The sequence below is a fragment of the Ideonella flava genome, from assembly GCF_051857595.1.
Classification (GTDB): Bacteria; Pseudomonadota; Gammaproteobacteria; order Burkholderiales; family Burkholderiaceae_C; genus Ideonella.
Genome location: NZ_JBPZHD010000009.1, coordinates 285,006 through 342,676 on the forward strand (window position 1 = coordinate 285,006; position 57,671 = coordinate 342,676).

47 protein-coding genes (2 of these 47 cut by a window edge) are annotated in these 57,671 nt (G+C 69.9%); 12 read left to right on the top strand and 35 right to left on the bottom strand.

All coding sequences use genetic code 11. From position 1 onward, the window contains the following. The 7 genes from pheT to ACS5PM_RS20945 form a co-directional block, all read right to left on the bottom strand. On the bottom strand, positions 1-1,285 hold the 5' portion of the coding sequence (gene pheT / locus ACS5PM_RS20915; protein ID WP_439389615.1) for a phenylalanine--tRNA ligase subunit beta. It extends 1,139 nt beyond the left edge of the window; 1,285 of the gene's 2,424 nt are visible here — the first part of the coding sequence; it begins with the start codon at positions 1,283-1,285; its stop codon lies beyond the left edge, outside the window. A 52-nt stretch (positions 1,286-1,337) separates the two neighbouring features. Then, entirely contained in the window at positions 1,338-2,393 is a 1,056-nt protein-coding gene (gene pheS / locus ACS5PM_RS20920) for a phenylalanine--tRNA ligase subunit alpha (protein WP_439389616.1), read from the bottom strand. 123 nt (positions 2,394-2,516) lie between these two features. Next, on the bottom strand, positions 2,517-2,873 hold the full coding sequence (rplT, locus tag ACS5PM_RS20925) for a 50S ribosomal protein L20 (RefSeq protein WP_439389617.1): 357 nt from the start codon (positions 2,871-2,873) through the stop codon (positions 2,517-2,519). A gap of 32 nt (positions 2,874-2,905) precedes the next feature. Continuing rightward, the gene (gene rpmI, locus ACS5PM_RS20930; protein ID WP_439389618.1) at positions 2,906-3,109 is read right to left on the bottom strand and encodes a 50S ribosomal protein L35; all 204 of its coding nucleotides are present in this window, start codon (positions 3,107-3,109) and stop codon (positions 2,906-2,908) included. Between the two features lie 139 nt (positions 3,110-3,248). Next, positions 3,249-3,773, bottom strand: coding sequence for a translation initiation factor IF-3 (gene infC / locus ACS5PM_RS20935; protein WP_439389619.1), 525 nt, complete (start codon positions 3,771-3,773; stop codon positions 3,249-3,251). A gap of 105 nt (positions 3,774-3,878) precedes the next feature. Then, positions 3,879-5,798: a threonine--tRNA ligase gene (gene thrS, locus ACS5PM_RS20940; RefSeq protein ID WP_439389620.1), complete on the bottom strand. Its 1,920-nt coding sequence runs from the start codon at positions 5,796-5,798 to the stop codon at positions 3,879-3,881. A gap of 201 nt (positions 5,799-5,999) precedes the next feature. Next, positions 6,000-7,082 (bottom strand): patatin-like phospholipase family protein, encoded by a 1,083-nt coding sequence (locus tag ACS5PM_RS20945; protein WP_439389621.1) that lies wholly within the window; start codon positions 7,080-7,082, stop codon positions 6,000-6,002. A gap of 76 nt (positions 7,083-7,158) precedes the next feature. Here ACS5PM_RS20945 and ACS5PM_RS20950 point away from each other — a divergent pair, with 76 nt between their 5' ends. Genes ACS5PM_RS20950 through ACS5PM_RS20975 form a run of 6 tightly spaced genes read left to right on the top strand, consistent with a single transcriptional unit; the run spans position 7,159 to position 12,696 of the window. Further along, complete coding sequence (locus ACS5PM_RS20950) at positions 7,159-7,926, top strand: class I SAM-dependent methyltransferase (protein WP_439389622.1); 768 nt, start codon at positions 7,159-7,161, stop codon at positions 7,924-7,926. Further along, on the top strand, positions 7,923-9,290 hold the full coding sequence (locus ACS5PM_RS20955; protein WP_439389623.1) for an NAD(P)/FAD-dependent oxidoreductase: 1,368 nt from the start codon (positions 7,923-7,925) through the stop codon (positions 9,288-9,290). Before ACS5PM_RS20950 ends, ACS5PM_RS20955 begins: the two co-directional genes overlap by 4 nt. After that, entirely contained in the window at positions 9,287-10,318 is a 1,032-nt protein-coding gene (locus ACS5PM_RS20960; RefSeq protein ID WP_439389624.1) for a chorismate transformation FkbO/Hyg5 family protein, read from the top strand. The genes ACS5PM_RS20955 and ACS5PM_RS20960 overlap by 4 nt, the downstream gene beginning before the upstream one ends. Continuing rightward, a complete protein-coding gene (locus tag ACS5PM_RS20965; protein ID WP_439389625.1) occupies positions 10,315-11,151 on the top strand; it encodes a MipA/OmpV family protein in 837 nt (278 codons plus the stop codon). The genes ACS5PM_RS20960 and ACS5PM_RS20965 overlap by 4 nt, the downstream gene beginning before the upstream one ends. 13 nt (positions 11,152-11,164) lie before the next feature. Continuing rightward, complete coding sequence (locus ACS5PM_RS20970; RefSeq protein WP_439389626.1) at positions 11,165-11,914, top strand: lysophospholipid acyltransferase family protein; 750 nt, start codon at positions 11,165-11,167, stop codon at positions 11,912-11,914. Then, complete coding sequence (locus ACS5PM_RS20975; RefSeq protein ID WP_439389627.1) at positions 11,911-12,696, top strand: glycosyltransferase family 2 protein; 786 nt, start codon at positions 11,911-11,913, stop codon at positions 12,694-12,696. The genes ACS5PM_RS20970 and ACS5PM_RS20975 overlap by 4 nt, the downstream gene beginning before the upstream one ends. 7 nt (positions 12,697-12,703) lie before the next feature. Here ACS5PM_RS20975 and fabG read toward each other — a convergent pair whose 3' ends face one another. The 27 genes from fabG to ACS5PM_RS21110 form a co-directional block, all read right to left on the bottom strand. After that, positions 12,704-13,435: a 3-oxoacyl-ACP reductase FabG gene (gene fabG, locus ACS5PM_RS20980; RefSeq protein ID WP_439389628.1), complete on the bottom strand. Its 732-nt coding sequence runs from the start codon at positions 13,433-13,435 to the stop codon at positions 12,704-12,706. 2 nt (positions 13,436-13,437) lie between these two features. Next, a complete protein-coding gene (locus tag ACS5PM_RS20985) occupies positions 13,438-13,968 on the bottom strand; it encodes a hotdog family protein (RefSeq protein ID WP_439389629.1) in 531 nt (176 codons plus the stop codon). A gap of 65 nt (positions 13,969-14,033) precedes the next feature. Continuing rightward, positions 14,034-14,855, bottom strand: coding sequence for a beta-ketoacyl synthase chain length factor (locus ACS5PM_RS20990; RefSeq protein WP_439389630.1), 822 nt, complete (start codon positions 14,853-14,855; stop codon positions 14,034-14,036). Positions 14,856-15,001: 146 nt separating this feature from the next. After that, complete coding sequence (locus ACS5PM_RS20995; RefSeq protein WP_439389631.1) at positions 15,002-16,180, bottom strand: beta-ketoacyl-[acyl-carrier-protein] synthase family protein; 1,179 nt, start codon at positions 16,178-16,180, stop codon at positions 15,002-15,004. Then, positions 16,177-16,914, bottom strand: coding sequence for a class I SAM-dependent methyltransferase (locus tag ACS5PM_RS21000; RefSeq protein WP_439389632.1), 738 nt, complete (start codon positions 16,912-16,914; stop codon positions 16,177-16,179). Before ACS5PM_RS21000 ends, ACS5PM_RS20995 begins: the two co-directional genes overlap by 4 nt. Further along, complete coding sequence (locus tag ACS5PM_RS21005; RefSeq protein WP_439389633.1) at positions 16,907-17,746, bottom strand: polysaccharide deacetylase family protein; 840 nt, start codon at positions 17,744-17,746, stop codon at positions 16,907-16,909. Before ACS5PM_RS21005 ends, ACS5PM_RS21000 begins: the two co-directional genes overlap by 8 nt. Before the next feature lie 49 nt (positions 17,747-17,795). Continuing rightward, positions 17,796-20,162 carry an MMPL family transporter gene (locus ACS5PM_RS21010; protein WP_439389634.1) on the bottom strand — a complete coding sequence of 789 codons (2,367 nt, stop codon included), beginning with the start codon at positions 20,160-20,162 and terminating at the stop codon, positions 17,796-17,798. 17 nt (positions 20,163-20,179) lie between these two features. Continuing rightward, complete coding sequence (locus ACS5PM_RS21015; RefSeq protein ID WP_439389635.1) at positions 20,180-20,743, bottom strand: LolA-related protein; 564 nt, start codon at positions 20,741-20,743, stop codon at positions 20,180-20,182. After that, the gene (locus tag ACS5PM_RS21020) at positions 20,670-21,710 is read right to left on the bottom strand and encodes a lysophospholipid acyltransferase family protein (RefSeq protein ID WP_439389636.1); all 1,041 of its coding nucleotides are present in this window, start codon (positions 21,708-21,710) and stop codon (positions 20,670-20,672) included. Before ACS5PM_RS21020 ends, ACS5PM_RS21015 begins: the two co-directional genes overlap by 74 nt. Positions 21,711-21,716: 6 nt before the next feature. Then, positions 21,717-22,064, bottom strand: coding sequence for an ApeI family dehydratase (locus tag ACS5PM_RS21025; protein WP_439389637.1), 348 nt, complete (start codon positions 22,062-22,064; stop codon positions 21,717-21,719). Then, entirely contained in the window at positions 22,061-23,440 is a 1,380-nt protein-coding gene (locus ACS5PM_RS21030; RefSeq protein WP_439389638.1) for an AMP-binding protein, read from the bottom strand. The genes ACS5PM_RS21025 and ACS5PM_RS21030 overlap by 4 nt, the downstream gene beginning before the upstream one ends. Further along, complete coding sequence (locus tag ACS5PM_RS21035; RefSeq protein WP_439389639.1) at positions 23,437-24,060, bottom strand: COG4648 family protein; 624 nt, start codon at positions 24,058-24,060, stop codon at positions 23,437-23,439. Before ACS5PM_RS21035 ends, ACS5PM_RS21030 begins: the two co-directional genes overlap by 4 nt. A gap of 16 nt (positions 24,061-24,076) precedes the next feature. Beyond that, the gene (locus ACS5PM_RS21040; protein WP_439389640.1) at positions 24,077-24,376 is read right to left on the bottom strand and encodes a phosphopantetheine-binding protein; all 300 of its coding nucleotides are present in this window, start codon (positions 24,374-24,376) and stop codon (positions 24,077-24,079) included. Positions 24,377-24,467: 91 nt separating this feature from the next. Further along, entirely contained in the window at positions 24,468-26,804 is a 2,337-nt protein-coding gene (locus ACS5PM_RS21045) for a Tex family protein (protein ID WP_439389641.1), read from the bottom strand. Positions 26,805-26,868: 64 nt separating this feature from the next. Further along, positions 26,869-27,489 carry a hypothetical protein gene (locus ACS5PM_RS21050; RefSeq protein ID WP_439389642.1) on the bottom strand — a complete coding sequence of 207 codons (621 nt, stop codon included), beginning with the start codon at positions 27,487-27,489 and terminating at the stop codon, positions 26,869-26,871. Then, the gene (locus tag ACS5PM_RS21055; protein ID WP_439389643.1) at positions 27,490-28,263 is read right to left on the bottom strand and encodes a DUF2189 domain-containing protein; all 774 of its coding nucleotides are present in this window, start codon (positions 28,261-28,263) and stop codon (positions 27,490-27,492) included. A 177-nt stretch (positions 28,264-28,440) separates the two neighbouring features. Further along, positions 28,441-29,352, bottom strand: coding sequence for an SDR family oxidoreductase (locus ACS5PM_RS21060; RefSeq protein ID WP_439389644.1), 912 nt, complete (start codon positions 29,350-29,352; stop codon positions 28,441-28,443). A gap of 10 nt (positions 29,353-29,362) precedes the next feature. Further along, the gene (locus ACS5PM_RS21065; protein ID WP_439389645.1) at positions 29,363-31,036 is read right to left on the bottom strand and encodes an isovaleryl-CoA dehydrogenase; all 1,674 of its coding nucleotides are present in this window, start codon (positions 31,034-31,036) and stop codon (positions 29,363-29,365) included. After that, positions 31,033-31,488: a GNAT family N-acetyltransferase gene (locus ACS5PM_RS21070; protein ID WP_439389646.1), complete on the bottom strand. Its 456-nt coding sequence runs from the start codon at positions 31,486-31,488 to the stop codon at positions 31,033-31,035. Before ACS5PM_RS21070 ends, ACS5PM_RS21065 begins: the two co-directional genes overlap by 4 nt. After that, the gene (locus ACS5PM_RS21075) at positions 31,488-32,504 is read right to left on the bottom strand and encodes an NADP-dependent oxidoreductase (protein ID WP_439389647.1); all 1,017 of its coding nucleotides are present in this window, start codon (positions 32,502-32,504) and stop codon (positions 31,488-31,490) included. The genes ACS5PM_RS21070 and ACS5PM_RS21075 overlap by 1 nt, the downstream gene beginning before the upstream one ends. A gap of 16 nt (positions 32,505-32,520) precedes the next feature. Further along, on the bottom strand, positions 32,521-32,973 hold the full coding sequence (locus ACS5PM_RS21080; RefSeq protein WP_439389648.1) for a PaaI family thioesterase: 453 nt from the start codon (positions 32,971-32,973) through the stop codon (positions 32,521-32,523). Positions 32,974-32,978: 5 nt separating this feature from the next. After that, on the bottom strand, positions 32,979-33,770 hold the full coding sequence (locus ACS5PM_RS21085) for an SDR family oxidoreductase (protein WP_439389649.1): 792 nt from the start codon (positions 33,768-33,770) through the stop codon (positions 32,979-32,981). Positions 33,771-33,783: 13 nt separating this feature from the next. Next, entirely contained in the window at positions 33,784-35,601 is a 1,818-nt protein-coding gene (locus ACS5PM_RS21090) for an acyl-CoA dehydrogenase (protein ID WP_439389650.1), read from the bottom strand. Between the two features lie 126 nt (positions 35,602-35,727). Next, positions 35,728-36,171, bottom strand: coding sequence for a PaaI family thioesterase (locus ACS5PM_RS21095; protein ID WP_439389651.1), 444 nt, complete (start codon positions 36,169-36,171; stop codon positions 35,728-35,730). A 73-nt stretch (positions 36,172-36,244) separates the two neighbouring features. Then, positions 36,245-37,420, bottom strand: a complete 1,176-nt coding sequence (locus tag ACS5PM_RS21100; protein WP_439389652.1) for an acetyl-CoA C-acyltransferase — start codon at positions 37,418-37,420, stop codon at positions 36,245-36,247. Between the two features lie 29 nt (positions 37,421-37,449). Then, positions 37,450-38,940, bottom strand: a complete 1,491-nt coding sequence (locus tag ACS5PM_RS21105) for a M20 family peptidase (RefSeq protein ID WP_439389653.1) — start codon at positions 38,938-38,940, stop codon at positions 37,450-37,452. Between the two features lie 10 nt (positions 38,941-38,950). Beyond that, positions 38,951-41,047 carry a 3-hydroxyacyl-CoA dehydrogenase NAD-binding domain-containing protein gene (locus ACS5PM_RS21110; RefSeq protein ID WP_439389654.1) on the bottom strand — a complete coding sequence of 699 codons (2,097 nt, stop codon included), beginning with the start codon at positions 41,045-41,047 and terminating at the stop codon, positions 38,951-38,953. Positions 41,048-41,259: 212 nt separating this feature from the next. Between ACS5PM_RS21110 and ACS5PM_RS21115 the strand changes: the two genes are divergently transcribed. The 6 genes from ACS5PM_RS21115 to ACS5PM_RS21140 all read left to right on the top strand — a co-directional run bounded on the left by ACS5PM_RS21115 (position 41,260) and on the right by ACS5PM_RS21140 (position 56,557). Beyond that, positions 41,260-46,248, top strand: coding sequence for a beta strand repeat-containing protein (locus tag ACS5PM_RS21115; RefSeq protein WP_439389655.1), 4,989 nt, complete (start codon positions 41,260-41,262; stop codon positions 46,246-46,248). A 4-nt stretch (positions 46,249-46,252) separates the two neighbouring features. Further along, positions 46,253-47,926, top strand: coding sequence for a type I secretion system permease/ATPase (locus tag ACS5PM_RS21120; RefSeq protein WP_439389656.1), 1,674 nt, complete (start codon positions 46,253-46,255; stop codon positions 47,924-47,926). An 8-nt stretch (positions 47,927-47,934) separates the two neighbouring features. Beyond that, on the top strand, positions 47,935-49,266 hold the full coding sequence (locus tag ACS5PM_RS21125; RefSeq protein ID WP_439389657.1) for an HlyD family type I secretion periplasmic adaptor subunit: 1,332 nt from the start codon (positions 47,935-47,937) through the stop codon (positions 49,264-49,266). A gap of 93 nt (positions 49,267-49,359) precedes the next feature. Next, the gene (locus ACS5PM_RS21130; protein ID WP_439389658.1) at positions 49,360-52,740 is read left to right on the top strand and encodes an ATP-binding protein; all 3,381 of its coding nucleotides are present in this window, start codon (positions 49,360-49,362) and stop codon (positions 52,738-52,740) included. A 55-nt stretch (positions 52,741-52,795) separates the two neighbouring features. Continuing rightward, positions 52,796-53,050 (top strand): DUF4282 domain-containing protein, encoded by a 255-nt coding sequence (locus ACS5PM_RS21135; protein ID WP_439389659.1) that lies wholly within the window; start codon positions 52,796-52,798, stop codon positions 53,048-53,050. A 120-nt stretch (positions 53,051-53,170) separates the two neighbouring features. Beyond that, positions 53,171-56,557, top strand: a complete 3,387-nt coding sequence (locus tag ACS5PM_RS21140) for an amidohydrolase family protein (protein ID WP_439389660.1) — start codon at positions 53,171-53,173, stop codon at positions 56,555-56,557. Between the two features lie 931 nt (positions 56,558-57,488). Here ACS5PM_RS21140 and ACS5PM_RS21145 read toward each other — a convergent pair. Continuing rightward, positions 57,489-57,671, bottom strand: the 3' end of a protein-coding gene (locus ACS5PM_RS21145) for an iron-containing redox enzyme family protein (RefSeq protein WP_439389661.1). Its footprint extends 633 nt past the window's final position; only the last 183 of its 816 coding nucleotides appear in the window; its start codon lies off the right edge, out of view; the stop codon is at positions 57,489-57,491.

Consider the following 57,671-nt stretch of genomic DNA (forward strand, 5'->3'; position numbering starts at 1 on the left):
GCGTGACCGGCATGCCGATCACCTTGGCGGCCCGCGCGACCCTCAAGGTGACCGGCCTGGCCTGCGGCAATGCGCCTTGCCAGTCGGTCATGGGGCCGGCTTCGCCGCCGCAGATGTCCTGCACCAGGCGGGTGATGTGCTCGATGTGTTCGACCGTCAGCGCCGGATCGACGCCACGCTCGAAGCGGTGGCCGGCATCGGTCGAGAACGTGTAGCGGCGCGAACGGCCGGCCACGGCGTCAGGCCACCAGAAGGCGGCTTCGATGTAGATGTTGCGGGTGTCGTCCGACACGGCCGTCGAATCGCCGCCCATGATGCCGGCCAGGGACTCGACCTGGACGTCGTCGGCGATCACGCCGACCTTTTCGTCCAGCTCGATCGTGCTGCCATTGAGCAGCTTCAGGCTCTCGCCGGCCCGGCCCCAACGCACCGTCAGTCCGCCGTGGATCTTGTCCAGGTCGAAGATGTGCGAGGGCCGCCCGAACTCGAACATCACGTAGTTGGAAATGTCCACGAGCGGCGAGACGCTGCGCTGACCGCAACGGGCCAGGCGATCCACCATCCACGCCGGCGTCACGGCCTTCGGATTCACGCCCCGCACGACACGGCCGGAAAAGCGGCCGCAAAGGTCGCCCGCCTCGACCTTCACCGCCAGGCGCTGGTCATGCTCGGGCGATACGGCGGCGAAATGCGGCACCTTCAGCGGCGTACCCGTCAGGGCCGAGACTTCTCGCGCGATGCCGTACACGGACAGCCCGTGCGCGAGGTTGGGCGTCAGCTTCAGCGTGAACAGCGTGTCGTCGAGCTTCAGGTGCTCGCGGATGTCCTGCCCCACGGGAGCATCTGCCGCCAGTTCCAGCAGGCCGCCGTGATCGGTTGACAGCTTGAGCTCGCGGGCCGAGCACAGCATGCCGAAGCTTTCCACCCCGCGAAGCTTGCCGACCTTGATCTCGAAGGGCTGCCCGTCCTCGCCGGGGGGCAGCTTGGCCCCCACCAGCGCCAACGGCACGCGGATCCCCGCGCGCGCGTTCGGCGCACCGCAGACGATCTGCAGCAGGCCATCCTTGCTGTGCGGCCCGGCGTCCACGCGACAAACGCGCAGCCGGTCGGCATTGGGATGCTGGTCGGCCTCGACGATCTCGGCCACCACGATGCCGCTGAACGGGGGCGCCACCGGCTCCAGCGCCTCGACCTCCATGCCGGACATGGTCAGCAGGTCAGCCAGCTCGGCGGTGCTCAAGGCAGGGTTGCAGAACTCGCGCAACCAGGATTCAGGGAATTGCATGGGAAACGATTTCGGGCGTTGGTGCTCGGGGCGGCAGCGCAGTGATGCGCTCTTACTGGAACTGCGACAGGAAGCGCAAATCGCCGTCGAAGAACAGGCGCAGGTCGTTCACGCCGTAGCGCAGCATCGTGAGCCGGTCCGGCCCCATGCCGAAGGCGAAGCCGATGTAGCGCTCGGGATCGAGTCCGAAGTTGCGCACCACGTTCGGATGGACCTGCCCGGAGCCGGCGACTTCCAGCCAGCGACCCTTCAGCGGCCCGTGGGCAAACGCGATGTCGACCTCGGCCGAAGGCTCGGTGAAGGGGAAGAACGAGGGCCGGAAGCGGATCGACAGGTCGTCGGTCTCGAAGAAGTTCCGGAAAAAGTCGGAGAAGACCGCCTTCAGGTCCTTGAAGCTGACGTTCTCGCCGATCCACAGGCCCTCGCACTGGTGGAACATGGGCGAGTGGGTCGCGTCGCTGTCCACGCGGTAGGTGCGACCCGGCGCGATGACGCGGATCTCCGGCATGGCCTCGCCGCGCGCCAGGGCCTCGGCGTGGCGCGCCGCGTGGGCGCGCGCGTAGCGCACCTGCATCGGGCTGGTGTGCGGGCGCAGGTTGAGCCAGCGTCCGCCATCGTCCTTCATGTCGACGTAGAAGGTGTCCTGCATCGACCGCGCCGGGTGGTTCTCGGGGTTGTTCAACGCCGTGAAGCTCATCCAGTCCGTCTCGATTTCCGGCCCGTCCGCGACATCGAAACCCATCGAACCGAAGATCGATTCGATGCGCTCCATCGTGCGGGACACCGGATGCAGCCCGCCGGCACCGCGCTGGCGACCCGGCAAGGTGACATCCAGCGACTCGGCCTTCAGCTGGGCTTCGAGTTCGGCAGCGGCGAGCTTGTCCCGGCTGGCGGTGAGGGCGGCCTCGATGACTTGCTTGGCTTGATTGATCTCGGCGCCGCGCGACTTCTTCTCTTCAGCCGTCAAGGCGGCCAGGCCCTTGAGCATCTCGGTCACGCGGCCGGACTTGCCCAGGTAGCGAGCCTTGGCGTTCTCCAGCTCGGCGGGTGTGGCGGCACCATCGAAATCGGCGCGGGCGGCAGCCACCAGTTGATCGAGGTCGTTCATGCGCGAAACCGGATGGGGAATGAGAAGCGAAATAAAAAAGGCCGCACCAGCAGGTGACGGCCTTGGAGTGCCAGTGCAGCCCCTGGAAGCCTCTGACGAGGCCCCGCGGGGCATGCGACGGTATCAGCTCAGCTGGGCCTTCACCTTGTCGACGATGCTCGCAAAAGCGGCCGGGTCGTTGATCGCCATGTCCGACAGGACCTTGCGGTCCAGGTCGATGTTGGCCTTCTTCAGGCCGGCGATGAACTTGCTGTAGGTCAGGCCCAGACCACGCGTGGCGGCGTTGATACGGGCGATCCACAGCTGGCGGAAGACGCGCTTCTTGGTGCGGCGATCACGGTAGGCGTACTGGCCCGCCTTCATCACCGCCTGCTTGGCGATGCGGAAGACGTTCTTGCGGCGACCACGGAAGCCCTTGGCCAGGGCCAGGATCTTCTTGTGGCGGGCGCGGGCGGTGACACCACGTTTGACGCGAGGCATTTGTGCTTTCCTTTCAGTCCGTCGTCAGAAGATCAGAGACCGGCGAAGGGCAGCATCGCAGCGACGTGGCCCATGTTGGTCTCGTGCACATTGGCGGCGCCGCGAAGCTGGCGCTTGGTCTTCGTGCTCTTCTTGGTGAGGATGTGGCGCTTGTACGCCTGACCGCGCTTGACGGTGCCACCCGGACGGACGCGGAAGCGCTTCTTGGCCCCGCTCTTGGTCTTCATCTTGGGCATGACTGCTCCTTATCAATTGCCTAGGCTGGGCGGCCACCGAGGGTTCGGCGACGCTTGACGGGCCTGCCAGGCTTCTCTCTTCATCCCGGCGGCGACCAACCGCCGGGCGAATCCTTCAATTCTCGGGTCGCAACGACCGCTACTTCTTCTTCGGCGCCAGGACCATGATCATCTGGCGGCCTTCCAGCTTGGGCATGTGCTCGACCAGTGCCACGTCGGACAGTTCGTCTCGGATGCGCTCCAGCAGGCGCATGCCGATGTCCTGGTGGGTGATCTCACGGCCGCGGAACCGCAGCGTCACCTTGCCCTTGTCCCCGTCCTCCGCGATGAAGCGGCGCAGGTTGCGCATCTTGATCGCGTAGTCGCCCTCATCGGTGCCGGGCCGGAACTTGACTTCCTTGACTTCGATGACCTTCTGCTTGGACTTCGCTTCGGCGGCGCGCTTTTGCTCCTGGTACTTGAACTTGCCGTAGTCCATCAACCGGCAGACCGGCGGATCGGCTTGGGCGGCAATCTCGACCAGGTCCACGTCGGCTTCACCAGCCATCCTCAGCGCATCCTGAATGCTCACGATGCCGAGCGGCTCGTTGTTGACGTCATTCAGGCGCACATTCGGGGCCATGATTTCGCGGTTGAGTCGATGCTTGCGCTCGACGTTGGGCATCCGACGGTCGGCAAAGGTAGCGATGGTTCAAACCCCTTAAACAGGTCCTGAGGCAAGGGCAGGACCCGACAAAAACGTTCGGCGAACGAAAACCGAGGCAAAACCTCAGAGCTTGGCCGCAATGTCGCCTGCGAGCTTCGACTGGAAGTCTGCGAGGGACATCACGCCCAGATCCTGGTTGCCTCGGGCGCGCACCGCGACGGCCCCGCTTGCCTTTTCCTTGTCGCCTACGACGAGGATGTACGGGACCTTTTGCAACGAATGCTCGCGTATTTTAAACGTGATCTTCTGGTTGCGCAAATCACCCTCGGCCCTAACTCCTTGTTTTCTCAGCGTTTTGACCACGGATTCGACGTAATCGGCCTGTGCTTCGGTGATGGACGAGACCACCACCTGGACCGGCGCCAGCCACGCCGGCAGGGCCCCCGCGTGCTGTTCGATCAGGATGCCGATGAAGCGCTCCAGGCTGCCGACGATGGCCCGGTGCAGCATCACCGGCGTCTTGCGCTCGCCCGATTCGGCCACGTACTCGGCGCCCAGGCGCTCGGCCATGAAGAAGTCGACCTGCATCGTGCCGCACTGCCATTCGCGGCCGAGGGCGTCCTTGAGCGTGTACTCGATCTTGGGGCCGTAGAAGGCGCCGTCGCCGGGCGAGACGACGAACTCGCAGCCCGAGCGGCGCAGCGACTCCATCAGCGCGTGCTCGGCCTTGTCCCAGCTCTCGTCCGAGCCAATGCGCTGCTCTGGCCGCGTGGCGATCTTGTAGAGGATGTCCTGGAACCCGAAGTCGGCGTAGACCTTCTGCAGCAGCGCCGTGTAGGCCACGCACTCGTCCAGGATCATGTCTTCCGTGCAGAAGATATGGCCGTCGTCCTGCGTGAAGCCGCGCACCCGCATGATGCCGTGCAGCCCGCCCGTCGGTTCGTTTCGGTGGCACTGGCCGAACTCACCGTAGCGCAGCGGCAGGTCGCGGTAGCTCTTGATGCCCTGCTTGAAGATCAGGATGTGACCCGGGCAGTTCATCGGCTTGATGGCGTAGTCGCGCTTCTCCGACTCCGTCGTGAACATGTTCTCGCGGTACTTCTGCCAGTGGCCCGTCTTCTCCCACAGCGACTTGTCGAGGATCTGCGGACCCTTGACCTCTAGGTAGTCGTTGTCGCGGTAGACCTGCCGCATGTACTGCTCGACGCACTGCCAGACCGCCCATCCCTTGGGATGCCAGAAGACCGTGCCGGGCGAGTGCTCGTCGATGTGGAACAGGTCGAGCTCGCGGCCCAGGCGCCGGTGGTCACGCTTCTCGGCCTCCTCCAGCATCGTCAGGTACTTCTGCAGATCCTCCTTGCTGGCCCAGGCCGTGCCGTAGATGCGCTGGAGCATCTCGTTGCGATGATCGCCCCGCCAGTAGGCGCCGGCCACCTTCATCAGCTTGAAGTGCTTGAGCTTGCCCGTGGACGGCACGTGCGGGCCGCGGCAGAGATCCTCGAACGTCCCCTCGCGGTAGAGCGACACGTCCTCGCCCGGCGGGATGGAGCCGATGATCTCGGCCTTGTAGTGCTCGCCCATGCCGGCGAAATAGGCCACCGCCTCGTCGCGCGGCAACACCCGGCGCTCGACCTTCTCGTCCTTCTTCGCCAGCTCGACCATCTTGGCCTCGATGGCCGCCAGATCCTCGGGCGTGAACGGGCGCTTGTAGGAGAAATCGTAGAAGAAGCCGTTGTCGATGACCGGGCCGATCGTCACCTGGGCCTCGGGAAAGAGCTCCTTCACCGCATAGGCCAGCAGGTGCGCCGTGGAGTGGCGGATCAGGTCCAGACCTTCGGCATCCTTGTCCGTCACGATGGCCAGGGCCGCGTCGGCTTCGATGCGATGGCTCGTGTCCACCAGCCTGGCTTCGGCGCCGTGGCCGATGCGGCCGCCCAGCGCCGCCTTGGCCAGGCCGGGGCCGATCGAGGCGGCGACGTCGGCCACCGTGAGCGGGCCCGGGTACTCGCGTTGGGAACCGTCGGGCAAAGAGATCTTGATCATGGGAAGTCCAAAACAAAAAGCGCGGCAAGGTGGCCGCGCTTCGTGTGAGGGAAAGTAAGAACGTGTTCGAACGAGCCGCGGCCGACTAGGAATCAACTCCAGAGGTCGTAGTTCGCGGTGTCATAACCCGTGCTGCCTTTCCTGCTCTTGGTGCTGGTGTGGAAGCTTCGATTCTAAGTCCAGGGGCCTGCTCGTGGACAACTACAGGGCTTCGGCCTCGATCGACGAGCTCGATTCCACGAGGTCCGCGAACTCGTCTGCCAGCCGTTGCCCTTGCGAGACGGCGCCCCGCCAGGCCGCCTGGCGGGCTTTCACATCCGTCCCGTAGCGCTTGAAATCACCCCGATCGGGCAGCTTGCCGCCCGGCAAGGTCTCCACCCAGGCCGGGTTCGGCGCCAGCACGACGAGGCGGTCCAGCGCGGGCGTGGCCCGGTGCCGGTGGCGAAGCGACTTGTCCAGCCAGCCCGGCACCACGGCCGCCTGGAAGTGCGGATACAGGGCGAGGCCGTCCCCCAGGCCGTCGTAGCGCCAATGGAGGTGATAGTCGGTGATGCCGCCATCCCAGTAGGCCCCCGGCGGGGCCCCGGGGATGTCGTGCACGGCCTGCATCCAGAAGGGGATGGAGCAACTGGCCATCACGGCCGGCACCAGGTTGCCGGCATCGAGGCGGACGGTGCGCGTGCGGAAATCGGTCAGGGGCAGCGGCAGGGCATCACGCCCGTCGGAGAACACGACCCGCTCCATCCAGCCGCCGAGCGCTCGCCGGGACACCGCGTTGGCGGCGAAGGCGGTCATGAAGCCCAACGGGGTGCTGAAGCGGCCCTCGCGTCGAAGCAGGTGCCGCCCCCGGCTGGTCACCACGTGCAGGCGCCAGTGCGGATGGGCCAGCAGATCGGCCTGGCGGCCATCGAAATGGCGGTGCAGGGTGTCCGCGAAATCCTGGCTCACCGAACGAGCCGTGGGGGTCTGCCCGTCGGCGCGCGAATAGTCGCTCTGGATGTAGTCCTCGGCCAGACGTTGAAGGGCGTGATCGGCATCGCCCAGGCACGCCGCCGCCATGCGCCACGCGCCGATCGAGGCGCCGACGAGATGCACGGTGTGGCTCGATCGCGGCAGCCAGTGGCCGAACAGGTAGCGGTCCAGCGGATTCAGTGCAAGTCCCTTCGGGCCGCCGGCCGCTGCAGGGATCACTCGCACATCCTGCGGACGCAACCCTCGCTCGCGCAGCTGCGCCCTCGCCGACGGGCCCGCCAGGATGCGCAGCGCCCTGATCCCTTCACCCATGAGCCCACTGCCCTTCCATGCGTTAGGGGGAGTATCCCCTCCTCGAACCCCACACCGGGCCGGCGATAATCCACGGATGAGCACGACGCCCCCCTCGCAGGACGGATTGCGGCCGCACGGCACGCTGACCCGCTATTACGAAAGCAAGGAACAGCACCGCGCCTTCGTGCAGGCGATCTTCGACGGCACGGCGGTCGATTACGACCGCATCGAACGCATCCTCGCCTTCGGCACCGGGCCGTGGTATCGGCGCCAGGCCCTGCAGCGTGCAGGTCTGAAAGAGGGCGCCCGGGTGCTCGACGTGGGGACCGGCACCGGCCTCGTCGCCCGCGAGGCGCTCACCATCGTCGGCCCGAGCGGATCGCTGGTGGGCGTCGACCCCAGTCCCGGCATGCTCAGCCAGGCCCATCTGCCCGGCATCGAACTGCTGCAGGGCTTTGCCGAAAAGCTGCCGAGGCCCGACGCCAGCGCCGACTTCCTCAGCATGGGCTACGCATTGCGGCACCTGAGCGATGTGCGTCCGGCCTTCGCCGAATTCCACCGCGCACTCAAGCCTGGCGGCCGCTTGCTGATCCTCGAGATCACCAAGCCGGCGTCGCGCTGGGGCGCCTGGCTGCTCAAGGCCTACATGAGGTTGCTGGTGCCCGCGGCGGCCTGGTTCGTCAGCCGCGGCGCCGAGACGCCGAAGCTGTGGCGCTACTACTGGGACACGATCGAGGCCTGCATCCCGCCCGACGCGGTGATGGAGGCCCTGGCCAACGCAGGGTTCACCGACGTGAAGCGCCATGTCGAACTCGGCGTCTTTTCAGAGTACACCGCGACCAAGCCCATCGCCGCCGCATGACGCCGCCGGACAGCTCGAAACCACCGCACGCCCTCCCCCCTGACCACGCCGACTGCGACGTCTTCGTCATCGGCGGCGGCCCGGGCGGCTCCACGGCCGCGATGCTGCTGGCCCGACAGGGGCGACGCGTCGTGATGGCCGAGAAGGCGCATCACCCCCGCTTTCACATCGGCGAGTCGCTGCTGCCCGCCAACGTGGCCTTGTTCGACAAGCTGGGCCTGCGCGAAGAGGTGGCAAAGATCGGCATGCCCAAGTGGGGCATCGAGTTCGTCTCGCCCGATCACGAGCACCGCAGCTTCCTGGAATTCGCGGACGCCTGGGACAAGTCCATGCCCTACTCATGGCAGGTGCGCCGGTCCGATCTCGACGAGCTGATGTTCCGCCACGCCGGAGCGTGCGGAGCCGAGACGATCGAGGGTTGCCGCGTGCGCGAGGTGAGCTTCGACGATGAAGGTGCTTGGGTGCAGACGCGGCTGGACGACGGTAGCGAGCGCCGCTGGCGCGCGCGCTACGTGATCGACGCCACCGGCCGCGATGCCCTCCTGGCCGGCCTGCGCAGGACCAAACGCAAGATGCCGGAGCACAACAGCGCCGCGCTCTACGGCCACTTCACCGGTGCGGAGCGGCTGCCCGGCAAGCAGGAAGGCAACATCAGCATCTTCTGGTTCCAGCACGGCTGGTTCTGGTTCATCCCGCTGGCCGATGGCACCACGAGCATCGGCGCGGTGTGCTGGCCGCACTACCTGAAGTCGCGCGACAAGCCGCTGAAGGAGTTCTTCGCCGACACGATCGCCCTGTGTCCGCAGTTGCAGGCAAGGCTGGCGAACGCCACCCTGGTCGGTGACGCCGTGCATGCCACGGGCAACTACTCCTACACGGGCACCGAATGCTGTGGCGATCGCTTTGCCCTCGTCGGCGACGCGTTCGCCTTCGTCGATCCGGTGTTCTCCTCCGGCGTGTACCTGGCGATGAACAGCGCCTTCGCCGTGACGGAGCTCGTCGCCGCCACGCTGGACCGCCCGGCCGAAGCCGCCGCCGCCCGGCAGCGCTACACGAAGCTGCTGCTCGACGGGCCGAGGATCTTCGGGTGGTTCATCTTCCGCATCACCAACCCGACCATCCGCGACCTGTTCATGTACCCCGCCAACCCCATGAGGGTGAAGGACGCGGTGCTCTCGCTGCTGGCCGGCGACATCTTCGGCCGCACGCCGATCTGGCGTTCCATCCTGGCGTTCAAGTTCATCTACTACGTCTCGCAGCTCATGCATCCGTTGCGCAGCTTCAGCGTCTGGCGCCGGCGCCGCGCCAACATCCGCGACGTGGGCCCGACCCAGGGCGAGAACGTGATGGAGGGCACGGCATGAGTGGCTCTCCTCCTCACCCGGCGCTGAGGGCGCTGCGCATCACGAATCCGGCACAGGTCGCCGCGCTGCTTCGAGAGGGCCGCTGGCTGGGCGGCGTGGGCTACCAGGCGCCGCAGGCGGATGCAGCACCGATGACCACGGGCGTCGGATTTCGCCGCCTGTCGGCCAATGCAGACGAGCTCGATGGATGGGCGGCCGGGCCAGGCATCCGCCACGACGAGCTCGGCCCGGTTCGCTGGCACACCGATGGCCAATGGCTCTTCGGCGCCTACGACAGCACGCCCGAGCAGGCCGAAGCCGGGCTCGCCGAGCTGGCCCAGCAGGCCTACACCGGCATCTTCGGCGCCCTGGAGGCGGCCGGCACGCCGCACCTGGTGCGCCTGTGGAACTACCTGCCCGCCATCAACCGCGAGCAGTCGGGCCTGGAGCGCTACCGGCAGTTCAACCTCGGGCGCCAACAGGCCTTCCTGGACGCCCGGCGAGACGCCTTCGCGGGCGCGCCCGCCGCATGCGCGCTGGGCACCCATGACGACGGCGTGTTCCGGGTCCGCTTCCTGGCCGGTCGCACGCCACCGCGGCCGCTGGAGAACCCTCGCCAGGTGCCTGCCTGGCGCTATCCGTCCGAGTTCGGCCCGCGCACGCCCACCTTCTCGCGCGCGGTGCTGCTGCCCGTCTGCGCGGGCCAGCTGACCTTGCTGATCTCGGGCACCGCCAGCATCGTCGGCAGCGCGAGCGTCCACCCGGGCGATGTGAAGGCCCAGACGGAAGAGACCTTGCGCAACCTCGAGGCCGTGATCGGCGCAGCACACGAACGAGGCAGCGCCCGCTTCGAGCTGCCGTCCATGACCTGCACCATCTACGTCCGCCATGCCACGGATGTGGAAGAGGTCCGGCGCCGCTTCGAGGCGGCCGTCGGTGCAGATTCGCACGCAGCTCACCAGGCCATCTACCTCCAGGCCGACATCTGCCGCGGCGACCTGCTGGTGGAGATCGAGGCCCACGCCACCGCACCCGGGGAACTGGCGTGACGGCGTCGCGCAGGTCGCGCCAGCCCGGCCGGCTGGCGATCGGGATCGGCATCGCTTGCCTGGCCCTGCAGTCCGCGCACGCCGAGGACAAGCCGCTGTGGGAGCTCGGCATGGGTGCCGGCCTGCTGACCATGCCGCACTACCGCGGGTCCGACCAGTCGACCACCTGGTGGCTGCCGGTCCCCTACGTGATCTACCGGGGCGACCTGTTCAAGGCCGACCGTGACGGCGCCCGCGCCACCTTGTTCGATACCGAGCGCAGCGAGCTGAACCTGAGCTTCGCGGCCAGCGCCCCGACCGACAGCGAGGACAATCGGGCGCGCCAGGGCATGGCCGACCTGTCGCCCACGGTGGAGATCGGCCCGGCCTGGACCTACACCCTGGCCCGCGGCGAAAACCACAAGCTCGACTTCCGCTGGCCGGTGCGCAGCGTCTTCACCGTCGAGTCCTCCCCGCGCCATGTCGGGTGGGTCAGCGCGCCGCACCTCAACCTCGACCAGACCGTGGGCGACTGGAACGTCGGCCTGCTCGCGGGCCCGCTGTTCGGCGACCGGCGCTACCACGACTACTTCTACACCGTGCGCCCGGGCGACGCCACCGTCGGCCGGCCGGCCTTCCGCGCCGGGGCCGGCTACGAGGGCTGGCAGGCCACCGCGGCCCTGTCGCGCCAGTTCGGCAACTGGTGGATGGGCATGTTCGTGCGCCATGACGAGGTCGCTGGTCACGGCGTGATCGACAGTCCCCTGGTACGCGACCGACACCAGTTCTCGGCCGGCATCGCCGTCAGCTGGATCTTCGCCCGTTCGTCCCGGCTCGTGGCACAGGAGCCGTGAGGGCCGGATGGCGATGAACCACTGGCTGCTGCGCCCCTTGATGCTCGTCCTGCTCTGGTTGCAACTGCTGCTGCTCGGCCTGATGTCGCTGGGCTGGAACCTGATCGCGATGGTGCTGTATCCGCTGCTGCCCCGCCAGCGCGGCCTGGAGATCGGCCGTGCCGGCATCTCCCGCGGCTACGGCCTGTTCTGGAAGATCGCCAACGCTTCGGGGCTGCTGCGGATGAACGCAGCCGCGCTGGATCCGCTGCGTGACGAACCGGGGTTGATCGTGGTGGCCAACCACCCCAGCATGCTGGACGCGCTGATGCTCGTCGCGCACCTGCCGCGCAGTGCCTGCGTGATGAAGGCCAGCCTGGCCCGCAACCCCTTCCTCGGCACGGGCGCACGCCTGGCCCGCTACATCCGCAACGATTCGCCGCTGGGCATGGTGCGACAGGCGGTGGCCGACCTCAAGGCGGGCGGCCAGCTGGTGCTCTTCCCCGAGGGCACGCGCACCACCAGGCGGCCGATCAACCCCTTCCGCCCGGGCTTCACCGTCATCGCCAAGATGGCCGGTGCGCCCATCCAGACGGTCATCATCGACACCCGCTCGCCCTACCTCGGCAAGGGCTGGCCGCTGTGGCGGCTGCCACCGCTGCCGATCGAGTTCTCGGTGCGCCTGGGCCGGCGCTTCGAGCCGGCCGAAGATCCCGCCGCCCAGTTGCGCCAGATCGAGGCCTACATCGCCCAGGAGCTGGGCGGCCCTTCGCCCGCCCCATGAGCCCTCCAACGACGCCCTCCGAACGCCAGCTGGTGCTGATCCCCAGCTACAACACCGGCCCCAAGCTGGTCGAGACGGTCCTGGCCGCCCGCGCCCAGTGGAACCCGGTGTGGGTGGTGATCGACGGCAGCACCGACGGCAGCGACCGCCTCCTGGCCCAGGCCGTGGCCGGCGACGCCGGGGTCAGGCTCCTCGTGTTGCCGCAGAACCAGGGCAAGGGTGCAGCCGTCCTGCACGGGCTGCAGCAGGCGCGGGCGGCCGGCTTTCGCCAGGCGCTGACGATGGACTCCGACGGCCAGCACCCGGCGTCGCTCATTCCATCGTTCATGAAGGCCGCGGCGGAGCGCCCCGAGGCGATGATCCTGGGCCGGCCGGTCTTCGATGCCAGCGCCCCCTTGCTGCGGGTGCGCGGCCGCAAGATCTCCAACGGGTGGACCAATCTCGAGACCCTCGGCGCCGGCATCGGCGACTCGCTCTACGGCTTTCGCGTCTACCCCATCGACGAGCTGATCGCGGTGATGCGCCGCCAGCCGTGGATGCGCCGCTTCGACTTCGACACCGAGGCCGTCGTGCGCCTGGCCTGGCGCGGCGTCAAGCCCATCAACGCCGATGCGCCGGTCAAGTACCTCAGCGCGGCCGAGGGCGGCGTCTCGCACTTCCACTACGGCCGCGACAACGTGCTCCTCACCTGGATGCACACGCGGCTGGTGCTCGAATTCGTGCTGCGCCTGCCGCTGCTCGCCTGGCGCCGCCTCACCGGCCGGCCACCCTTCCAGGCCTGAGCCGCCTTCAGACCATCCCGCCGTTGATCGAGATGACCTGGCCGGTGATGTAGCCGGCCTCCGGCCCGGCCAGGAAGGCGGCGAGCGCGGCCACTTCATCCGGCGTGCCGGCACGCCCCGCGGGCACCAGCGCCGCCACGGCCTTGGCATCGAAGACCGCGCCAGTCATGGGCGACTCGATGATGCCCGGGGCGATGGCGTTGACCGTCACGCCGCGGCCGGCGACCTCGAGCGAGAGCGCCTTGGTGGCGCTGTTGAGCGCGCCCTTCGCCGCGGCGTAGTTCACCTGGCCGCGGTTGCCCATGATGGCGGCGACCGACGAGATGTTGATGACGCGTCCCCAGCGCGTGCGCAGCATCGGCAGCAGCAGCGGACGCGTGACGTTGAAGAATCCGTCCAGCGACACGTCGATGACCCGGTGCCACTGCTCGGCGCGCATGCCGGGGAAGACGGCGTCGTCGTGGATGCCGGCGTTGTTGATGATCACCTGCACCGGCCCATCGGCCAGCAAGGCCTCGCAGGCGGCCTGGGCGGCCGGTCCGTCGGTCACGTCGAAGGCCAGCGCCTGCGCTGCGCCGCCTGCCGCGCGAATCTCTTCCGCAAGAGCCTGAGCCGTCTCGATCCGGCTGTTGGCGTGCAGCAGCAGGTGCGCGCCTTCGCGAGCCAGCCGCCTGGCCATCGCCGCCCCCAGCGCGCCGCTGGCGCCCGTGATCAGGCAGCGCCTGCCTTGCAGGTTCATCGTCATGGCATCGTGGCCGCAGGCCGCAGTGGCGTGTTGAGCACGACGGTCGCCCGGCCCTCCGCCAGGCATGCACCTGCAGCGTCGGTCACGCGAAAGCCGTAGAGCAGCTGGCGGGCGTCGCCGGCGATGCGCTCGGCCTCGATGCGCAGGGGGCCGGGCGCGTCGTCCATCCGCCAGCGGCCCAGGCGCACGCCCCGGGCGCTGGCCAGGTAGCCGGGCACCGGGCCGGCGGCCGCGCCAGCAGCCTCCGCGCGCAGCGCGCCATGCAGGGCCATGGCCTGCGCGGCGTACTCGATGGCGTGCGCCGCCAGCAGGCCGCTCTCGCTGCGCAGGGGATGAGCCGGATCACGATGGCCGAGGGCACTGCAGGTGACGCTGTCATCCGTCCAGGCGAGCAGGCGATCCAGCAGGCACATGGTGCCGTGGTGCGGCACCCGCGCGGCGATGCCGGCGTGGTCCAGCGTAGCCGGCGTGGCGGGATGGCGTTCGTCGGGAGTGCCAGCCAGGCTCAACGGTGCGCCCTCGGACATGCGGCCGGGCCTTTCCGAGAGGGACCGGGCGCCCTCAAAGCGGTCGGAGCTTGACGCAGGGTGGTTCATGCGGACACGTCCACGGCGAGCCGGTGCGTCCCCAGCCCCTCGAGCACCACGCGTGCGTCTCGCCGCAGGGCCATGGCCTCGATCAGCGGCAGCACGCCTGCCGCCGGAATACCACGACGCAGGGCCTCCAGGTCGGAAGCCGCGCAGGAGGTGATCGTCTCGCCCGGCGTTGCCGACGCGATATGCAGCGTCGCCGTCGATGCGCCGCCCGCACCGGACGGCCCCAGCAGCAGTGCCACGCCGAACGCATCGGGCATGGGCCGTTGCGGCTGCAAGGACGGCGCATAGGGAATGTCGGACGCGACCAGCAGGACCCCCTGTGACGTGGCAGTGACCTGCGCCGCGGCCTCGAGCAGGCCGGCGGCCAGGCTGGCGTCGAAGCCGCACAGGCTGGTCGATGCCGCCCGCGAAGCGGTGGCGATGTGCCAGTACCCTGCGGTCGCGTTGTGGACCGAATTCGTGAACCGCGTCGGCGACACCGCCCGCTCCGGCGTCGCCAGCGCCTCGCACATCGCGTGGCAGTTCAGGGTGTCGCCGCTGGACGAGGTGAAGACCGTGGCCAGGCCCGCCACGTCGACGACATGACCGCCGGCGGCCGCCATCTCGAGCGCCTGGTCGGCCACGCCGAGCGAGAGCTTCACCAGCGAGCCGGCCCGCCGGCGCTCGGCGGCCGGCAGCCGCCCAGGGACGGGCAGCGTGGTGGTTGCGCTGACCCAGGCCTGCGGTTCGGCGATGCAGGCCGCCGCCTGCACCCAGCCCGTCAGCCCCGGACCCAGGATCCCCACACCCAGCACCCGGACGGAGAGCACGCCGTTCACTGGTGCACCCTCGGGCCTGCGGCCCGGTCCCTCCAAGAGGGAATGAGCCCCTGCGGGCGGCCGGGCGGCGCTCACTGGTGCACCCTCGGGCCTGCGGCCCGGTCCCTCCAAGAGGGAATGAGCCCCTACGGGCGGCCGGGCGGGGCTCATGCCGCTGCTCCAAAGACGAGGCAGGCGTTGGAGCCGCCAAAGCCGAATGAATTGCTGGCGACCGTGCGCAGTGTCGCGGCGCGTCCCTGGGCGAGATAGTTCGCGGTCAACTGCGGATCGCGTGTCTGCAAGGTGATCCCGCCCGGCATCCAGCCCTGCCGCAGTGCCAGCATCGACAGCCCCGCCTCCAGCGCACCGGCGGCGCCGAGCGTGTGGCCGGTCGCCCCTTTAGTGGAGCTGCAAGGCGTGTCGGCGCCCATCACCGCGCGCACCGCCTGGTCCTCGGCCGAATCGTTGTTGGGCGTGGCCGTGCCGTGCAGGTTGAGGTAGTCGACCGAGTCGAGGCCGGCCTGGTCGAGCGCCTGCCGCATGGCAGCCGCCGCGCCCGCGCCATCCGGCAAGGGCGTGCTCATGTGGTAGCCGTCGCTGCTTTCGCCGACGCCCAGCAGCCAGGCGGCCGGCGCCGCGGAATCCCGCTCCAGCAGCGCAAAAGCCGCCGCCTCGCCCAGCGACAGCCCCTTGCGCGACCCGTCCCAGGGCCGGCAGACATCGGGCGACAGCAGCTCGAGCGAGTTGAAGCCGTACAGCGTCGTCAGGCACAAGCTGTCCACGCCGCCGACGACTGCCGCATCGATCACGCCCAGGGCGAGCAGGCGTGCGGCGGCGCCGAAAACCTTGGCGCCCGAAGAGCAGGCGGTCGATACGGCCCAGGCCGGGCCGGCGAGGCCCAGGGCCTGCTGGGTGAAGCGAGCCACCGACGCCGTGTTGTGGGTGTGCGCGTAGTCGTGCCAGGAAGGCAGGGCCCCAGTGGCCGGATCCCGCTCGCGATACGCCAGTTCGGTCTGCAGGATGCCCGAGGTGCTGGTGCCAACGAACACCCCGATGCGGTGAGCGCCGTGCCTCGCCGCGGCCGCCTGGACCACTTCGGCGAATCCGTCGGTCTGCAGGCCCATCCACGCCAGCCGGTTGTTGCGGCAATCGAAGGCGCTCAGCGGCCCGGGCAGAGCCTCGTCGTCGACCCCGTCCACCAGCCCCAGCCAGGCGTCGAACTGCGCCATCTCGAAGCGCTGCAGCCGAAGGCCGCTGTGGCCGGCGCGCAGGGCATCGGCATGCGCCCCGTTCCCGCGCCCCAGGGCGCTGGTCATCGTGTAGGTGGCCACCGGCCAACGGTTCATGTCGTCTCTCCGGGCCGCGCGCCGAGGTCGGCCACCAGCAGCACGTTGGCGAAGGGCGTGCCCCGGCTCATCGGCAGGCTCTGCACGCGGAAGTTCAACCCCTCCAGCAGCTGGCGCCACTCTTCCAGCGGGCGGCAGAAGGTCGGCGTGACGCGGTGCCCGCGCACCCGGGTGACCGTGCGGTCCACCCATTGGCTGACGCGAAACCGCCGGCGATCCGACGAGTCGCCGATGCGAAGCAGCAGGCGGCCCGCGGGACCCAGGGCATGACGCACGCGTTGCAGCAGCTCGGCCTGGGCCGCATGGGGGAAGTAGTGCAGCACGTCGAGGATCACCACCACGTCACTGGCCGGCAGCGGCACCTGGCGGATATCCGCGCAGAGCACCGCCGCATCGAAGCCCGACGACGCGAAGGCGGCGCGCGCGCGCTCCACGTCGCGCGGCATCAGCTCGACGCCCGTGTAGCGAGCCTGGACCGGCGGCTGCGCCCAATCGGCGGGCCAGCCGTGATCCCGATGGTGCTGGTCGACCGCCGCGAGCAGGCTGGCGAGCAGGCCCTGACCACAGCCCAGGTCGAGCACGCGCGCGTGGGCGGGCACGAGCCCCCGGCTGAGCATGGCCCGAAAGACCGGATCGCGGGCCAGCTTGCCGCGGGCAAAGTGCCACGCGAAGCGGCCAGCCCCGCGATAGGGCCAGCAGGCCCGTTCATGAAGGGTCTGCCAGGCCTTATCCATGGGCTCTCGCCTCGGTCAGCGCGTCGGTCAAGCGCACCGGCCGCAGGCCGGCGGCCCGGCAGCGCTCGAGCAAGCCCGGCAGCACCTGCAGGATGACCGGCTCGCCCTCGGCCGTGCGGGCCGCGTGCCCGTCGTGCAGCAGCAGGATGTCGCCGGCGTTCAGTGATCGCGTCAGCCGCTGCAGCACGCGTTGCGGCTCGGCCTCGCGGGTGTCGAAGCCACGTCGGCTCCAGGTCACGAGCGCCAGGTCCAGGCGGGCGAGCACCGGGGCCAGGAAAGGATTGCGAAAACCCGCCGGAGCGCGGAAGCAGCGGGGCCGCTGCCCGGTGACGGATTCGATCAGGCGCTGCGCGCGCTCCAGCTCCGCCGCATACCCTCGCCGGCCGAGGAAGGAAAAGCTGTGGCGGTGCGAAGCGGTGTGGTTCTGGATGTCGTGGCCCCGGGCGGCGATCTCGCGCGCCAGCGCGGGGTGCGCGGCCACCTGATCGGCAATGCAGAAGAAGCTCGCCCGCACGCCGGCGGCCGCCAGCAGATCCAGCACCTGCGGCGTCACCGCCGGATCGGGGCCATCGTCGATCGTGATGGCGACCTCGCCGCGCAGCCGCGACGCCTCGGGCAGGCGGACCAGGTTGGGGCCGAACCACTGGCTGCGGGGCCAGAGCGTGGCGGCCACGATGAGCCCATGGTTGGCGAGCACCGCCACCAGCGCCCAGAGCGGCTGCCACCACACCACGGCCAGGGCCACCGCGTGGCAGGCGAACGTGGCCTGGATGAACCAGGAGGGGCGCCAGGAGGCAGGCAGGGCGGAGTGGTGATCGAGAGCGAGGGACATCGTCGGCAGGGCCCGGCGGCCGGCGCCTCTGGCGGGCGCGGCGGCATTGTCACACAGGGGTCGTCCGCGCCGGGGTAGCGGCTCTAGGGGCAAACGCCGCGGAAATCGCCAGGGCCAGCAAGGCACCCGGGGCGACGACCTGCCCGATCGCGGCCAGCACCGGAATCTCGGACAGCGCGATCAGGCCGAACGACAGTACCGCGGTGGCATTGGCCAGCAGCAGCGAGGCCAGGGTGTCCTCGTCGTACGCGCCGGAGACCGGAGCATCGAAGAACAGCGCGTAGTTCGACCCCACCGCCACCACGAGCATGAGGCCCACCCAGTGCAGCACGCCCAGCTGCACGCCGGCGGCGTGCAATCCGCCGAGGCACAGGAGCACCGAAAGGGCCAGCGGCAGCGCGACGCGCCAGGCCCGAAGAAGGCTGCGCCGCCAGGCCGCCAGCAGCAGCAGGACGGCCAGGGCGCCCAGGGCGGCCTGCCAGCGCGCCGCGTCGAGATAGCCGGCATAAAGGCGATCCAGCTCCGGCTTGATCTCCAGCACCTGGGCCCCCGGGACATCGGCCAGCAGCCGGCCCACCGCCGCCGTGTCCAGCGGTCGGCCGGCCAGCGGATGCAGGGGCAGCAGCGCCGTCCACGAGCCGTCCGACCGGCCGGCCAGCAGCGTCGACAGCAAGGGGCCCAGCGGCGAGGCCAGCATCGTTTCGCGCGTCAGCAGGGGAGCCTGGCGGGCCTGCTCCGCCTCAGCGAGGAAGCGATCCATCGCGGTGCCCTCCAGAGCCCCCCCGTGGACCGCCTCGCGCAGGCTGGCCTGCAGCACCGGGGGCTGGGGCAGGCTCGCCCTTCGCGCGGCCTGGGTGGCCTGGCTGGGCAGCAGGCGGGCGGGAGAGTCGAAGCTCGCCAGGAGCCCCTCGGCCACGGCCTGGTCGAGCCGGCGACCGGCGGCTTCGGCGCCACGCAGCGCGGTCTCCAGGTCGGCTCCTCGCACGATCAGGAGGCTGCCGCCATCGGCCGTCGAAAGGTCCGCCTGCAGTTGCTCATCCAGCTGCAGCTCGGCCGGCGCGACCGGGCTCAAGGCGGACAGCTCGCCCTGCCACAGCCGGCCGTGCGAGTTCGCCACCATCCCCAGCGCCAGAAGCGCCAGCGCCGGCCACAGCCAGCGGCTGCGCTGCAGCCACGGCAGCGCGCGGGCCAGGCCCCGCCCCAGCGGGCGGCGCCAGCGCGAAGGGGGCGCGCCGTCGGGCATCAGGCGCGGCAGGACCCAGCGGGCGGCCGCTGCGGCGGCGACGAGGCCGCTGATGGAGAACACCCCCAGCTGGGCCAGCCCGGGAAAGCCGGAGAAGGCCAGCACCACGAAGCCGGTCAGCGATGTCAGCAGACCCAGTCGCACCGTCGGCCAGCTTTCTCTCAGCCAGCGTTTCCACCCGTTCCCCGGCGGATCCGACGCCGAGGTGGGTTGCGCCTGGATGAGGTAGTAGATGGCGTAGTCCACCGCCTCGCCCATGAGCGTGCTGCCGAAGCCGAGCGTCATGCCGTGCACATGGCCGAAACCGAGCGCCACCGCCGCAATGCCGGCCAGCACGCCGGTGGCCACCGGCAGCGCGGCCACGGCCAGTGCGCGAAGCGAGCCGAACGCCAGCCACAGCAGGCTGCCCATCACCAAGGCCCCGCTGCCGGCCAGCCAGGCGGCCTCGTGCTGGATGCGCTCGCGGCTGCCCACCGCGATCACCGGAGCGCCACTGAGTTGCAGTCCCAGGCCGGCGCGGGCCGAAGGCGCGAAGGCCTCGCGGATGCGCTGCAGCACCCTCGCCTGGCCATCGAGGTCGGAGCCGGCCGCCTTGGTGCTCGCCAGCAGCAAGGCACGCGGGGCCTGTCGCGAGACCCACACGCCCTGCTCCATCCGCGGCGCCTCGGTCGGGATCATGGATTCGGCTATGCGTTGCGTCTCGCCCGTGGGATCGCGGCCCAGAAGGGGCTTGACCGCGGCACCGGCGGGCGTGCCCAGCAGCGACAGGCTGTCCTCGATGGCGTCGCGCAGGCCCTGCACCGTGAAGCGCTCGGGGGTGACCGCGGGACTCAGCAGGTAGCGGTGCTCGACGATCCACTCCCCCGCTTCGCGCCAGGCGTCGCGCTCGCCGTTCTGCACCTGCTCGAACAGGCCGCTGGCCCGGAGTTCGCCCGCCAGGGCGCGGGAGGCCTCGGCTCGCTGCGCCGCGTCGCCGCCGGTGATGCCGACCAGCAGCGTTCGCGAGGGTGCGCCCTGCTGGATCTGCTCGATCAGCAGTTGCTGCGCCGGGTCCGGACTGGCCGGCAGGAAGGCCGACATGTCGGCCACGAACGGCGCTCTCGAGATGACCAGGCCGCAAGCCAGCAGGAAGGCGAGCCAGGCGGCCAGGACGCCGCTCCGGCGCGCTGGCATCACGACCGACACGCGCGTCACGGAGACGAAGCCGGGGCGGCCGAAGAGCCGCCGCCGGCCGGCAGCGGCTCGATCGTCATCACCGAGCGGTCGCCGTCGGCCAGCTGCATCTCCATGCCACGCACCTCGCCGCGGCGGCCGCTGACGACGATGTAGCTGATCTGCGTGGCCAGGCGCGCATCCTGCGGCTCCATCTGCAGCGTCCACTGGGCGGCGGTGCCGAGCAGCGTGAGCTTGAAGGACTGGCGCAAGGTCGCGCCGTCGCCGGTCAGGGTGCCGCGGATGGCCTTGACCATCAGGGCCATCTCAGGCACCGCATCGAGCGCCATCTGGCGGGTGCGGCCGTTGCGGGTGAGGCTGACCTGGTCGCCGTCGACCACCATCGCCTCGGGGCGCGGCTCCAGCGTCTGGCGGGCGAAGCGACCCGGCGCGACGAAGCTCAGCGTGCCGCTGGACTGCAGCGGCCGCGCCAGGCCCTGGACCTGGCGCTTCTCGACGAAGCGCGCCTCACCGGACCTGGTCTGCGCCAGCAGGCCCATCAGTTCCGGGAGCTCCAGCGCCCAGGCCGGCGCTGCGGTCATCAGCGCGCAGGCCAGGGCCGCCAGCCTCTTCTTCGTGCCAGAAGTCATGGAAGTTGAACCAGTTGTAGGGCGACGTGCGGCAGATCGACTCTAGCCGTGCCGCGTAGGCGCGAGCCGCGTCGTGCAGCGCCCGTTCGCGCCCGGCGGCGTCCGCCGGGGCCTCGCTGAAGTCGGCCAGCGGTTCCAGGCGCAGCTCGTAGCGCCGCCCGCCATTGTAGAGACCGGCCATGAACACGACCGGCCGCCTCAGCAGCTGGGCCAGCCGCCATGGACCCAGCGAAAACGGCGCTTCGCGGCCGAGGAACGGGATCCACAGCGTGTCGGTGCGATCCTCGGCGCCCGGCAGGCGGCGATCGGCCAGCAGGCCCACCACGCCGCCCGCATCCAGCCAGTCGCGGATCGACAGCATCGCCGAGCGCTGGCCCAGCGCGATGATGCGCATCGAGAAGCCCGGCGCGATGGCCTCCAGCGTCTCGTTGATCAGGCGCGCGTTGTCGGGGTACATCGCCATGGCGACGTTCTCCCGGGCGAGCTGGCGGCCCTGCGCCGACAAGGCCTCGAAGCTGCCGACGTGGCCGCCGACGAGGATGGCGCCCCGGCCCTGGGCCAGCACCGCGCTCAGGTGCTCGCCGCCGGTGATCCGCACGTCGAAACACCCGCGCATGTCGCGCAGGAAGTAGACGCGGTCGAGCACCGTCGCGGCAAACGTGAAGACATGGCGCCAGCCGTCGCGAATGCTGGGCGGCCGGCCCAACGCTCGCCCGAGATAGCGGCGCGAATGCCTCCCCGCTGCGCCTGGAAACAGCAGGAAGTAGGCGGTGATGGGCCACAGCAGCAGCCGGGCGACTGGACGCCCGGCGTGAACCGCTATCCAGGCCATCAGCCGCAGCGTGCCGCGGTTGCTGCGCTCCCGGGTGCGGGTCCAGTCGGCGGGCGCAGCGGGCGGCGCCTCGGGCGTTCGGGCCATCGCGGGTCAGTCCTGGGCGGGAGCCATCTGGCCGCGCGCGGCCACCACGGCACCGCAAGCCAGTTCGAAATCAAGCACGCCGCCGCGCCGGGTGAAGGTGATGGAAACGGGCAGGTCCCCCGCACCATCGGCCGGCATGACCGGGCTGAGGAACTTGACACTTTCGATCCGCGGCGAGACGCCAAGCCAGGCCGCCAGGGACTCGATCGACAGCGCCGCCTCCAGCACCTGCGCCAGAAGCACCACGCCCGGGTAGACCGGCAGCCCCGGGAAATGACCGGCCAGGCTCGGATGCGCTGCCGACAGCCGGCGCTCCAGCTGCCAGCGCTGGCCGATCGAAGCCGCTTCAGTCATGCCCTGGACGGCCTGGAAAGCGCGAGTTGCGACAAGGCGAACTCGCGCAGCGTTCGGGCCGTGAGCTTGCCGGTGGCTTCGCGCGGCAGCTCGTCCACGTGCACCACCTTGCGCGGCACAAAGGCCGGCTCCAGCACGGCGCGAAGGCCGGCGATCACCTCGGCCGTGCTCAGCTCCGGCGCGACGACGAAGGCCACGGGGCGGACCACGCCCTCGACCACTTCGTCCGGCATCCAGAAGCAGCCGTCCTGCACGCCCGGCACGCGGTTGAGCTGGAAGTTCAGGAAGGCCAGCGAGCTGCGCTTGCCGGCGACGTGGATCAGGTCGTTGGCGCGGCCCAGCAGGCGGAAGTGGCGATCATCCTGGAGCTCCAGCACGTCCGCCAGGGGCGTCGGCTCGATCACGTGGCCGCCCTGGACGAGGAAGCGCTCGCCTTCCGCGCCCTCTTCGCGCCACACACGCAGCTCGCCGAAGGTGCGCCATTGGTCGCCTTGCGACGTCCGCCGGGTGGCGACCTGGCCCGCCTCGGTGCAGCCGTAGATCTCGATCAGCGCGCCGCCGAACGCCGCCTCGGCCTGAGCGGCGAGTTGCGGCGACAGCGGAGCGGTGGCGCTCAGCACCAGGTCCGTCGCCGGCAGGGGGACGCCGGACTGCAGCAAGGTCTTGAGGTGGAACGGCGTGGTCACGAGCGCGCGCGGGCGCGGCACGCGGGCCAGCGCATCGGCGATGTCGGCGGGGTAGAAGGGTCGCCCGCTGTCGAAGGCCGCGCCGCCCAGCAGCGGCAGCAGCACGCTCGATTCGAGCCCATAGCTGTGCTGGGGGGGTACCGAAGCCACCACCGTGAGGCCCGAGAGATCGGCCTGCCCCAGGCATTGCGCCAGGCGCTCGACGCCCGCCGCGATGTTGGCTCGCAACGGGCCCCAGGCCTTGGTGTGCGGCTGGGGCACGCCGGTCGAGCCCGAGGTCATGAGGCAGACCGCGTCGGCCTGCTCTTCGAGCAGCGGCATGTCGGCCGGCGCGGCTTCGGCCCAGGGCGCATCGACGAGTTCCACCGCCAGCCCGGAAGCGGGCACGAAATCGGGATCGTCGACCAGGGCGACCAGCGATTCACCTGGCCGCGCCACCTGCGCCAGCGTCTGCGGCATGGCATTGGGCGGCAGCAGGCAGACATCCCCGCGCGACCAGGCCGCGGCCAGTGCCACTGAAAAGGCGTAGCGGTCCCCGCACAGATTGACCACGCGGGCCGATGGCGGCAGGCGGCCGGCCAGGCGCTGCGCATCGGCCAGGAACTGCGCCCCGCTGATCGGCACGCCGTGACGCCAGGCCACTGGAGCCTGCAGGTCTCTCCCCTGCCACAGCGGCTGCAGGCGGCTCATGGCGTCCCGGCCGCCGGCGACTGGCGGAAGGCGCGCATCGCGGTGGTGATCGGCACCCGTTCGAAATCCGGATGCAACCAGTAGCGCAGGCGCCATTCGGCGATGAACATCAGCACCAACGCCACCGGCGTGGCCAGGTTGGCAAAGGCCGACCACCACGACCATGGCGCCCAGGCATACAACGCCAGCGAGGTGGACACCATCACGCCGAAGTAGGCCACCCAGGCCACGGTCACCTGCCGCGTGTAGGTGTGCATGGCGGGCAGCATGCGGTCACCATGCACCCGCAGGGCCACCTTGGTGATCATCGGCACGTGGCCCGGGCGAAGCGTGGCGCCGAAGACCAGCCCGAGTACGGCGTGGATGCCGGCGTGCTGCAGCAGGTACATCCGCTGCAGGTCGGACAGGCTGCCGGCCACCGCCACCAAGGCGAGGCCAGCCACGGTGGCCGACAGCATGACCCAGCGCCGCCTCGCCGCCGCGTAGCCGGCCAGGGACAGCAGCAGCGGGCCCCACACGATCAGCAGCGCCCACGCCGACCCGGCCGCGTGCACCGTCAGCCAATGGGTCAGCAAGGCATAGCCGACGACGGCGAGCGCCACGACTGCGAGGCGCCCCATGTTCTCGTGCTCCACCTCAGCGCGTGCGATGAGCCGCCACATGGGCGGCCAGCGTGCGCAGCGACTGGAAGATCTCGTGGTTGCGCTCGTCGTCCGAGCGCAGCTCGAAGCCGTACTTGCGCGAGACCTCCAGCGCGAGTTCGAGGATGTCGATCGAATCGAGCCCCAGGCCGTCACCGTAGAGCTGCGCCGTGGGGTCGATCGAGTCGGCGGCCTGCTCCAGGTTGAGCGCGCTCACGCACAGTTCGGCGAGTTCGCGCTCCAGCGCGGACAGGTCCGCGCCTTCGACCTGGTTCGCTGTGTTGGCTGCTGTCATCTTGTCTTCCCTCTCTCGCCTGGGTTCGGCGCTCGATCCGCTGAAATCCGAACCGCCGATTTTACGTCTCGCCCCACCAGCGCCCCGCCGGTCAGCGCCGCTGCAGCTTGGCAAATGCCGCAGCCATCGCATTTTCCGGCGCCGCCGGGGAGCTGCCGCGCCCGCCGGCGGTGCGCTCGCCGCGTGCGGGCGGGCGGAAGCTGTTGTCGCCCCGGGCGCCCTGGCCCTTCTGCGACGGGGCCGCATCGAGCTTCATGGTCAGCGAGATCCGCTTGCGGGCCAGGTCCACCTCGAGCACCTTGACCTTGACGATGTCGCCGGTCTTGACCACCTCGCGGGCGTCGTTGACGAACTTGTTCGACAGCTGGCTCACGTGGACCAGGCCGTCCTGGTGCACGCCCAGGTCGACGAAGGCGCCGAACTGCGCCACGTTGCTGACCGTGCCCTCCAGCACCATGCCGGCCTGCAGGTCCTTGATGTCCTCGACGCCGTCGTTGAAGCGGGCGACCTTGAAGTCCGGGCGCGGGTCGCGGCCGGGCTTTTCCAGCTCGGCCAGGATGTCCTTGACGGTGATGGCGCCGAACTTGTCGTCGGCGAAGGCCTCGGGCTTGAGGGTGCGGATGACGTCGCTCTTGCCCATCACCTCGCCGGCCGGGCGCTGCAGCTTGTCGAGCATGCGCTGCACCACCGGGTAGGTCTCGGGGTGCACGCCGGACAGGTCCAGCGGGTTGTCGCCGTCGCGGATGCGCAGGAAGCCGGCCGCCTGCTCGAAGGTCTTGGCGCCCAGGCCCGCCACCTCCAGCAGCTGCTGGCGGTTGCGGAAGGCGCCGTGGCTGTCGCGCCAGCGCACGATGCTGTTGGCCACGGCATTCGACAGGCCCGAGACACGTGCCAGCAGCGGCGCCGAGGCGGTGTTCAGGTCGACGCCCACCGAGTTCACGCAATCCTCGACGACCGCGTCCAGCGTGCGCGCCAGCTCGCTCTGGTTGACGTCGTGCTGGTACTGGCCGACGCCTATGCTCTTGGGATCGATCTTCACCAGCTCGGCCAATGGATCCTGCAGGCGGCGGGCGATGGAGACGGCACCGCGCAGCGACACGTCCAGGTCCGGCAGTTCCTTGGACGCGAATTCGGAGGCCGAGTAGACGGAGGCGCCCGCCTCGCTCACCACGACCTTCTCGATGTGGGTGCCGGGAGCCAGCTGCTGGATGCGCTTGATCAGGTCGCCGGCGAGCTTGTCCGTCTCGCGGCTGGCCGTGCCGTTGCCGATGGCGATCAGGTTCACGCCGTGGGTGGCGCACAGCCGGCCCAGCGTATGGATGGAGCCTTCCCAATCCTTGCGCGGCTCGTGCGGGTAGACGGTGTGGGTATCCAGCACCTTGCCGGTGTCGCTGACCACGGCCACCTTGACCCCCGTGCGGATGCCGGGATCCAGGCCCATGACCACACGCTTGCCGGCGGGCGCGGCCAGCAGCAGGTCGCGCAGGTTCTCGCTGAAGACCTTGATCGCCACCTTCTCGGCCTCTTCGCGCAGGCGTCCGAAGAGGTCTCGCTCCAGGCTCATCGAGAGCTTGACCTTCCAGGTCCAGGCGATGGTCTTGCGGATCAGCTCGTCACCTGCACGCTTGCCGTGACGCCAGCCCAGGTGGCTGGCGATGCGACCCTCGGCCAGCGTCGGCTGGCCCGGCACGATGTCTTCGTCGAGCACCAGCTTGGCGTCGAGGATCTCCTGCGTGCGACCGCGGAACACGGCCAGCGCGCGGTGCGAAGGCACGGTGCGGATCGGCTCGTCGTACTCGAAGTAGTCGCGGAACTTGGCGATGTCGGCGTTGTCCGGGTCCTTGCCGTCCATCAGCTTGGACTGGAACAGGCCCTCCTCCCACAGCCATTCGCGCAGCTTGCCCACCAGCCCGGCATCCTCGGCCCAGCGCTCGGACAGGAGGTCGCGGACACCGTCGAGCACCGCGAAGGCGTCGGCGAAACCGGCATCGGCATTGACGAACCCGGCCGCTTCGGCCTGAGGATCGAGAGAGGGGTCGGCGAAGAGCCTGTCGGCCAGCGGCTCCAGGCCGGCCTCGCGGGCGATCATGCCCTTGGTGCGGCGCTTGGGCTTGTAGGGCAGGTAGAGGTCTTCCAGCTCCTGCTTGGTCGGCACGGCCTCGAGGGCGGCTCGCAGCTCGGGCGTCAGCTTGCCCTGCTCCTCGATGCTCTTGAGGACCGCGGCGCGGCGCTCCTCCAGCTCGCGCAGGTAGCCCAGGCGCGCTTCCAGCTCGCGCAGCTGGATGTCGTCCAGGCCATCGGTGGCCTCCTTGCGGTAGCGGGCGATGAAGGGCACGGTGGCCCCACCATCCAGCAGCGCCACGGCTGCGTTCACTTGCGCGGGCCGAACCTTCAGTTCGGCGGCGATTTGCAAAAGGATCTTTTCCAAAACCGAAAGGGGCAAAGGCTGAAAAGCGGGCGAGTGTGCCAGAACCGACGCCGCGGGAAATGTGCTAGCCGAGGTAGCGCAGGGCCGCGAGCGCCAACGCAAAGCCGCCCCCGACCAGGATGAGGATCAGCGCGGCCTCCAGCGAGAGCAACCCCTTGCACGCAAAGGCCACGAAGAAGCACGCGCACCCCGCCACGACACCCGAGAACATCAGCGTCGTGCCCTGCACCGCACTCAGGTCGAGAAACGCCGTGGCGACGGCGCATCCCATGATCGCCACGTTGCCGGCGATGGTGAAGGAGCTGCCCCAGCGCTCGCGCTCGGCGCTCACCGGCGCCGGCTCGCGAGCCCGCTCCAGTCTCGCCCGCCGCTGGCGCGAGCCGCTGGCCAGCAGCACGCTGCCGCCCAGGACGCCGAAGCCGCCGAAGGCGCCGAACACACCGACCATCGCGTACGGCTGCCTTGGATCCTCCAGCGCCGCCACGGCCTCCGGATGGCCGTGGATGAACCAGGCCACCCAGCCCGCGGCGCCCAGGCCCGTCAGGCCGAACAGCAGCAGCGCCGTGCCCGCGCCGGACTCGAAACCGCCCTGGCCGCGGGAGGCCAGCCAGCCGACCAGCGCCCACAAGGGCAAGCCGCCGAACAGCGCAGCGAGGCCCCAGCCGACCTGCTGTTCGAAGCCCACCTACTCGACGAGATCGCGATAGGCATGCCAGCTGGCGTGCCCGAGCAGCGGGAAGGCCACGATGAGCCCCAGCATGCCGGAGGCGAAGCCCAAGGCGGTGATGCCGGCGATCAGCGCCGCCCAGACGAACATGGGGCCGGGATTCCTCGCGCAGCAGCGCAGGCTGGTGACGGCCGCGGTGATCACGTCCACCGGCTTGTCCAGCATCATCGGCACCGTGACCACGCCCAGGGCGAACACGACGGCGGCCAGCACCGCGCCGGCGCCGAAGAAGGCGAGCGCAAGCACCAGGTTGCGCGGATCCAGCAGCAGGCCGGCGAGCACGCTGCCCACGTCGGCCGCGTTGCCGGTGTAGAGCAGTGCGAACAGCACCGCCGTCGTCCGCTCCCAGAAGATCAGCGCCACCGCGAGCATCAGGCCGAACAGCGCCACCGAGCCCGCGTTGTCGCTCCAGGCGTGCAGGGCCGCGTGTCCATCCACGGCTTGATCCTGGTCAAGCTGGCGGGACAAGGCATACAGGCCGATGGCCGCGAAGGGCGCGACGAGCAGGAAGCCGCCGAGATAGGCCGGCACCATGTACGGCGCCTTCCAGGCGAGCAGCAGCAGGCAGATGCCCAGCACCGAAACGAAGCCGCCGTGCGCGAGGCTGGCCCAGCCGGCATGGGCCAGGTCGTTCCAGCCCTGGCGCAGCCACACCAGGGGGCGGGCTGGGTCGATGCGGCGCACGCTTGGGGTTTCGACAACAGCACGCGGCTGCTCGATCGCATGGTCCATGGCAAGCTCCTGCTCCGAGCCGATGGCCTGGCCCGCGCCGGCAGCGGCTCGAACCGCCGGCGAAGGCCGGACCATCGTACGCCCGGCCTCGCCGCCTCGCCAGAGGTGAGCTCTCGAGCGAGGTGGCTGCGCCACTCCACTCGATGGGCTCGGACGCAGGCTGGGCGCCGGGAGCCCTCAGGACTGGCGCAAGGCGGCGCGCAACTGCTCGCCGAGCTCCGGCCGGTGCTCGAAAGGATCGGTGGGGTTGCGCATCCTGACGATGTCTTCGGCGCGCACGGCCACCGGTCCGAGGGCACGCTCGTTGGGATGGCTGAAGACGTAGAAGCGGTTCGCCTGCATGGCATCGAAGACGAAGCGCGCCACCTCGGCCGCGCTGACCTTGCCGCTGGCCACCGCCTTCACGCCCAGGGCCTGCGCGACCTTCTGGCTCGCCGTCATCGCCGCGGCGTCACGCATCTCGCCGGGCCGGGATCGCTCGCTGTGGGCGATGCCGGTCGGCACGAAGTAGGGGCACAGAACATGGGCATGCACCTGGTCGCTGACCAGCGCGAGATCCTGGTACAGCGTCTCGCTGAGCGAGACGACGGCATGCTTGGTCACGTTGTACGCGCCCTGGTTGGGCATGTTGACCAGGCCCGCCATCGAAGCGGTGTTGACGATGTGGCCGCGGTACGCCGGATCCTTCTTCGCGGCTTCGAGCATCAGCGGCGTGAACACGCGCACGCCATGGGCCACGCCCATCAGGTTCACGCCGATGATCCAGTCCCAATCCTTGACGGTGTGCTCCCAGACCAGCCCGCCGACGGAGACGCCGGCGTTGTTGAACACGAAATGCGGCGCGCCGAAGCGTTCAACCGTGGCGTCGGACAGCGCCTGCACCCGCTCGGCGCTGGAGACATCCACCGGGACGGGAAGCACTTCCGCGCCGAGGCCCTGGACCTCGGCCGCCGCGTTCGCCAGCGGCTCGGGCATGACGTCCGCCATGACCACGTTCATGCCCTCGCGCGCGGCGATGCGCGAGGCCTCCAGGCCGAAGCCTGACGCGGCACCGGTGATGACCGCGGTGCGGCCGGTGAAGTAGCCCATGTCGATACCTCTACTGGATCGGGTTGGCGCGCGCGATGAGCGCATCGAAAGCGGCGTGGCGTGCCAGGCTGCCGAAGGCGCCCAGCGAGTCGCCGGTGCCCAGGCGCGAATCGCAGAAAGCCTCGAAGACGAAGTCCGGCGCATGCTGGCGAAGCAGCGCGGCCTGCACAGCCAGCGCGATGTCGCGAGCCAGCACACGGGCCTCGACCTCCTCGGTCAGGCCGTCGAGCCTGGCCGGCAGTGCACCGGCCAGGCGATCGAATGCCGCATGCGCTCCGCGCGCGGGCGCCAGCTCGGCGGCCAGCGCCTCGGCCACCGGGCCGCCGCGGAGCGAGCGCAGCAGGTCGATCGCCATGATGTTGCCCGCGCCCTCCCAGATGGAGTTGAGCGGCATTTCGCGGTAGATGCGGGCCATCACGCCTTCGCCGTGCTCTTCCACGTAGCCATTGCCGCCGAGGCACTCCATCGCCTCCTGGGCGAAGTGGCTGCCGCGCTTGCAGACCCAGAACTTGGCCACCGGCGTCAGCACGCGGCGCATGACGGCCTCGTGGCCGCTCGGGTCCTGGCCGTGCTCGGTGCGATCGACCGTACGCGCGACGCGCATCGCCAGCGCGGTGGCGGCCTCGCTTTCCAGCGCCAGGTCGGCCAGCACGTTCTTCATCAGGGGATGCGCGGCCAGGGGCTTGCCGAAGGCCTCGCGCTGCACGGTGTGATGGAGCGCGACGCCCAGCGCCTGCCGCATCAGCCCGGCGGTGCCGAGCGCGCAATCGAGCCGGGTCAAGGCCCCCATGGCGAGGATCTGCGGGATGCCTCGACCCTCGTCGCCGACACGCCAGCCGAAGGCCTCGCGGAACTCCACTTCGGAACTCGCGTTGGCCTGGTTGCCGAGCTTGTCCTTGAGGCGCTGGACCTCGATGCGGTTGCGGGCGCCGTCGGGCAGCCAGCGCGGCACGAGAAAGCACGACAGCCCGCCCGCGGTCTGCGCCAGCACCAGGTGGGCATCGCTTTGCGGCGCGGAGAAGAACCACTTGTGGCCGGTGATGCGGTAGCGCTCGCCCCACCGGTCCTCGCCATCGCGCTCGGCGTGCGTCGTGTTGGCGCGCACGTCCGAACCACCCTGCTTCTCGGTCATGCCCATGCCCAGCGTGACGCCACCCTTGGCGCCGACCGGCAGCGGCCGATCGTCGTAGGCCGGTGCCGTGACCTTGCCGCCCCAATCGGCGTGCAGCGCCGCATTCGCCCGCAGTGCAGGCGTGACGGCATAGCTCATCGATACCGGGCACATGACGGAAGCCTCGAGCTCGGTGAAGAGGATGAAGCCGGCCGCGCGGCGCAGGTGGCCGCCAGGTCCTTCGGCCCAAGGCGTGCCGTGCAGGCCATGGCCGATGACGCTGCCGATGAGCGCGTGGTAGCTGGGATGGAACTCGACCTCGTCGACGCGGCGGCCCTGCCTGTCGTGGGTGTGCAGCACCGGCTTGTGCAGATTGGCCAGGCGCGCATGGGACTGCATCGCGGCGCTGCCGACTTCCGCCCCCAGTGCGCGCAGGCTGGCGACCTCCAGCCCCGGCGCATGAAAGGCGAGCGCATCACGCAAGGCCCGGTCGCCGTCGAACAGGTTCACGTCGGCCAAGGGCGTGCTCTGGTTGGTCACCTCGTGGGTCGGCGATGCGCTCGCGGCGTTCATGGCTGCCTCAGCATTTCCTGGTGGGGAATGGTGTCCTCGAGGTAGGGCTCGCCCACCGGCGCGAAGCCGAACTCGCCGTAGAACCGGGCCAGGTGCGCCTGGGCGCTGATGCGGTTGGCGCGGCCGGGCCACGCCTGGTCGCAACGCTTCAGCGCCTCGGCCATCATCACGCGGCCCAGCCCCGTGCCCCGCAGGGTCTTGTCGATCACCACGCGGCCAATGGAGGGTTCGTCGTACTTCAGGCCGGGGTCGACGACGCGCAGGTACAGCAGGAGTTCGCCTGAAGCATCTCTTCCGAGCAGGTGCCAGCTGTGCTGGTCCAGCCCGTCGGCATCCAGGTAGGGCCCCTGCTCCAGCACGAAGACCTTCTGGCGCAACGCGAGCAACTCGTAGAGGGCCTGCAGCGACAGGCCCTCGAAGCGCGTCCATTCCCAGGTGATCTTCGCGGCCATCAGATCAGATTGACGAGCTGCTTGCCGAAGTTCCTGCCCTTGAGCAGGCCGAGGAAAGCCTCTGGGGCGCTGGCAAGGCCTTGAGCCACCGTCTCGCGGTACTTGAACTTGCCGGTGGCCACGAGGGTGCCGAGTTCCTTCAGCGCTTCCGGCCAGACCTCCATGTGCTCGCTGACGATGAAGCCCTCGAGCTTCATGCGGTTGGTCAGCAGCAGCTGCGGCATGGTCATCGGGATGGGCTCGCCGTTGTAGCCGGCGATCATTCCGCACAGCGCGACACGGGCGAAGGCATTGCTGCGCAGCATCACCGCGTCCAGGATCATGCCGCCCACGTTCTCGAAGTAGCCGTCGATGCCGTTCGGGCAGGCCTCCTTCAGCGCCTTGGACAGCGACTTCAGGTCGGGATGGGCCTTGTAGTCGATGCACGCGTCGAAGCCCAGCTCGTTCACCACCGCGGCGCACTTCTCGGGCCCACCGGCCAGGCCCACGGCGCGGCAGCCGCGCGCCTTGGCCAGCTGGCCCACGGCACCACCGACCGCCCCGCTCGCGGCGCTGACCACCACCGTCTCGCCCGGCTTCGGGTCGATGATCTTGACCAGGCCATACCAGGCCGTGACGCCGGGCATGCCGACCGCCCCGAGGTAGGCCGACAGCGGGATGTGCGTCGTGTCGACCTTGCGCAGCGCGCCGCGCTCTTCCGCGTTGACGACGACGTACTCCTGCCAGCCGCCCATGCCGACCACCTTGTCGCCGGCCTTGAACGCGGCGTTCCTCGACTCGACGACCTCGCCGGCCGTGCCGCCGATCATCACCTCGTTCAGCGGCTGCGGCGCGGCATAGCTCTTGGAGTCGTTCATGCGGCCGCGCATGTACGGATCGAGGCTCAGGAAGTGGTTGCGCACCAGCACCTGGCCGTCCTGCAGGCTGGGCAGCGGCACCTCGACGAGCTTGAAGTTGGCGGCAGTGGGTTCGCCTTCGGGTCGCGAGGCGAGCAGGATCTGGTGGTTCGTGGTCATGGTCTTGTCCTTTGGGTCAGGGGTTGTCGTTGTCGCGGCGTTGCAGGGGCTTGATCTCGCGCCCCTTGGCGGGCAGGGCCCGCACGTACTTGAAGGTGCCGGTGGCGTGGGCGCAAAGATGGCCCTCGGCATCCACCACCGAGGCCTCGCAGAAGGCCAGCGTGGTGGTCCGCTGCAGCAGCTTGCCCAGGGCGCGCAGTTCGCCCTCGGCCGGGCGCATGAAGCTGGTCTTCATCTCGATGGTCGCGACGCCGGGCCCATCCAGGTTCTGGCTGCGCGCGGCCATGGCCATGGCCACGTCGAGCATGGTCATCACCACGCCGCCATGGGCGACCTCCCAGGAGTTCATGTGCGACTCGGTGAGGTCGACGCGGACCTCGCTGGCACCGTTCGAGCAGGCGTGCAGCTCCAGGCCCAGGCGCTCGACGAAGGGCACCTTGACCGGGAAGGGGATCTTCTGGCGGGACAAGGCGATCAGCCTCCAGTGAGTGCGGAGACGCCGCCATCGACCGCCAGCGTCTGGCCGGTGATGTGCTTGCCGGCGGCCGAGGCGAACAGCAGCGCGACGCCCTTGAGGTCGTCGTCGTCGCCCAGGCGGTTCAACGGCGCGTGGGCGGCCATCTTCTCGGCGCCCAGCTTGTCCAGCAGGCCCTTGGTCATCTTGCTCGGGAAGAAGCCGGGCGCGATGGCATTCACGTTGATGCCGTGGCGGCCCCATTCGCCAGCCAGGGTGCGGGTGAAGTTGATCACCGCCGCCTTGCTTGTGTTGTAGGCCACCGTCTGCATGCCCGGCGGGTTGCCGCCCAGGCCAGCGATGGAGGCGACGTTGATGATGCGGCCGTGGCGGCGCGGGATCATGCTGGCCTTGGCCGCCGCCTGGCTGAAGACGAAGAGGCTGCGGATGTTCAGGTTCATCACCTTGTCCCAGGCCTCCAGCGGGTGGTCCTCGGCCGGCGCGCCCCAGGTGGCGCCGGCGTTGTTGACCAGGATGTCGATGCGGCCCATGCGCTCCATGGCCTCGGCCACCACGCGGCGCGCCTCGTCGGGCTGGCTGGCATCGGCCGCGATCCAGCGCGTGTCTATGCCCTTGGCCTGCAGGTGGGCGGCCGCCTCCTCCAGGTCGGCGGCCTTGCGGGAGCTGAGCAGGATCTTGGCGCCGGCCTCGCCCAGCGATTCGGCGATCTGCAGGCCCAGGCCGCGCGAGCCGCCGGTCACCACGGCCGTCTGGCCCTCGAGGTTGAAGAGTTGCTGGATGGGGGTGCTCATGGCGTCTCCTGGTTCAGAAAAACTCGTCGCGCATCTCGCGGCAGACGGCTTCGCGGCTGCTCACGACCTTCAGCCAGCTTTCGACCAGCGGCAGTTCGTAGGCATAGAAGTAGCGGCAGGCCGCCCGCGTGCCTTCGCGGCGGGCGGTGTCGGACGAGCGGGCGGCCAGGGCCACGTCGAGCCACATCCACGCGATCACCACGTGGCCGAAGGCCTGCAGGTACGGCGTGGCGTTGGCCAGCGCCTCCTCCGGCACGCCGGTGGCCCAGGCGGACTTGGTGGCGGCGCCCAGGCGCTGGACGGCGGCGCCGAGTTGCGTCGCGAACTCGGCCAGGCCGTCCGCATGGCCGGCGCGCTCGATGGTGTCGTTGATGCGTGTGGCCAGCAGCTTCAGGCCCGCGCCGCCCTGCATCACCACCTTGCGCCCGAGCAGGTCCAGCGCCTGGATGCCGTGGGTGCCCTCGTGGATCATGTTCAGGCGGTTGTCGCGCCAGTACTGCTCGACCGGGAAGTCGCGCGTGTAGCCGTAGCCGCCGTGGACCTGGATCGCCAGGCTGTTGGCCTCCAGGCACCACTGGCTCGGAAAGCTCTTGGCGATGGGCGTCAGAACCTCCAGCAGCAGCGCCGCTTCAGCCGAGGACTCCGGCGTGCCGGTGTGCTGCTCATCCACCAGGCGGGCGCAGTACAGCGCCAAGGCCAGCGCGCCTTCGGAATACGCCTTCTGCGCCAGCAGCATGCGCTTGACGTCGGCGTGCTCGATGATGGGTACTTGCGGCGCCGAGGCCTGCTTGCCCTCGGCGGTGATGGGGCGCCCCTGCGGCCGCTGCCGAGCGTAGGCCAGCGAGGCCTCGTAGCCCGCATAGCCGAGCATGGTGGCCGCCATGCCGACGCCGATGCGCGCCTCGTTCATCATGTGGAACATGCAGCGCAGGCCCTCGCCCGGCCGGCCGACGAGGTAGCCCACGGCGCCCGCCTTGCCGCCCGGGGTGAAGCGCCCTTCGCCAAAGTTCAGCAGCGTGTTGGTCGTGCCGCGCCAGCCGCACTTGTGGTTCAGGCCGGCCAGCACCACGTCGTTGCGCTCACCGGTGAGGCGGCCATGCGTGTCGACCAGCTTCTTGGGCACGATGAAAAGCGAGATGCCCTTGGTGCCGGGCACCGGCTTGCCGTCCGGGCCCGGAACCTTGGCGAGCACCAGGTGGACGATGTTCTCGGTGAGCTCGTGCTCGCCCGCCGAGATCCACATCTTGTTGCCCTGGAGCCGGTAGCGCGGGCCCATCGGATCCGACTCGAAATCGTCTCCGTCGGCCGCGGCCCGCGTGGCGACGTCCGACAGGCTGGAGCCCGCCTGCGGCTCCGACAGGCACATGGTGCCGGACCAGCGGCCGCTGAACTCGTTGAGGGCGAAGACGCGCTTTTGCGCCTCGGTGCCGTGGGCCATCAGGAGGTTGGCGTTGCCCACTGTGAGCAGGCCGCTGCCGATGCTGACCGAGGCCCGGGCGAAGAAGGCGTTGGCCGCCGCCTCCACCGTGTAGGGCAGCTGCATGCCGCCGATGTCGTAGTCCTGCGCCGCGCTCAGCATGCCGGATTCGCCGTAGGCCTTCCAGGCGTCGTAGGTGGCCTGCGGCAGGATCACCTTCTCGCCGTCGAAGCGCGGCTCCTCGGTGTCGACCAGGCGATTGAAGGGTGCGTACTTCTCCCGGGCGATGCGCTCGCAGGTGTCCAGCACCGAGGCGAAGGTTTCGCGGGAGTGGTCGGCGAAGCGCGGGCGCCCCGTCAGCGACTCGGCACGCAGCCAGTCGTGGAGCAGGAAATCGATCGTCTCGCGGAGCATGGAAGGGTCCTAAGGTTGCGACAGCGGTTCCGCCATGGGGGCCGGGGGCTTCATGACCCTCGTTCGCTGGCGGCCCTCGATGCCCTGCACCGCGGCGTCGGACCAGCTCGGCATGTGCCCCGCCACTCAGTGAGGCGGGGCGTCGCCCACGCGGGCGATCGTCCCCTGCGCGATCGCGCACAGCGTCTCTTCGTGGCCGAGTACCGAGTAGACCTCGCACCGGCACACGCTCTGCGTCTTGCCTGCGCTCACCGCCTCGGCCCTGGCCACGAGCCGTTCGCCCGTGGCCGGCCGCAGGTAATTGATCTTGAACTCCGAGGTGACGACCGGCACGCGCATCGCGGTGCCGCCGGCATAGGTCAGCGCGTTGTCGGCCAGGTAGCTGAGGACTCCGCCATGGGCGAAGCCGTGCTGCTGCTTCAGCTCGTCCTTCAGCATCAGTTGCAGCTCCGCCTTGCCTGGCGCGAGCCGAGTCAGCTCGGCGCCCAGCAGTCGGCTGAAGGCCTGCTCGGCGAGCACCTCGCGGCCCAGTTGGAGAAACAGTTCGGGATCGAAACCGGAAGACGTCATGGCAGCACCTCGGTGGGTCGGTGAAGCGGTGGAGCAGGAAACCAGCCCGCGCGAGTCCGGCTGGCCACCTTCGTCACAGCACTTCGAAGATGCCGGCGGCGCCCATGCCGCCGCCGATGCACATCGTCACGCACACCTTCTTCGCGCCGCGCCTCTTGCCTTCGATCAGCGCATGGCCGGTCAGGCGCTGGCCGGACATGCCGTAGGGATGGCCCACCGCGATGGCGCCGCCGTTGACGTTCAGGCGATCCATCGGGATGCCTATCCTGTCGGCGCAGTACAGGACCTGCACGGCGAAGGCCTCGTTCAGCTCCCACAGGTCGATGTCGGCGGCCGTCAGGCCCAGGCGCTGAAGCAGCTTGGGCACGGCGAAGACCGGGCCTATGCCCATCTCGTCCGGCTCGCAGCCGGCCACGGCGAAGCCGAGGAAGCGGCCCAGGGGCTTCAGGCCCTTGCGTTCGGCGTAGGCCTCGCTCACCACCGCGCAGGCACCCGCGCCGTCGCTGTACTGGCTCGCGTTGCCGGCCGTCACCACGCCCCCAGGCACCGCCGTGCGAATGTCCTTGATCGATTCGTAGGTCGTGCCTTCGCGCAGGCCCTCGTCCACGCTGACCGTGACCTCCTTGCTGCGCAGGCCCATGACCTTGTCGGCCACGCCGGCCGTCACCGTGATCGGCACGATCTCTTCGGCGAACTTGCCTGCGGCCTGCGCGGCGCAGGCCTTCTGCTGGCTCTCGGCGCCGAAGCGGTCCATGCGCTCCTTGGGGATCTCATAGCGCTTGGCGACCTGCTCGGCGGTCTGCAGCATGGGCCAGTAGATCTCGGGCTTGTGCTGCATCAGCCAGGGGTCCTGGAACATGTGGGTGTTCATCTCCTGCTGCACGCAGGAGATGCTCTCCACCCCGCCGGCCACGTAGACATCGCCTTCGCCGGACATGATCCGCTGCGCCGCCATCGCGATGGTCTGCAGGCCGCTGGAGCAGAAGCGGTTGACGGTCAGGCCGGCCACCGAGATCGGCAGGCCCGCACGCAGGGCGATCTGGCGCGCGATGTTCCAGCCGGTCGCGCCTTCGGGGTTGGCGCAGCCCATGAGCACGTCCTCGACCGCGCCCGGGTCGATGCCGGCGCGCTCGACGGCGGCCTTCACCACGTGGCCGCCCAGCGTGGCGCCGTGGGTCATGTTGAAGGCGCCCTTCCAGCTCTTGGCCAGCGGCGTGCGCGCAGTGGAAACGATGACGGCTCGGCTCATGGCGGGCTCCTGTGAAAGGTGAATGAAGTTCAAGCGCCCGCGCCAGCGGCCTGGCTGACGAGGCGGTGGTAGAAGCGGATCAGCTCGGCCAGGTTGGCGGCCGAGATGCGTTCGTTGGTGCCGTGGAAGCGGGGCAGGTCCTCGGGCCGCGCGCGCACGGGCGAGAAACGGTAGACGTGGTCGCTGATGCCGGTGAAGTGGCGCGAGTCGGTGGCCCCGATCATCAGCCCGGGCGCCACCAGGGTGCCTGGGAAGACCTCGCGCACCGTCCGGTTGATGAGCTGGTAGGAGGCCGACCGCACGGGCGACACCGGCGAGGCCTCGCTCGCACCGGGCAGCGCCAGGAGCTCGAAGCGGCCTTTCGGCGCCGCGGCCTGTGCCACGTCGTGCACATGGCCCATCACTGCCGAGGCGCTGTCGCCGGGCAGAAGGCGGAAGTTCACCGTCGCCTCGGCGCGGCCGGGCAGCACGTTGTCCTTGTTGCCGGCGTTGACGATGGTCAGCGCGGTGGTGGTGCGCAGCATCGCGTTGGTGCTGGCCTTGGCCTCCAGCTGCCGCTTCACCACCGGCCCGAACAGCCACAGGTTGGCCAATGCGACGCGGCCGAAGCCGCTCATCTCCGGCGCGATGGTCTCGAACATCTCGCGCGCGACGCCGCGGATGCCGCCGGGCAGCTGCCCGTCCTCCAGGCCCTTGAGCGCCGCGCTCATCATCGCGATCGCGCTCTCGCCCTGGGGCGGCGGCATCGACGAGTGCCCGGGCGTGGCCGGCACCTTCAGCACCACCGAGAGAAAGCCCTTCTCGGCAATGCCGATCAGCGCGGCCGGCTTCGACAGGCCCGGCATGATGCCCTCGGTGATCAGCAGGCCCTCGTCGATCACGAACTCCAGCCGCTCGCCGCGCGACTTCAGCAGCGCCGCGATCTGCTTCGCTCCGCGCTCGCCGCTGACCTCCTCGTCGGCGCCGAAGGCCAGGTGGATGGTGCGCCGGGGCTGGAAGCCCGCCGCCGCCAGCATCTCCATCGCCTCCAGCTGCGCGATCAGGTTGCCCTTGTCGTCCCAGGCGCCGCGGCCCCAGACGAAGCCGTCCTTCACCGTGCCCGCGAACGGCGACTCGGTCCAGTCGCCTTCGGTGCCGGGAGCGATGGGCACCACGTCCTGGTGGGCCATCAGCAGGATGGGTGGCAGCGACGGGTCGGAGCCCTTCCAGGTGTAGAGCAGGCTCAGCTCGCCGACCACCTCGCGCTGCATCGCCGCGTGCAGCTTCGGATAGCGCTCTTGCAGCAGCACGTGCAGCTGGCGGAACTGGTCGGCGTTGGCCTGCGGGTCGTCCAGGCTGGACACCGTGCGCGTGCGGATCGCCTCCGACAAACGCGAGGCGGCGCCCGCCTCGTCGACCGCCAGCGCCGGCGCCGGCGGAACGTCCAGTTGGCGCGAGCCCTGGCGCAGCGTGTTCGCCGCCACGATGGCCGCGAGCAGCGCCAGCAAGGCCAGCAGTGCCAGCAGCAGGCGTTTGACCATCACCGGCCGATCAGCTGAAGCTCTTGCCCTCGGCCACCAGCTTCCGGATGAGCGGCGCCGGCTCCCAGAACGAGGCATCGTCGTTCGGGTTCTGGGCGAAGCGCTTCATGGCCTGCATCACGTTGTACAGGCCGTAGGTGTCGGCGTAGCACATCGGCCCGCCGCGGTGCAGCGGGAAGCCGTAGCCGGTCAGGTAGACCATGTCGATGTCGGAGGCCCGCAGCGCGATGCCCTCCTCCAGCAGCCGCGCGCCCTCGTTGACCAACGCGAAGACCAGGCGGTGGACGATCTCCTCGTCGCTGATCTTGCGCGGCGTGATGCCCATCGCGGCGCGGTGGTCGACGATCATCTTCTCGACCACTGGCGAGGGGATCGCGTCGCGCTTGCCGGCCTGGTAGTCGTACCAGCCGGCGCCGGTCTTCTGGCCGAAGCGGCCCAGCTCGCACAGCAGGTCCGCCGTCTTCGAATAGCGCAGGTTCGGCTTCTCGACATAACGGCGCTTGCGGATGTACCAGCCCACGTCGTTGCCGGCCAGGTCGCCCATGCGGAACGGCCCCATCGCGAAGCCGAACTTCTCCACCGCCTTGTCGACCTGCTGCGGCGTGCAGCCCTCTTCCAGCAGGAAGCCGGCCTGGCGGCTGTACTGCTCGATCATGCGGTTGCCGATGAAGCCGTCGCACACGCCGGAGACGACGCAGGTCTTGCGGATCTTCTTGCCCAGCGCCATCACCGTGGCCAGCACGTCCTTGGCCGTCTTCCCGCCGCGCACCACCTCCAGCAGCTTCATCACGTTGGCCGGGCTGAAGAAGTGGGTGCCGATCACGTCCTGCGGGCGCTTCGTGAAGGCCGCGATCCTGTCGACATCCAGCGTCGAGGTGTTGGTGGCCAGGATGGCGCCGGGCTTCATCACCTCGTCCAGCTTCTGGAACACCTCCTTCTTGACCTCCATGTCCTCGAAGACCGCCTCGATCACCATGTCGGCATCGCCGATCGCGGCGTAGTCGAGGGTGGTGCCGAGCAGGGCCATCTGGCCTTCGTACTTCTCCGCCTTGAGCTTGCCCTTCTTGACCTGCGCCTCGTAGTTCTTGCGGATGGTGGCCACGCCGCGCTCCAGCGCCTCGGGCTTCATCTCCAGCATCACCACCGGCACGCCGGCCGAGAGGAAGTTCATCGCGATGCCACCGCCCATGGTGCCGGCGCCGATGATGGCGACCTTCTTCACCTCGCGCAGGGGCGTGTCCTCGGGCACGTCGGGGATCTTGCTGGCGGCACGCTCGGCGAAGAAGGCGTGGCGCAGCGCCTTGCATTCCGGCGTCATCATCAGGCCCACGAAGAGCTCGCGCTCGTAGGCCATGCCGTCGTCGAACTTGCGCTTGAGCGAGGCCTCCACCGCGTCCACGCACTTGGCGGGCGCCGGGAAGTTCTTCGCCATCGCCTTCACGGTGTTGCGCGCGAACTGGAAGTAGGCATCCGGGTTCGGGTGCGTGACCTTCATGTCGCGCACCAGCGACAGTGGTCGTTTGTCAGCCACTTCAGTGGCGAAGGCGATGGCCCCGGCCAGCAGCTCGCCCTCGGTGATCAGCTTGTCGAACAGCTTCTGGCCCGGCTGCATGGCCAGCAGCTCGCTCTTCACCGGATCGCCCGAGACGATCATGTTCAGCGCCGTCTCCACGCCCAGCACCCGCGAGAGCCGCTGCGTGCCGCCCGCCCCGGGGATCAGGCCGATCTTGACCTCCGGCAAGGCGACGTTCGCGCCCGGCGTCGCCACGCGGTAGTGGCAGCCCAGCGCCAGCTCCAGGCCGCCGCCCATGCACACGCCGTGCACCGCGGCCACCACCGGCTTGCTGCACAGCTCGACCAGGCGGATCAGCGACAGCAGGTTGGGCTCGGCCAGGGCCTTCGGCGTGCCGAACTCCTTGATGTCGGCCCCGCCCGAGAAGGCCTTGCCGGCACCGGTGATGACGATGGCCTTGACGTTCTCGTCGGCCTGGGCCCGCTCCAGGCCCTCGGCCACGCCCAGGCGGGTGTCGTGACCCAGCCCGTTGACCGGCGGGTTGTTCAGCGTGATGACGGCCACCGGGCCGTGAATCTCATAGCTGGCGCTCATGTGGGTGATCCCTTCGGCAGGACGTGGGAAAGAGGAGGTCGGGAGAAATAGAACGATCGTTCGATTCTAGGGACGATTCCGTCACGATCAGTGTCTCTGCCGTGACAAGCGCCGGGCTAGGTGAAACCCTAGGAGCGCGCGGCGGCCCGGGTAACGGGCCGGTAACGGGCCTGTTCCTAGAGTCGGTGGCGCCAGCTGCCAAGGAGCCGACCATGCGCGTCATCAGTGAAGACATCCTGTCCAGCCTCTTTGCCGACATCCCCCGCGACGACCCCTTCCAGGCGCCAGGCTGGCACTCGCAGAACCCCTTCGGCCCGGCGCTGCCTTTCGGCGGGCGCTGGGGGCACGTGCCGTCGGCTCGCGCGGAGGTCGACGATGCGGCCGCCCTGTTGGCCGTCCCCCTGATCACCGTGTCCGACGCGATCGCCGGCGAGTCGGACGGCAACCTCGCCTTCGTCGTCACGCTGAGTGCATCTTCGGCCCAGACGGTGAGCGTCGACTTCAACAACAGCAATGCCACCGCCCTGAACGGCTCCGACTACGTGGCGCAGACAGGCACTGTCACCTTCACGCCGGGGCAGACGACGCAGACCATCCTGATCCCGCTGGTCGACAACGCCACGCCGGAGAGCACCGAGTACCTCAAGCTGAACCTGTTCAACGCGGTCAACGGCACGGTCGTGCGCACGCCCGCCTGGGGCACCATCGTGGACAACGACGCCGCCACCGGCACGCCGCTGGTCAGTGTCAGCGACCGGGTGGTCGACGAGAGTGCCGGCACCGTCACCTTCTACCTCACGCTCGACCGGCCGGCGGCCGGCAACGTCAAGGTCGACGTGGCCACCGCCGACGGCACGGCCATCGCCGGCGCGGACTACGTCGCCAAGTCGCTGCAGACCCTCACCTTCGCGCCCGGCCAGGTCACCAAGACGGTGACGGTGAACCTCATCGACGACGGCTCCGCCGAGGGCGCCCAGTACTTCGACCTCCTGCTGTCGAATCCCGTGGGCGTCACCCTGAGGGCAGAGCCCCATGGCCGCGCGACCATAGGCGCGAATGACGCACCGGCCGTGGCCGCACCGCTGATCACCGTCTCCGACGCCGTGGTGGGCGAATCCGACGGGACGCTGCTGTTCGTGGTCTCCTTGAGCGCGCCTTCGACGCAGACCGTCACCGTCAACTACAACAACAGCAACCTGACGGCCGCCAACGGCAGCGACTACCAGGCCCAGACCGGCACCCTCACTTTCGCGCCGGGCCAGACGACGCAGACCGTGCTGATCCCGGTGCTCGACAACGCCACCCTGGAGAGCACCGAGTTCCTGACGCTGAACCTGTTCGGCGCCGTGAACGGCACGGTGGCGCGCGAATTCGGCTACGGCACCATCGTCGACAACGACGCCACCAGCGGCACGCCGGTGGCCCGCGTGGGCGACGTGGTGGTCGACGAGTCGGCCGGCACGGTCACCTTCAACGTCACGCTGGACAGGCCCAGCGCCGGCACGGTGAAGGTGGACTACGCCAGCGCCGATGGCACCGCCGCCGCCGGAGCCGACTACGTGGCGACCGGCAACCACACCCTCACCTTCGCGACCGGCGAGGTCAGCAAGACGGTCACGGTCGACTTGATCGACGACGCGAGCGCCGAAGGCCGCCAGTACTTCGACCTGCTGCTGTCCAACGCCGTGGGCGCCACCTTGCTGCCCGAGGCGCACGGGCGCGCCAGCATAGGCGCCAACGACGGCGCCCCGGTCGCGGCCCCCCTGATCACCGTCTCCGACGCCTCCGCGAGCGAGACCGACGGCACCCTCGAGTTCATCGTCACCCTCAGCGCGCCGTCCACGCAGGTCGTCACCGTCGGCTACAACAACAGCAACATGACGGCTGCCAACGGCAGCGACTACCTGGCGCTGACAGGCACGCTGACCTTCGCCCCCGGCCAGACCACCCAGGTGGTGCGCATCCCGGTGCTGGACAACGTCGTCGACGAGGCCAACGAATACCTCACGCTGAACCTGTTCGGCGCGGTGAACGGCACCGTCGCGCGGCAGTCCGGCTGGGGCACCATCGTCGACAACGACTCGACCTCGGGCACGCCGGTGCTTCGCGTGGGAGACCAGGTCGTCGACGAGACGGCCGGCACGGTCACCTTCACCGTCACCCTGGACCGACCGAGCACCGGCACGGTCAACGTCGACTACGCCACGGCCAACGGCACGGCGAAGTCCGGCTCCGACTATGTCGCCACCGGCACGCACACGCTGAGCTTCCTGGCCGGCGAGGTCAGCAAGACGGTGACGGTCGACCTGATCAACGACGGCGGCGCGGAGGTCGACCAGTACTTCGACCTGGTGCTGTCGAACGCCGTCAACGGCAGCCTGCTGCCCGAGACCCATGGCCGCGCCACGATTGGCGCCAACGATGCGCCCGCCGTGGCGGCGCCGCTGATCACCGTGTCCGACGCGGTGGCGGGCGAATCCGACGGCACCATCACCTTCACCGTGAGCCTGAACGCGCCGTCGACCCAGACGGTGAGCGTGAACTACAACGACAGCAACCTCACCGCCGCCAACGGCAGCGACTACCTCGCCCGCACCGGCACGCTCGTCTTCGCGCCGGGGCAGACCACCCAGACGGTCACGATCTCGGTGCTCGACAACAGCACGCAGGAGGCGACCGAATTCATGACGCTGAACCTCTTCGGCGCGGTGAACGGGACGGTCGTGCGCGAGTTCGGCATCGGCACCCTCGTCGACAACGATTCGACTTCCGGGACGCCGGCCCTGCGCGTGGGCGACCAGGTCGTCGACGAAGCCGCCGGCACGGTCACCGTCACCCTCACGCTGGACAAGCCCAGTGTCGGCAACGTGAGCGTCGACTACGCCACGGCGAATGGCACAGCCCTGGCCGGATCCGACTACACGGCAGTGCCCACGCACAGCCTGAGCTTCCTTCCGGGCGAAGTCGCCAAGACCATCGTCATCGACCTCACGAACGACGGCAGCCCGGAACCCGGGGAGTTCTTCGACCTGCTGCTTTCGTCGCCTGTCGGCGCCACCGTGCCGGACACGAACGCCCGCATCTTCATCTCCCCCAGCGACGCTGCGGCGGTCGCGGCGCCCTTGATCACCGTCTCCGACGCCACCGCCGGCGAGGCGGACGGCTACCTCGAGTTCGTCGTGTCGCTCAGCGCGCCGTCGAACAACATGGTCACCGTCAACTACAACAACAGCAACCTGACGGCGGCCAACGGCAGCGACTACCTGGCCCTGACGGGCACCCTGAGCTTCGCACCCGGCCAGACCACCCAGGTGGTGCGCATCCCCGTGCTCGACAACACGACGCAGGAGAACGCCGAGTTCATGACGCTCAACCTGTTCGGGGCCACCAACGGGACCATCGTTCGCCAGTCGGGCTGGGGTTCGATCACCGACAACGACGCGACCACCGGCACGCCCGTCGTCAGCGTCAGCGACGCGATCGTGGACGAATCCGGCGCGCGGATGACCTTCACCGTGACGCTGGACAAGCCCAGCACCTCGCAGGTCTCGGTCAAGTACGCCACCGCCGACGGCACGGCCTCATCGGGCAGCGACTACGAGGCCCAGGCCTCGCAGAAGCTGGTATTCGGCCCCGGCGAGGTGAGCAAGACGTTGACCATCGACCTGCGCGGCGACACCAAGGCCGAGGAGGCCGAGTACTTCGACCTGGTGCTCAGCGGCGCGGTGAATGCCACGATCGGCGATGCGCGCGGCCATGCCTTCATCCCGAAGAGCGACGCCACCGCGATCAACCTGCCGACCATCGCCGGCGCGGCCATCTCGGCCAGCGAAGGCGGCGGCTACATCGACTTCGTCGTCACCCTGGACGGCCCGTCGACCCAGACGGTGAGCGTCAACTACAACAACAGCAACGGCACGGCGGCCAATGGCAGCGACTACGTGGCCCGTACGGGCACGCTGTACTTCGCTCCCGGCGAAACGATTCAGGTCATCCGCATGCCGGTGCTCGACGACGTGAACGCAGAGTCGACCGAGACCTTCAACCTCAACCTCTTCGGCGCGGTCAATGCGCAGGTCGGCACCAGCCAGGTCGTGGCGTCCATCGCCGACAACGACGGCGGCCCGCCTTCGCAGATCATCGACCTGGGCACCGGCAACCCGGACATCCTCGTCGGCCGACCCGGTGCCAACGAAGTCGAGGGCGGACAGGGCAACGACGTGCTCGACGGCGCGAATGGCGTGGTGATGCGCGGCAACGCCGGCAACGATCTCTACATCGTCGAGGCCGCGTCGGACAAGGTCAGCGAGCTTTCCGGAGAAGGCACCGATCGGGTGGCGAGCTACGTCAACTACACGCTGACCGGCAATGTGGAGAACCTGCTGCTGCGCGGCGGGGCACTCAACGGCACCGGCAACAGCAAGGCCAACAGCATCGTCGGCAATGACAACGCCAACACCTTGAGCGGGCTGGGAGGCAACGACTCCCTGGACGGCGCCACGGGTGCGGACACCATGATCGGCGGCCTGGGCAACGACACCTCCGTGGTCGACAACGCGGGCGACGTCGTCACCGAAGCGGCTGGCGAAGGCACCGACGTGATCCAGAGCTCGGTCACGCGGGTGCTCGACGCCAACGTCGAGAACCTCACGCTGACCGGCTCGGCCGCGATCGACGGCACCGGCAATTCGCTGAACAACATCCTCCTGGGCAACGCCGGCAACAACATCCTCGATGGCGACCTGGGCTCGGACCAGCTCACCGGCGGAGCGGGCGGCGACACCTTCGGCTTCGGCAGCCTCGTCGGCCTGGATTCGGTGGCCGACTTCGACGCAGCGGCCGACACCGTGCGCATCAGCATGGCAGGCATCCCCATCGGTGACGGCGACACGGTGGTCGAGAACGGCACCACCCGCGGCGCACCTGGCGGCTTCACGACTTCGGCGGAGCTGGTCATCTTCACCGCCGCCATCAACGGCGCCATCACCACGGCCAGCGCCGCCGCGGCCATTGGATCGGCCACCAGTGCCTACGCCACCGGGGCGACGGTCCTGTTCGTCGTCAACAACGGCACGCAAAGCGGCATCTTCCAGTTCGAGTCGGCCGGCACCGACGCGCTGGTCAGCGCCGCCGAACTGACCGAGATCGCGACCCTCAGCGGAGACCTGACGACCCTCAACGACTACATCTTCGGGCCCTGAGGCGATGAACGCATTCGTGCGGCGCCATGCGCGCCTGTTCGTGGCGGCGGGCGTCTTCAGCCTGGTGCTCAACCTCGCCCTGCTGATGCCCTCGCTGTACATGCTGCAGGTCTACGACCGGGTGCTGCCCACGCGCAGCGGCGAGACGCTGGTGATGCTGTCGCTGGTGGCCGCCACGGCGCTGCTGCTGGGGGTGGTGATGGACGCGGTGCGTGGGCGCTTGCTGGTCCTTGCCGGCAGCCTGTTCGACCGCGACGTGGGCCTGCGCGGCGTGCGCCGTCTGCTCGAGGGCGGCACGGCCGTCGCAGCGGACGATGCCCCCGCGGCCATGCGAGACGTGGCGATCGTGCGCAACTTCTTCGCCGGCCCGGGCCTCGCGGCCTTGTTCGACGCACCGTGGATGCCGATCTACGTCGCCGCCATCTTCGCCTTCGACTCGACGCTGGGCCTGCTGGCCCTGGCCTGCGCGGCCGTGCTGGTGCTGCTGGCCTGGGCGAACGAGCGCGGCACACGTGCCGGAACCGAGAGGGCGCAGTTGCAGGCCCGCGAGGCGGCACGCTTCGCCGACGGCGCGCTGCGCCACGGCGAGGTCGTCAAGGCGATGGGCATGGCGCCGGCCGTGGGCGCACAGTGGCTGGAGCTGAGCGACCGTGCGCGCCGACAACAGCTTCGAACCCAGGCGGTGGGTGGGCTGCTGACGTCGGCGACCAAGGGCTTCCGCCAGTCGGTGCAGGTGGCCATGCTCGCCGCGGCCGCCTGGCTGGTGATAGGTCAGAAGGCCACGCCGGGCGTGATGATCGCGGTGACCGTGATCCTGGGCCGGGCCCTGGCGCCGGTGGAGATGCTGGTGGGGCAGTGGAAGGCCATCGCGGAGTCCCGCGCCGCGTGGCGCCGGCTGGACAGCCTGCTCGGCCGCCCGGGGGCGGCGCTTCCGACGCCCCTGCCGCGCCCCACCGGAGCGCTCGCGCTGGAGGGCGTGGTGTACCTGCCGTCCGGCGCGTCGCGACCCACGATCCGGCAGCTCAGCCTGGAGGTCGCTGCGGGCGAGGTGCTGGCGGTCGTCGGGCCGAGCGGCTGCGGCAAGTCGACGCTGGCGCGGCTCATGCTGGGCCTCCTCGCGCCGCAGGCCGGATCGGTTCGACTGGATGGCGCGGCGCTTTCGCAGTGGGGCGGCGACGAGCTCGGCCCGCACGTCGGCTACGTGCCGCAGGAGGTGGCGCTGCTGGAAGGCACCGTGGCCGACAACATCTGCCGCCTGGGCGCCGCCGACCGGGCCGGCGTGGTGGAGGCCGCGACGCGGGCCCATGCGCACGAGATGATTCTTCGCCTGCCGCAGGGCTACGACACGCCGGTGGGCGAAGGGGGCCGCCGGCTGTCGGGCGGCCAGCGCCAGCGCGTGGCCCTGGCTCGTGCGCTGTGCGGCGACCCGCGCCTCGTGGTGCTGGACGAGCCCAACGCCCACCTCGACAGCGAGGGCGAGGCCGCGCTCGCGCAAGCCATCGCCGATCTGCGCCAGCGGCGCGTCACCGTCGTGCTGGTCACCCAGCGCTCGCAGGTGCTGTCAGCGGTGGACCGCATCGCGGTGCTGCGCGACGGCGCGATCGAGCGCATCGGCGCGCGGCAGGACAAGTCGGCAGGCCACGGCGAGGCGACGGTCGGCGTGCTGCAACAGGCCTGAGAACTGCCATGACCGAACATGCTCTGCCGTTGCCCGACGACCTGGCGACCACCTGGCAAGCCGGCGCCCACCGGCTCGTCGCCTTCGGCTTCGCCGCCGTCGCCCTGTGCCTGGGCGCGATGCTGGCCTGGGCGGCCTGGGCGCCGCTGAGCGGCTCCATCGTCGCGCCCGGCATCGTCAAGGTCGACAGCAACCGCAAGACCGTCCAGCACCGCGACGGCGGCATCGTCCGCGAGATCCTCGTGCGCGAAGGCGATCACGTGGCGGCAGGGCAGCCGCTGGTGGTGCTGGATGACCGCCGCGTCGATGCCTCGTTCGAGCTCACCCGCAGCCAGCTCGACGGGCTGCGGATCAAGCTGTCCCGCCTCAGCGCCGAACGCGACATGGCAGCCGGGTGGAAGGCGCCGGTGGAACTGCAGGGCCGACTCGACGAGCGCCGTGTCGCCGAAACCCTCGCCCGCGAGACGGCCCTGTTCTCCTCGCGCCGCTCGGCGCTCGAGTCCCAGCGGCGGCTGATCCAGCAGCAGATCGACGAGGTGGCGGTGGAGGTGGCCGCCCGCGATCGCGAGCACGAGTCCGCGCGCCTGGCGCTGGCCGACATGCAGGAGGAGCTCTCCGTCAACGAGGCGCTGCTCGAACAGGCCTATGTGAACCGCACCCGGGTCCTCGGCCTGAAGCGCAACGTGGCCGAGTACCGGATGAAGATCGAAGACAACCGGGCCGAGGTCTCCAAGGCCCGGCAGCGCGGGGCCGACCTGGCCTTGCACCTGGCGGGCCTGCGCGAGGCCTATGCGCAGGAGGCCGCGGTCGAGCTGCGCGACACCACCGCGAAGATCGTCGACCTGGAAGAGCAGCTGCGAGCGGCCAGCGACGCGGCGCAGCGCCAGGTCATCGCCGCGCCGGTGGGCGGGCGGGTGGTCGACCTGCGGGTCAGCACCGCCGGCGGCACCCTCGGCCCGCGCGACCCGGTGCTGGACATCGTGCCCGACGACAGCCCGCTGCTGGTCGAGGCCCGGGTGGGGCTGGACGCCATCGGCGAACTGCAGCCGGGCCAGTCGACCGACGTCCGCCTGACCGCCTACAGGCAGCGCAGCACGCCGCTGATCACCGGGCGCGTGAGTTACGTGTCGGCCGATGCGCTGGCGGACAGGCAGACCGGCGCGGCCTACTACCTCGTCCACGTCACATTGGATCGCGAGGCGCTGGGCCGCGCCGCCGAGGTGGCCCTGCGTCCCGGCATGGCGGCCGAGGTGTTCGTGAGGACGCGCGAACGCACCGCCGTCGATTACCTGCTGGAACCGCTGGTCAACGCGGCCAGGCGCTCCTTCCGGGAGTACTGATTGCGATTCGAGCGCTGTCCCGCGTTCGCGCATTGACGCTGCCCTGGCGTGGGTCCACAGTGCTCCTCACAAGAGCGCTGGAGGGTTCATTCGATGGCCGGTGAGTTGTCGGGCGATGCCGCCCCGTGCGTTCGCCTGCTCGGCCTGCCCCGCCTGCAGTGGCCCGATGGCCGCCGGCACCTGCTGCAACGCCGCGACGCGGCTCTGCTGGCGATGCTCGCCCTCGAAGGTGCGATGCCTCGCTCCAGCGCAGCGATGCGCATCTGGCCCGATGCCGATGCGGAAGGCGCGCGCAACAACCTGCGCCAGCGCCTGTTCCGCCTGCGCCGCACGGCGGAGCGCGACCTGGTCAACCCGGGGGACGTGCTGAGCTTCGCCTCGGGCGTGGAGCACGACCTGCTGCCGCCGGCGGCCTGCCTTGCCGACGACCCTGCGGGCGCCGCCGGGGAGCTGCTGGGCAGCCTCGACTACAGCGATTGCGCCGAACTCGCGGACTGGGTGGGCATTGCGCGCGAGCGTTGGCGTGGGCTGCGCGCGCAAGCGCTGGCCGAGGTGGCGACTCGGCTGGAGGAGGCGCGCGAAGCCGACCGCGCGCTGGTGTACGCCCAGCGGCTGCTGGACGACGACCCGCTCGTGGAGCACTCGCATCGGCGCCTGATGCGCCTGCACTACCTGCGCGGCGACCGGCAGGCGGCCATGGCGGCGTACGAGCGCGTGCGCCAACTGCTCGCCAGCGAGCTGCGCACCCAGCCCGAACGCGAGACGCGCGAGTTGGCCCGGCTGATCGAGCAGGGCGCCTCCCTGGGTCCCGCAATCACGCGGACGTTGCCGCCCGCGGTGCTGCGCCCGCCCAGGCTGATCGGCCGGGAGGTGGAGTTCCGGCTGCTCGACGATGCCTGGCGCGACGGCTCGCTCACCGCCGTCACGGGCGAGGCCGGCATCGGCAAGAGCCGGCTGCTCGCCGACTTTGCCGGCACCCGCGCCGGCGCCGTGGTCACCGGCGCCCGGGCCAGCGATTCGCAGGTGCCCTACGCCCTCCTGGCGCGGCTGCTGCGCGGCATGCCTGCAACGTCTTCCGTGCCGCCCTGGGCTCGCCGCGAACTGGCCCGGCTGCTGCCGGAATGGGGCGCGGCACCCGCGGGCCGGCTGGACGTGTTGCGCCTGCGGGAAGCCTGTGTCGCCCTGCTGGCGGCCGTGGCGCAAGGCCGCTCGTCCGGTGGCCTGCCCAAGGAGGCGCCCTTGTGCATCGTGCTCGACGACCTGCACTTCGCCGATGCCGCGACGCTGGAGCTGCTGCCGGCCCTGGCCACCGAGTGCGAAGGCTGCCGCTGGCTCATCGGCACCCGGCCCCTGGTCGAAGGGCCGGCGTCGCTGTCGCAGGGGCTGGATGCCCTTGCCGCGCTGGAACGCCCGCCCCTCGTCAAGGTCAGGCTGGGGCCGCTCGATGCAGCGGCCGTGCATGCCCTGGTCGCGTCGCTCGAGCTGCCCGGCATCGATGCGCAGGCGTGGTCGCCGGCGCTTTGGCGCCGCAGCGGCGGCAATCCGCTGTTCCTGCTAGAGACCTTGCGTGCGCTGCTGCGTGACGGGCGCGCAGCGTCTCCGGGCGACCTGCCCACCCCGGCCACGTTGTCCAGGCTCGTCGAGCGGCGGCTGGAGCTGCTGTCGCCCGCCGCGCTGCGCCTGGCCCGGCTCACCGCCCTGGCCGGCGGCGATTTCGACATCGAGCTCGCGGCCTCCGTCCTGGGGCAGCATGTGCTGGACCTGTCGGACCCTTGGCGCGAGCTGCAGGACGCCCACATCCTGCGGGACGAGGCGTTCGCCCACGACCTGGTGCTCGAGGCGACCCGAGCGGCGGTGCCACAGACGGTCGCCCGCTCGCTGCAAGCCCAGATCGCCGCCCACCTGGCCGCCCGGGGCGCTCCGGCTGCCCGCGTGGCCGCCCACTGGCAGGCCGCCGAGCAGTGGCCCGAGGCCGCCGCCGCGCACGAGGCCGCCGCGCACGAGGCCGCCGCGCGCGAGGCCCAGGGCGCCTCCCGGCGCGACGACGAGCTGGCGCACCGCCGCCTGGCCGTGGAGGCCTGGCTCGCGGCCGGCCTGCCGGACGAGGCCTTCCGCGTGCGGGTGGATTCGCTGGAGGCTCAGCTGCTCATCGAGAGCGTCGACAAGGCGCAGGCCTTGTCCGACGAGTTGCTCGCCGACGCCCGCAACGACCCGCAGCGCCTGGACGCGCAGCTGGCTCGCGCCCAGACGCTGTTGATGGCGGTGCGCCCCGACGAGGCCCTGGCGGCTGCGCGCGCGGCCCGCGGCCTGGCGGTCGAGCTGGGGGATGCCCGCCGCGAACGGCGGGCGGCACGCTACGTGGCCGTCGCCATGGCACAGGCCCAGCACGCCGACGAGGCCGTCGACCTACTCGACCCCTACCGTGCGGGCTTGCCCGCCGACCCGGCCAACGACGACACCTACGGCTTCTGGTCCGACTACGCCTACGTGCTGCACACCGCGCGCCGGCTCACCCGCAGCGTCGAGGCGCTGGAGCGGGCCATCGCGGGGAGCCAGGCGCGCGGCGACCTGGCCGAGACCTTCAGCACGCTGTCCAACCTGTCGGGCGTCAAGGGCAACCTGGGCCGGCTCGACGAGGCCTTGCGCGATGCCGAACGGGCGCAGCGCCTGGGCGAACGGCTGGGGGACGTCGGTGGCGTGCCGGCCGGCTCGGTGGCCGTGCACCTGGGGCTGCTGAACGGCGCCGGCGGCAGGCTCGGCCGTGCGCTGTCGCATTTCGACGCCGCGCTCGAACTGTTCGAGCGCGCCGGCCACGGCACCTGGGTGACGATCGCGCGCAATCACCAGGCCAACCTGCTGCTGCAGCTGGGGCAGGCGGCCCGTGCGCAGCAGGCCCTGCCGCCCGACGACGCGTCGCTGCACCGCCCGACACGCTCGCGCCGGCTGGTCATCGCGGCGCGCATCGCAAGGGCTATGCAGCACGATCCGAGGCCGCTGCTGGACGAGGCGCTGGCCATCCTCGGCGAGGCGGGCGACCCCTACGGCCGGCTGCTGGCCGACATCGATCTGCTGCCGCTGGAGGACCCTGCCCGCGCGGCAGAGCATGCCGCGGCGCTCGAAGGGCAGGCCCATCGCATCGAGTACCTGGCCGTTGCGGTCAAGGCGCGCTGGTATCGCATCGAGGCGCTGTGCCGCGCCGGAAGGAACGATGAAGCCGCCTCGCTGGCCACGCAGGCGCTGGCCGCGCTGGAGGCCATCAAGCCCTGGGACATGTACCTGCCTGAGGCCTGGTCGATCGCCCGACGGGCGTTGGCGGCCACCGGGCAGACGCAGGCCGCCGGCGACGTGGTGCGCATGGCCCAGGCGTGGATCGCCGCCGCCGCGAACGACCTGCCGCCCGAATACCGCGACAGCTTCATGCACCGCAACGCCGTCAACCGCACGATGCTCGCCATGCCGGTAACGGGCGGGTAACACGCCCTGTCCTATCGTCGGTCACGCCTGCCGCCCGTGTCCCTGGGAGACCGCAATGCGATCGCTCCTGTACTTCGACGCCATGATCACGCCGAGGATCATCACCTTCGTCTACTGGCTGCTGCTGACCGGCGCGCTCCTGGCCGGCTTCGCCACCATGGCCAGCGTCGGAGCGTGGACCTTCGCCGGCGCCGCGTCGGGCCTGGTGGTGGCGGCCGCCGGCGCGCTGGCCGCGCGCGTGGGCTGCGAGCTGCTCATCGTGCTGTTCAAGATCAACGAGAGCATGGAGTCGGTGTCGCATCGCCTGTGAAGGCTCGTCATCCGTGACTGCGACGAAACCCGGTTCCGGTGCGACGAAACCGTCGGGCGGCGGTGCGCGCTGCGCCTATCCTCGCTGCTTTGCCGCCATCAGCCACCGCCCGCCGTGCCCATGCCCAAGCCTTTCGCCCGCCGCCCCGCCTGGCTCGCCGCCGCCGCCCTGGTGGCCGGCCTGCAGGCCGCACCAAGCTCTCGCGCCGCCGAAGCGCCGGCGGCCGCCGAAGCCCCCAAGAAGCCTGCCTGGAACGTCAACCAGCCGCCCGGCGAAGCCCGCACGGTGGACATCGACACGCGCACCGGCACCTGGATGAGCGTCGACGTCAGCCCTGACGGCCAGCACATCGTCTTCGACCTCCTCGGCGACCTCTACCTGCTGCCCATCGCCGGCGGCGAGGCCCGGCCGCTCACCCACTCCATCGCCTGGGACCAGCAGGCCCGTTTCTCGCCCGACGGCCGGCAGATCGCGTACCTCAGCGACGCTGGCGGCGGCGACAACGTCTGGGTCATGAACGTCGACGGCAGCGGCGCCCGGGCGGTCACCAACGAGGACTTCCGCCTGCTCAACAACCCGGTGTGGCACCCGAGCGGCCAGTTCATCGCCGCCCGCAAGCACTACACCGGCACCCGCTCGGCCGGCTCCGGCGAGATCTGGCTCTACCACGTGAGCGGCAACACCAAGGGCGTGCAGCTCAACGAGAAGCCCGACTGGCAGAAGGACCTCGGCGAGCCCGCCCTCTCGCCCGACGGCAAGTACCTCTACTACTCGCACGATGCGACGCCGGGCAAGGTCTTCCAGTACAACAAGGACTCGAACAAGGAGATCTTCAAGATCTTCCGCCAGGACCTCGCGGACGGCTCGACAGAAGCCTTCGTCGAAGGCCCGGGCGGGGCGATCCGTCCGACCCCGTCGCCCGATGGCAAGTGGCTGGCCTTCGTGCGCCGGGTACGCCATCCGTCAGCCCCGAGGGCCGGGCTGACGCCGACCCCGCCCCCCGAGGGGGTCAAGGACCTAGGGAGCGGCCCGTCGGTCCTTGAATCGACCCTGTTCCTGAAGAACCTCGCGACCGGCGAGGAGCGCGCCGCCTGGGGGGGCCTGGAGCGCGACCTGCAGGAGTCGTGGTCGGTCTACGGCGTCTACCCGGCCTTCGCGTGGACGCCCGACTCGAAGCAGATCGTCGCCTGGGCCCGGGGCCGCATCTGGCGCGTCGACCCCTTCCAGGGCAGCGCGGCGGAGATTGCCTTCCACGTCAAGGACACGCGCGAGGTGCGGACCGCCTTGCGGGTGCCGCAGGAGGTGGCGCCCGACAGGTTCGCGGTCCACCAGCTGCGCTCGGTCAACGTCTCGCCCGATGGCCAGCGCGTCGTCTACTCGGCCCTCGGCCACCTGTACCTCAAGGACCTGAAGGCCGATTCCGCGCCGCGCCGCCTGACCACCGCCAGCGACCGCTTCGAGTTCTTCCCCAGCTTCTCGCGTGACGGCAAGGAGCTGGTCTTCGTCGCCTGGAACGACGAGTCGCTCGGCACCGTGCGCAAGCTCGAGCTCGCCAGCGGCCGCGAGACCGTCATCACGCCGACGCCCGGCAAGTACCTCGCGCCGCGCCTGTCGCCCGATGGCAAGCGCGTGGCCTACACCAAGGTCAAGGGCGGCTACCTCACCTCGCCGTGGCAGGCCCTGGATCTCGGCGTCTACCTCGCCCCGGCCGACGGCAAGGGCCAGCCGGTGCGGCTGGCCAAGGAAGGCTCGGACCCGCAGTTCGGCGCCAGCAGCGATGCCGTCTACATCACCCGCGAGGCGAAGACCAGCGAGGTCGATTCGCTGTTCAAGCTGATTCGCATCGACCTGGACGACCGGCAGGAGACCGAGGTCGCGCGCAGCGAATTCGCCAGCGAGTACGCCGTCTCGCCGGATGGCCGGTGGCTGGGCTTCGTGGAGCGCTTCCACGCCTACGTGACGCCCTTGCCGGCCATCGGCAAGAGCGTCACCGTCGGCCCTAAGATGGACGCCCTGCCGGTGCGCCAGCTCGACGTCAACGCCGGCCACGACATGCACTGGAGCGGCGACAGCCAGCGGCTGAACTTCTCGATCGGCGACGAGCTGTTCACCGCCGCGCTGGCCGAGGCCTTCGCGCCCGGCACCGAGAAGTCGCCCGGCTACCAGGCCGCGGAGGCCGGCCGCAAGATCGGCTTCGAGCAGCCGGCCGACAAGCCCAGGGGCCTGGTCGCCCTGGTGCATGGCCGCATCGCGACGATGAAGGGCGACGAGGTCATCGACGACGGCGTGATCGTGGTCGACGGCAACCGCATCGCCGCCGTCGGGCCGGCCGCCCAGGTGCAGGTGCCCGCGGGGGCGAAGCGCATCGACATCCAGGGCCAGACCGTGATCCCGGGCTTGATCGACGTGCACTGGCACGGCCGCATGGGCGACGACGAGATCGTGCCGCAGCAAAGCTGGGTCAACTACGCCTCGCTCGCCTTCGGCGTGACCACGCTGCACGACCCGTCCAACCGCAACAGCGAGGTCTTCACCCAGGCCGAGCTGCAGCGCGCCGGCGAGGTCGTGGGGCCTCGCATCTACTCCACCGGCACCATCCTCTACGGCGCGAAGACGCCCTTCATGTCGGTCATCAACAGCGTCGACGACGCGCTGACCCACCTGAAGCGCCAGAGGGCCGAAGGGGCGATCAGCGTCAAGAGCTACCAGCAACCGCGGCGCGACCAGCGCCAGCAGGTGCTGGAGGCGGCGCGCCGGACGAACATGATGGTGGTGCCCGAGGGCGGATCGTTGTTCGAGCTCAACATGAGCATGATCGCCGACGGCCACACCGGCATCGAGCATGCGCTGCCCATTGCGCAGGTCTACGACGACGTCAAGCAGTTCTGGACGCAGACGGCCGTCGGCTACACGCCCACGCTGAACGTGGCCTACGGCGGACTCGACGGCGAGCACTACTGGTACGCCCGCACCAACGTCTGGGAGCACCCGCTGCTGTCGCGTTACGTGCCGCGCACGGTGCTCGAATCACGTGCCGTGCGGCGCGAGACGGCGCCGGAGGAGGACTTCAACGTCCTGCGCGTGGCACGCACCGCCACCGAGCTGCAACGCGCCGGCGTCAAGGTGAACATCGGCGCCCACGGCCAGCGCGAAGGCCTGGGCGCGCACTGGGAAATGTGGATGTTCGGCCTCGGCGGCATGACCCCGCTGGAGGCCATCCGCACCGCCACCGCCAACCCGGCCCACTACCTGGGCCTGGACCGCGACCTCGGCTCGATCGAACCCGGCAAGCTGGCCGACCTGGTCGTCATCCGCGGCGACGTGCTGAACGACATCCGCCAGAGCGACCGCATCAGCCTGGTGATGCAGAACGGCCGCCTGTTCGACATCCCGACGATGAACGAGATCTGGCCCCGCCAGAAACCTCGCAAGACCTTCTTCTTCGAAGGCCAGGCCGGCGTAGGCATGCCGGTGGACACCTCGACCTCGAGCCATGGCGATGACTGAACGCAGGGCCCTCGCCGCCAAGCCTTGGTGGCAGTGGGCCCTTCGGTTCCCCCTTCCCCGTTCGGGCTGAGCTTGTCGAAGCCTGGGTGCAAGTGGGCCCTTCGACAGGCTCAGGGCGAACGGGGGGTGGGTGCCGGCCCTACCAATCAAGCCGGACTGACCCCCTCCCCGTTCGGGCTGAGCTTGTCGAAGCCTGGTGCCAGTGGCACCTTCGACAGGCTCAGGGCGAACGGGGGGTGGGTGCCGGCCCTACCAATCAAGCCGGACTGCCTCCTCCCCGTTCGGGCTGAGCTTGTCGAAGCCTTCAAGACAGTGGCCCCTTCGACAGGCTCAGGGCGAACGGGGCGTGGGTACCGGCCCTACCAATCAAGCCGGACTGACCCCCTCCCCGTTCGGGCTGAGCTTGTCGAAGCCTTCAAGACAGTGGCCCCTTCGACAGGCTCAGGGCGAACGGGGCGTGGGTACCGGCCCTACCAATCAAGCCGGACTGACCCCATCCCCGTTCGGGCTGAGCTTGTCGAAGCCTTCAAGACGGTGGCCCCTTCGACAGGCTCAGGGCGAACGGGGGGTGGGTGCCGGCCCTACCAATCAAGCCGGACTGACCCCCTCCCCGTTCGGGCTGAGCTTGTCGAAGCCTTCAAGACAGTGGCCCCTTCGACAGGCTCAGGGCGAACGGGGAGTGGGTGCCGGCCCCACCCACTAGGCCGGACTGCCTCCTCCCCGTTCGGGCTGAGCTTGTCGAAGCCTTCGTGACAGTCGGCCCTTCGACAGGCTCAGGGCGAACGGGGGAGTGGGTGCCGGCCCTACCAATCAAGCCGGACTGACCCCCTCCCCGTTCGGGCTGAGCTTGTCGAAGCCTTCAAGACAGTGGCCCCTTCGACAGACTCTGGGCGAACGGGGGGTGGGTGCGGGACCTGATGCGGTGGAACGCTCAGGCTGCGTCCAGCAGATCGGCCGCGCCCAGGATGGTGGAGTTCGAGGCGGTCTCGTCGAAGCTGCCGTGCATCGCGGCCAGCATGGCGTGGTCGGCGGCCATCTCCATGTAGACGTAGCTCGCGCGGATGGCGCGGCGCACCTGCTCGATCATGGCGGTGGACGGGTGGTGGCCCAGCAG

Excerpts from the sequence above, each read along its gene's own strand:
- pheS (WP_439389616.1), bottom strand. The coding sequence starts at position 2,393 with ATGAACGACCTCGATCAACTGGTGGCTGCCGCCCGCGCCGATTTCGAT.
- rplT (WP_439389617.1), bottom strand. The coding sequence starts at position 2,873 with ATGCCTCGCGTCAAACGTGGTGTCACCGCCCGCGCCCGCCACAAGAAG.
- rpmI (WP_439389618.1), bottom strand. The coding sequence starts at position 3,109 with ATGCCCAAGATGAAGACCAAGAGCGGGGCCAAGAAGCGCTTCCGCGTC.
- infC (WP_439389619.1), bottom strand. The coding sequence starts at position 3,773 with ATGCCCAACGTCGAGCGCAAGCATCGACTCAACCGCGAAATCATGGCC.
- thrS (WP_439389620.1), bottom strand. The coding sequence starts at position 5,798 with ATGATCAAGATCTCTTTGCCCGACGGTTCCCAACGCGAGTACCCGGGC.
- ACS5PM_RS20945 (WP_439389621.1), bottom strand. The coding sequence starts at position 7,082 with ATGGGTGAAGGGATCAGGGCGCTGCGCATCCTGGCGGGCCCGTCGGCG.
- ACS5PM_RS20950 (WP_439389622.1), top strand. The coding sequence starts at position 7,159 with ATGAGCACGACGCCCCCCTCGCAGGACGGATTGCGGCCGCACGGCACG.
- ACS5PM_RS20955 (WP_439389623.1), top strand. The coding sequence starts at position 7,923 with ATGACGCCGCCGGACAGCTCGAAACCACCGCACGCCCTCCCCCCTGAC.
- ACS5PM_RS20960 (WP_439389624.1), top strand. The coding sequence starts at position 9,287 with ATGAGTGGCTCTCCTCCTCACCCGGCGCTGAGGGCGCTGCGCATCACG.
- ACS5PM_RS20970 (WP_439389626.1), top strand. The coding sequence starts at position 11,165 with ATGAACCACTGGCTGCTGCGCCCCTTGATGCTCGTCCTGCTCTGGTTG.
- ACS5PM_RS20975 (WP_439389627.1), top strand. The coding sequence starts at position 11,911 with ATGAGCCCTCCAACGACGCCCTCCGAACGCCAGCTGGTGCTGATCCCC.
- fabG (WP_439389628.1), bottom strand. The coding sequence starts at position 13,435 with ATGAACCTGCAAGGCAGGCGCTGCCTGATCACGGGCGCCAGCGGCGCG.
- ACS5PM_RS20985 (WP_439389629.1), bottom strand. The coding sequence starts at position 13,968 with ATGTCCGAGGGCGCACCGTTGAGCCTGGCTGGCACTCCCGACGAACGC.
- ACS5PM_RS20995 (WP_439389631.1), bottom strand. The coding sequence starts at position 16,180 with ATGAACCGTTGGCCGGTGGCCACCTACACGATGACCAGCGCCCTGGGG.
- ACS5PM_RS21000 (WP_439389632.1), bottom strand. The coding sequence starts at position 16,914 with ATGGATAAGGCCTGGCAGACCCTTCATGAACGGGCCTGCTGGCCCTAT.
- ACS5PM_RS21005 (WP_439389633.1), bottom strand. The coding sequence starts at position 17,746 with ATGTCCCTCGCTCTCGATCACCACTCCGCCCTGCCTGCCTCCTGGCGC.
- ACS5PM_RS21010 (WP_439389634.1), bottom strand. The coding sequence starts at position 20,162 with ATGCCAGCGCGCCGGAGCGGCGTCCTGGCCGCCTGGCTCGCCTTCCTG.
- ACS5PM_RS21015 (WP_439389635.1), bottom strand. The coding sequence starts at position 20,743 with ATGACCGCAGCGCCGGCCTGGGCGCTGGAGCTCCCGGAACTGATGGGC.
- ACS5PM_RS21020 (WP_439389636.1), bottom strand. The coding sequence starts at position 21,710 with ATGGCCCGAACGCCCGAGGCGCCGCCCGCTGCGCCCGCCGACTGGACC.
- ACS5PM_RS21025 (WP_439389637.1), bottom strand. The coding sequence starts at position 22,064 with ATGACTGAAGCGGCTTCGATCGGCCAGCGCTGGCAGCTGGAGCGCCGG.
- ACS5PM_RS21030 (WP_439389638.1), bottom strand. The coding sequence starts at position 23,440 with ATGAGCCGCCTGCAGCCGCTGTGGCAGGGGAGAGACCTGCAGGCTCCA.
- ACS5PM_RS21035 (WP_439389639.1), bottom strand. The coding sequence starts at position 24,060 with ATGGGGCGCCTCGCAGTCGTGGCGCTCGCCGTCGTCGGCTATGCCTTG.
- ACS5PM_RS21040 (WP_439389640.1), bottom strand. The coding sequence starts at position 24,376 with ATGACAGCAGCCAACACAGCGAACCAGGTCGAAGGCGCGGACCTGTCC.
- ACS5PM_RS21055 (WP_439389643.1), bottom strand. The coding sequence starts at position 28,263 with ATGGACCATGCGATCGAGCAGCCGCGTGCTGTTGTCGAAACCCCAAGC.
- ACS5PM_RS21060 (WP_439389644.1), bottom strand. The coding sequence starts at position 29,352 with ATGGGCTACTTCACCGGCCGCACCGCGGTCATCACCGGTGCCGCGTCA.
- ACS5PM_RS21065 (WP_439389645.1), bottom strand. The coding sequence starts at position 31,036 with ATGAACGCCGCGAGCGCATCGCCGACCCACGAGGTGACCAACCAGAGC.
- ACS5PM_RS21070 (WP_439389646.1), bottom strand. The coding sequence starts at position 31,488 with ATGGCCGCGAAGATCACCTGGGAATGGACGCGCTTCGAGGGCCTGTCG.
- ACS5PM_RS21075 (WP_439389647.1), bottom strand. The coding sequence starts at position 32,504 with ATGACCACGAACCACCAGATCCTGCTCGCCTCGCGACCCGAAGGCGAA.
- ACS5PM_RS21085 (WP_439389649.1), bottom strand. The coding sequence starts at position 33,770 with ATGAGCACCCCCATCCAGCAACTCTTCAACCTCGAGGGCCAGACGGCC.
- ACS5PM_RS21090 (WP_439389650.1), bottom strand. The coding sequence starts at position 35,601 with ATGCTCCGCGAGACGATCGATTTCCTGCTCCACGACTGGCTGCGTGCC.
- ACS5PM_RS21095 (WP_439389651.1), bottom strand. The coding sequence starts at position 36,171 with ATGACGTCTTCCGGTTTCGATCCCGAACTGTTTCTCCAACTGGGCCGC.
- ACS5PM_RS21100 (WP_439389652.1), bottom strand. The coding sequence starts at position 37,420 with ATGAGCCGAGCCGTCATCGTTTCCACTGCGCGCACGCCGCTGGCCAAG.
- ACS5PM_RS21105 (WP_439389653.1), bottom strand. The coding sequence starts at position 38,940 with ATGGTCAAACGCCTGCTGCTGGCACTGCTGGCCTTGCTGGCGCTGCTC.
- ACS5PM_RS21110 (WP_439389654.1), bottom strand. The coding sequence starts at position 41,047 with ATGAGCGCCAGCTATGAGATTCACGGCCCGGTGGCCGTCATCACGCTG.
- ACS5PM_RS21115 (WP_439389655.1), top strand. The coding sequence starts at position 41,260 with ATGCGCGTCATCAGTGAAGACATCCTGTCCAGCCTCTTTGCCGACATC.
- ACS5PM_RS21120 (WP_439389656.1), top strand. The coding sequence starts at position 46,253 with ATGAACGCATTCGTGCGGCGCCATGCGCGCCTGTTCGTGGCGGCGGGC.
- ACS5PM_RS21125 (WP_439389657.1), top strand. The coding sequence starts at position 47,935 with ATGACCGAACATGCTCTGCCGTTGCCCGACGACCTGGCGACCACCTGG.
- ACS5PM_RS21130 (WP_439389658.1), top strand. The coding sequence starts at position 49,360 with ATGGCCGGTGAGTTGTCGGGCGATGCCGCCCCGTGCGTTCGCCTGCTC.
- ACS5PM_RS21135 (WP_439389659.1), top strand. The coding sequence starts at position 52,796 with ATGCGATCGCTCCTGTACTTCGACGCCATGATCACGCCGAGGATCATC.
- ACS5PM_RS21140 (WP_439389660.1), top strand. The coding sequence starts at position 53,171 with ATGCCCAAGCCTTTCGCCCGCCGCCCCGCCTGGCTCGCCGCCGCCGCC.